The organism is Thalassobellus sediminis (genome assembly GCF_044386045.1).
GTDB lineage: Bacteria > Bacteroidota > Bacteroidia > Flavobacteriales > Flavobacteriaceae > Thalassobellus > Thalassobellus sediminis.
On record NZ_JBISCD010000037.1, the window covers coordinates 173,014 to 230,684 of the forward strand.

Sequence of the window (57,671 nt, forward strand, 5' to 3'; positions counted from 1 at the left end):
AATCTGAATTAAAATTACCATAAGTATTAAAATAACGGTAATCATAACGAGGCGCTCTTCCAGATTGTCCTATACTAGCTCTAAAACTAAAGTCATCAACAAAATCTAAATTCTCCATAAACTTTTCCCCTGAAACTCTCCAACGTGCAGATAGAGAAGGAAAAAGAGCATAACGATTATCAGGACCAAATTTTGAATTTCCATCACCACGAACACCTACATTTAAAATATATTTATCTAATAAGCTATACTGTGCACTAATTAAAGCAGAGACATTACGTGATTGGCTATTATTATTATAAAGTCTTAATTCTGAATTTTGTGTTCTTGAAGGCACAGATGGATCTGTTAATAAAGATGATGCTGTATTAGATGTAAGTGCTTGATGAGACTCATATCTATAATCACTAGTTTGCAAAGAAACAATAGTTTGGAGATTATGATCAGCACCTAAATCTGGTGTGTATATAATGTTCGTTTTTGAAGTTACTGTAGTTGCATCAACATCTGCATCTGAAGCTCTATTAACAACTGTTTCTGTAAAAGGTCTACCTGTAGCATTTTGTGGTAAAAACGTTTTAGCCTTTGTGCTGTTAAAGTCAAACTGAAGATCGAAAGTAGAAATTAATCTTTCCGGAATTAAATCTACTTTTAAATTAAAATGTGGAACAATTCTATCTCCTGTTTGCACATTTGATGCATATTCAGCTAAAGCAACAGGGTTGTATGTACGTGAATACCCTCCTTGAATATTCTGTGCAGGTGAAAAATAATTTGGTGTTAAATCACCTAAATCATCGTATTCAAAAATACTCATATTAGGCATCTTACCATATGCAACACTTCTTACTCTATCTCCACTACCAGTACCATTTACATAGTTCCGTTCTGTTTCTGTACGTGTATATGAAAAATCGGCCTTAAAACGAATTCTATCAGAAACCACATAATCTAAATTAAGACGGCCATTAATACGTTCAAAACCTGTTCCTTTTGTTACACCTTTAGAATTATAATAACCTACCGAAGTATAATAACGAGCCTTTTGCCCTCCACCTTGTAAAGATAAATTATGCTCACCTGTTATACCTGTTTGAGAAATTGCATCAACCCAATTGGTATTGTTACCATAATTCTTATACCAATACACTTCTTGTGGGTCAAATTGAAATTCTTTAACGGTTAATGTATTAAGAGGTGCTCCAGTACGATTCATAAAAGCCTCAGGAATTAATATAGAATATTGATCGCCACTAAGCATAGGTATTGTGTTTGGAAGTTGAGACATGGTACCAGTATAACTATATCCAATTTTTGGTGCACCTACAGCTCCCCTTTTTGTATTAATTACTAATACACCACTGGCTGCTCTAGCACCCCACATGGCAGTAGCCGCAGCATCTTTTAATATGGTAATACTTTCGATATCACTAGGGGCAACATTTAGTAAAGCCGCATATCCTTGCGCATCTGCAGAACCAAAATTAAAATCTTCAGGAATAGATGTTTCATAAGGCATACCATCAACTACTACTAAAGGGTCTGATGAACCAGTAATGGAAGATGTTCCTCTAATACGAATTTGCATACCTGCTCCTGGATCACCAGAAGCAGCAGTAATATCTACACCTGCTACTCTACCCTGTAGTGCTTCATCAATAGAAGCTGCTTGAGTATTTTCAACATCAGCTGCCTTAATAGTAACTGCACTTGTAGTTAAATTACGCTCAGCAACTTGAAGCAATCCACTTTCTGCAGCTTTTTCAGCAGTAATTACAATTTCATCTAATCCTTCTACTGAAACTTCCATATTAACAATTATGTTCTTCTGGTTTCCAATATTTATTGTTTTTGTCTTGTAGCCTAGTGTTGAAATAACTAATTGATTAGTAGTGCTTTTAACACGAATTGCAAAATTCCCATCAAAATCGGTTATAACACCTGTTATAGTACGTTTTTCAGCATCTTGTTCAATTACAGTTGCACCAGGTAAAGGTAATTTGTCACTTGCATCTAATACTTGACCTCTAATAACATTATTTGTTTCTTGTGCAGATAACTGCATTGATGTTATAGAAATTAGTATAAATAAAAAGCAGTATAGTAAGTTGGTTAATTTATATTTCATTTTATTCTGCGTATAATAGATAATTGTCAATTAAATGAATTAATGTACGATCTGCTAAGTTATTACTAACACTAGGTATATAATTTGCAGTTCTACTTTGAGAATCTAAGAAAGATAATTCTCCTGGTGAGCTAATTACACTTATATATGTTTTATTTCCTAATTCACTTTTAAGTAAAGTTTCTGTCTGTCCATTAATCAAGCCATCATCTGATGCGGTTCTAGTAGCTAATATGTGGTATTTTATAAAATCTTCTATTTGCTTTTTTTGTACAGGATCTGATGGATTATTATTTGATGGCAAGACACCATCTGCAACAGCCTGAGCAATGGCTTCATTACTTGGAATAGCAAAAGTATAAGATGTCCCTAATTCCACACCATCAATACTACCAGTATCCTGATCAAATAAAGAAGAGCTATATAAGTAAAAGAAGAAATTTATATATCCTTTTGGTTCAAGAGCTAAAGCAAACAAGTCAAATCCTGGTTGAACTTCAGTAAAGTCTATAACTCCATCAATATAGTAGGTACGACCATTATTTTGATCTTCATATCCTATAATATTTATTTTATTTTCTTCTTGAACCACTTCTCCTCCAACAATTTCAGTCTTTTCTCCTCCTGCAGCCCAAACTTGATTATTTTCCCACCTTATATATTCACCTGCTAAATCAAAATCGCCTGTACGAATTATACCTGAACCTGACAAATCATCTAATTCACCATTTGGAGTTGGAACAATTCCATTGTACAGTACTCTTAACAAACGTGTTCTTGCTAAAGTTCCTCTGGATGTATTACCCGTTTCAGGAGAAGTATACACCCACTCACTTCTGTTAATATCATAATCATACCCAAGATTTAATAATACTTCATCTGAAGGTAAAAACAAAGTGTATTTGCCAGATATATTACTTATAATCTCACGATACCCAGAACCATCATTATAAAGTCTTGTAGCTAAAGTAAATTTTGGATCTAAATACGCTGAAGTATATACACTATAGAATAAGTTTGACTCCTGTACTTTATTAGTTCCATAAAAAAATCCGTTACTTAAAATGTTTGCTTCAGATATATCTGTATCAACATTAAAACGTACATCTTCATCTAAACCGTTACTATATGATGCTATCTGAGAAGGCCAGACAGCATTTTGAACCATATGAGCATTAAAAAAGTCTTCGTATATATATTTTGGTAATTGTTCTAAAGATTCATAATTCTTCAAAAGCACTTCATCAATAAAATCTTGTAACACATCATTTTCTGGAACAAACAAAGAATAAGCATCACTTTGCCCATCATTATCTGCTTCCTTTATATAATTTTCATTGTTTGGAGAAAAGAATAATGCAGGATCATATACTTTCACATATGCATCTTCAGATTTTCTAGTAAAGTTTTGATAGGTTGTTGTAGCATCTTGATCGAAAACATAATTTACTAAATTAGTTTCCAACATATCTCTAAAAATACTATAATTTGGACTCTCCTCTAGTTTTTGATCTAAATTTATTAGTGGTAATGATACTTTACTTACTTCATGTATAATACCATTTTCAGCAACAATATCAGCTTTTACTGTTTCTCCAGAAAGAACATTAAAACCTGTATACGTTGAATTAGGATAAAAGTAATTATAATCAAAAGGACTAAGTCCAAGAGATGTTACATATTCTTCCATGAAATAAGTAACGTATTTATTATTATTGTCTCCAGGAATATAATAATCTGCACCAGGAGCATTATTTCTATTAGAGCCAGCTACTATCAATGAACTACCATCAATAGTCTTTTCTTTAAATCCATCATAATAAGCTGTTCTACGTCTAAAAGAAATATCTTCTTCCCAGCCTAATCTTGATTGATAATCTGAAAGCCTTTCAGTACGAAAAGCATTATAAATTAAAGCATATCTAACAATCTTGGAAGCCATAATTGAATCTACAGCCGACACATCTGAAATGCCTTGTTGTTGAAAAAAAGATGCAAAAGCATCATCATTAGGTGCCATCATTGTCCAATAGCCAGATTTACCCAATATATCTTTATAACCAGCTTTTTCAATTAGCGTTATAAGGTTATTAAAATTACCTTGAGCTTCTAGTTGCTGGTAAATAGGTGGCTCAAGATCATCTGGTCTTGCGTAGTACTCATCAAATTCTTCTTTACTATTACAACTAGATAGAAAAGAAATAAGAGGTAAGAAAAGTAAATAGTATAATATTTTTTTCTTCATTATGTAATGACTTATATAGTGTTTGAAATTATTAGTTAGTTAGTTCGAATTGAAAAATACAGTTAATTTAACTAATATTTAACAATCAAAAATATTGCTATCAAATAGGATTCGTATCCTGTACCATCCTGTGTTTAGCGGTTTTTTTTATTTAAAATGTATAATATACGTTTAAGGAATAGGTTTTAATCTGTTACAGTCCTATATTCTTATCTATTTTTTTAAATAAATACAACCACGTAAACCAATTGTTTTATTTTTTTTAATTATTTCAGCTAAAACTTTGGCAGTAAAAGTGGCTCCTTCTATACCTGTATGTGTATGATCCTTTGGAAAAAAGACATTAACTTCTTTCTTTCCTAATCCTTGGTACTTTTTCGCAACAATATCGCTTAAATCAATATACTCTGCTTTCTCAGATTTTGCAACTTCTTTTGCCCACTTAATATAAGTATCATGTCTTTGCTCAACAATACCATTTGGCCATTCATTTCGAGGTGTTAAACTTAAAACAACTGGTAACGCACCTTTTTCATTAGTTTCTATAATCATTTTCTTCAAGTACCAACCGTAGGTATGAACGGTCTCAATAACACTATCTCTTTTAACTTCTTGAGTTTCATCTCCAATACCTTTTAAAGAACCTCTGTATTTTGCTTTATCAATATTTCCCGCATCATTATGTCCAAATTGAATAAAAACTATATCTCCCTTTTTAAATTCTTTTTTAGCTTCTTCCCACAAACCTTCATAAATAAATGTTCTAGTACTTCTACCTCCTCTTGCTTTATTTACAATATTTACTTGCATGGTGTCGCAAAACTGAGGCAAAGGAACACCCCAACCAACGGCATTTTCATTACCATTATCAGCCATCGTTGAATCTCCTATTAAAAAGATGTTTTTCTTTTTTGGAAGAACAATTCTTGAGTCAGAAATAATATAGTTTTTAAGAGAATTGTTTGTTTGTTTTAATTCGTTAGCAATTATTGAGGCAGCCATAGCTGCTCCTTTTGCTGATGTGTGCGTGTGGTCTCTCTTATAAAAATAAGTACCAGTAACATTTTCTTCACCATACTTTTCTAATTCAGATGCCATTTTATCATTTAAATCAATAAAGGTAACGTCATTTCTTTCTGCAATCTGTTTAGCCCATAAACCATAAGACATATTGTTCCTTGGAACTTTACCTTCTTTCCAAACGTTTCTTGGAATAGGAGACATTATTACTGGAATAGCGCCTTTAGCTTTTGTATTCTTTACAATTTTTTCAATATACCAACCATAGCTATGTACTATTTCATGGTCGCCAGTAATCATATTATCAATCTCTTCCGTTTCATCTCCAACACCTTTTATTGTTCCTCTAGCTCTAATGGTGTCATTTACTGGTCCATTATCATTATGGCCAAATTGAATTAACACATAATCTCCTTTTTTAAGCTTATTGTTTATAGTGTCCCATAATCCTAAATTTTGATAAGTCCTACTACTTGTTCCGCCTAATGCATGATTTTCAACGTTTACTTTAGTAGTGTCTAAAAGCTGACTAATAAAATCACCCCAACCCCAAAGACCACTGTAACCATCGCCTTTACCATTTTTCACTGTAGAATCACCTACTGTATAAACGGTTGGCTTTATTTTATCTTCTTGTGCACAATTAGAAAATGAAACCGCAAAAAAAACAATAGTAAAAAATTTTAATACTTTCATAAATGAATTATAATAATGAATTAATTTTCTCTAAAATCGAACCATAAAGTCATAGGAATACCTTCGTCTCCATTTTTGATTCTAATATTTGTTGGTTGACTTTCTGGTCCTTGATGCTCTATAGGTTTAAAAGCTCTCATAGCAGGTATCTCATACATAAACGAGATATTTCCTTTAGGAAATTTTGGTTGCGGAAACGTTTTTGATATGGCTTTCTTAGGAAGGTCTGGTGTAAATAATCGTAAAAACAATTTATCATTTTCACTAAAGAATTTAAAATCGCCTTGTTTCGTTTTAAGATTCCCTGCTATAAAATTAGCATGATACCCTTTAAATTCTGGATAAACTAAATTTTCAAAACTTTCGCCTGTTATAGTGGTATTATAATCTTTCTCCCAAAGACCAAGTGTTGTTCCTTTTATTCTATTTTTCCAAACATGATAAGGGCCATTTCCAATCCACTTTATACCTTCAACACCTTCTTCAGGAAAATCGAACGTAACACCAAATTTATCAATAGCACCTTCAAAAAAGGCTCCATCAAAACCATTCGTTCTCCCTGCATTTTTTAATAAGATTAATTCTAATTTTAATCGTCCATCATTAAACAGTGTCCATTTTGCAGAATGAATACCTCCTGAATATTTAATATTACAAATAGCAGCGTCTTTATGTTCTTCAACAGAAACAGCTTCAACTTTTGCTTTCATACCAATAGGCTTTGGTCCGTTTACAAAAGGCACATTGCCATTTTCATTTTCAATACTTATTATTTCACCAGAAACAACACTTAGCTTAACAGAAATACTTTTACTTTCTAAAAGTACTTCGCTATTTATTTTTGAAGCTTTAGCCGACTTTTTGACTTTTTCTTTTACTAAAAACTTATTTGCTAAATACGGTGCATGGTGTATAGGCCACGACCAAGTATAAATTTCTCTACCATGTTTATCATGCGCTGCTATTTCTAACCAATCTCCTTCAAAGAAATTTTCTGGAACATCAAAATAAATTTTTCGGGTTTCTCCTGGCTCTATGCTTGTTATTGAAATAGGTTTTGATGCTATTACTTCTGCTTTCTCATCAGTATATAAAACACTTTCATTGGCTTTAATAACACGATATTCTAATTTACAATCTTTAAGATTTGTATAAATATATTCGTTAGTAACTAAAAAGGATCCATCAAATTTTTGTGTTATTAATTTCGATTCAAATTGAATAGGCGACCACACTTCTTTTACTGTAAAAAAACTACCTTCCTTTTCTCTATGTGGCCCTAAAACACCATCAGCAGCTAAGTTTCCTTTAGAATCATATTTTTGTTCACCCATCCAATCTCTTCTTAAAACGGCTTCATCAAGCATTGCCCAAATAAAACCTCCTGCAAATAATGGACTCTTCTTATAGCGTTTCCAAAAATCGTCTAATCCTGCCCCTATTCCATTATCATAAGTACCATGCATAAATTCTGTTGGAAAAAACACATTTTCACCATTATTAAAACGGTGCATTCCTGTTAAATACGTTGGATAGTGATGTGTATCCCAACCATTAAAATCTGACCAAGGATGAATTACAATACGTTTTTGTGGATCGTAATCATGAAAAACGTGATCTATTTTATAATTCCAACCGCCTTCATTACCATGATCCCAAATAATTACAGATGGATGATTGACATCTCTTTGTACAGTCTCTCTTATTATTTTAGTTCCTGTTTTTGTATCGTATCCGTTTTGCCAACCTGCTACTTCATTTAAAACAAACAAGCCTAAAGAATCACAAACTTCTAAAAAATGGGTGTCAGGCGGATAATGAAACCGAACCGCATTCATATTCATATCCTTAAGTAAGTTAACATCTAATTCACTGATAATTTTATCTGTACTTCTACCTGATTCTGGCCAAATGGTATGCCTGTTAATACCTTTCATGATGATTTTTTTACCATTTACGTAAATACCATCTTTTTTAAGAAACTCTAAAGTTCTAAAACCTATTTTAGTTTTAGATGTATGAAGTGTTTGTCCGTTATTTTTAAGCGATAAGTTTAATGTGTACAAATTAGGTGATTCTGGATCCCATGTTTTTACATCGTCCCATTTAGCTTCAATAGTTTGAACATCTAGATCGTTTTTTAAAGGAATTGTAATCGTCTTAAATATCTTATTACTTCCTATTGGACTTATGTTAGCTTCAACGATGGAATTATTTGGAATATTTTTCAAATTCAAATCAGCTCTCAATGACCCATCCATTTTAGCATCAACCGCCAAATGCTCAATAAATGATTTAGGAGAAACTTCTAACCAAACAGGGCGATAAATACCTCCAAATAGCCACCAATCTGTTTTTCTTTCTGCATTGTTAACAGTATTATTACTTGAATGTTTAGACACATGCGCTTCTAAAAGGTTATCTTCTCCATAATTAACCAATGACGAAATATCATATTTGAATTCGTAAAAACCTCCTTGGTGGATATCTCCTGCAGATTTCCCATTAACTTTTACTTCGGTGTCCGTCATAGCGCCACCAAAAACAATAACTACATTTTGACCTTGGTATTCTTTTGGAACATTAAATTTATATTTATAAAAACCTTCCTCTTTACTTGGTTCTTTTTGATTTAATTCTTTATACCATCTACCATAGGTATATTCACCAAAACCTTCTAATTCCCAATTAGATGGTACATTAATAGTACTCCACGTTTTACTATTATTTCCACCGGTACACATAAACTCCCATTGTACTGGGTTTTTAAAATCTTTACCAGATAGATATATTTTCTTAGTTTCTTGAGAAAACATGTTCGAACAACAGAATAACACAAAGGCAAAACATGCCATAAAGTGTTTTATAGTTTTATTTATCATAATTATTAATTACCGTCAGGTTTAGTGTTTTCAAATCTTAAGCTCATTGGCACGGTCCAATCAGTCAAATTATCAGGGTTATTAGGATTGTAACTTGGTGTATTTTCTTTTATATATTTTGCGATTTCTAAATCTAAATCTCTAACACCTTGAATAACACATTTAGCTATTTCATTAGCTCCAAAACTATTAAAATGTGTATTGTCTTTTAATTCCTTTTTTTGACCAGGAAAAGTATTAGCTGGATATTGAACAAACGCTTTTCTAGATGTTTCAGCTCCCCAACTTTCATACATGTTAGTCGTCATTTTAGTAACATCAATTAAAGGCACTTGTAAATCTGCTGCAACTTTTCGCATAGCATCAGGAAAATCGCCATGAGTTGGTTTTAATGTACCATCTGAATTAAATACACGTCTTTGTGTTGGGGTTACTAATACAGGAATACCTCCTTTGCTTCTTGCTTTGGCAACAAACTCTTTTAATAGGTTAGTGTATAATCCCCACGCACCATTGCCTTCTCCTTTTATCTTTTCATCATTATGACCAAACTCAATAAATAAATAGTCTCCGGATTGCATAACTGATACAATTTTTTCTAATCGTTTTCTAGATTTAAAAGAACTTAAAGAAGACCCTGAAACTGCATAATTTGTTATAACAACATCCTTTGTAAAATAGTTAGTAAAGAATTGCCCCCAAGATGCCCAAGGTTCTAAATCTTGATCGGTTACTGTGGAATCGCCCGCTAAGAAAATAGTTTTAATGTTCGATACTGGACTAATCTTTAAACTTTGAATTATAGGATTACCCAAAAACTCTAACGTTAATTTATCATCCCAATTTAAATAATACTTTTCCCTGTCTTTAATATTTATCTTATTAGCATCATCAATTCTAGGCGTTCTAACATTAACAACAAAGGAATATTGAAGTGTTTCCTTTTTGTTTGATTTTTGCTCCTTTAGCATTAATCTTCTAGACTCTGCTTTTATTGTTGTGGTTGAACTTTTTTTTCCACCTAATACAACGTCTACCTTATAATTTCCTTCTGGTAATTTTACTGAAAAATAAATTGATTTTTCTCCTTCTATAGATTTCTTATTAAAAACTACATTTTCTACAGAACTATAATCAAACCCATAACCAACTTCATCATTATACAAAATTGGCTTATCTATTATAACTTCTGAAGCTTTACATTGCCTTTTACCAAAAGAAAAGTTTTTATAAATATCATTACTTTGAGCAACGACATTATAAGAAGCAACAATACAAAAAAGGTATAAAATACGTTTATTTAAAAAAGTCATAGATAAATTTTTGCCTAAAATATCTCCAAAAAAAAAAAGATCCATCCTGTACTATGATGAATCTTTAATATTTTATTTAAAAAAATTAATTTTAAACAGAATTTCGTTCTATGTATTCAAACACATTTTTAATTTTTTCTTTCTTATGATTCAACACCAAATCTGCTGCCGATTCACCCATAGCCTTAAACCTAGTACTTATTACATTTATACCCAAAAGTTCTTTTAAAGGTGTTTCGTTGTATGATATTATACCTATATCTTCTCCTAAAGTTAATTTCTTTTTACGTACCTGTCTTACTAAATTAACCAAATCGTTTTCTTCTATAATAACATAAATATCCTTACTCTCAAGATCCATGTCGTCATAAACTTCGTTCAAAATTTCAAAATCAAAATTATATTTTGAGCAAAATTTTCTAAAACCATGTACAATTCGTTTAGGATAGGGATAAACAGACTTAAAAGGATATACTAATACTAACTTATCATAGTTTTTAAATTTATCAACACCTTTACTTAGTGCTGCATATATATCTTCTTGAAAATCTTGAAAAACTGCTCCGTAATTTCCTTTAATATCTAATTTATTATTATCTAAAATCACCAATTTATCTTTAGGGATTTTTTCAATAACATCTTGCACAACATTTGTTGTACTAATATGATTAGAATCATCTGTTTTGAAATGGGGCATGATAATATAATAATCATAAGCACCAAGATTTTTTTCTAAAGTTCTTGCAAAAATAGATTCTTCGCAATGATAAACAGATAAGGTAACATGTCCATTTATTCCAATACTATTTACAAACGAATTAAAAATCATCATTTTATAAGAACTAAGCTTATTTATCATGAAGAAAATTTGAATCTTAGAAATTAAATCTGTTTTAGCTGTATAATAACCTTTACCTTTAACAGATATGATTACTTTTTGTTCTTTCAGTATTTTATAAGCCTTCTCTACAGTATCTCTAGACAAATAACAAGATTCACTTAATTCATTTATAGATGGAATTTTTTCGCCAATTTTTAATTTTCCTTTAGAAACATCATTTATTACTGAATCTACTATTTGTTTATATTTAGGTATACGAGAAGATTCATTAATTTTAATTTCAATTAATTGAGACATAAATTATAATAGTAATTAGTTGTAGTTTTAGTTATAAGCAATATAGCAAAACTAATATTAAAATTGTTATTGATTGTATTATAAATAATCTATTTTATTAAAAAAATCACATCAATTTATTAGAACTACCTATATTGTAATAATATATTTCGGAATGAAAAGTATTTCCCTATATTTTTAAGAATATAAAAGCCATGTATGTACAGGACACTCAAATATTTCTATTAATTTAACTTTATCATTATTTTCTTATAATATTTATTAATGTATAATTTAAAGAAATCATTTTATTTACTCTTTTTTATTCTTTCTTCATTAATTTCTACTTCACAACATATAGAAAGTTATCACTCAAAAACTCACTATATACCTGAAGGAGAATCTTTTATTCTTAAAAATGGGACTAGAAAATTCAACAGAGCATTATACGGTACTAACTCTGGTTTTAGAGTTGAAACTGGCGACTTGCCAGAATTTGCGATGTACATGACAAAAATGGGAGGTAATTTTAAATTAGGTATTGCTAATAAATCTAAAAGTAAATGGATTACAATATGCGACTCCATTAGTACTCGTTATAATCCTGGAACCATGTTATATGAAATTCGGGATACCTTACTACAAAATGGTGTAATTAAAATACAAGTGGTGGCTCATGCTGAAAATGATGCCATGATTATAAAAGTTGATACTGAAAACATTCCTAAAAACTTAGAACTGGTTTGGCTATATGGAGGCGCTAGCGGCAAACGATTTCATAGAGAAGGTGATATTGGAGCCGACCCAGAATCTGTATTTTATTTAAAACCTGAATATTGCAAGAACAACCAATATACTATCAAAAAGAATCGTTTTCTAGTAAACTATGGTTCTGAAAACAATAAAGAAAAAACAGGTAATAATAGAAGTATTGTTGGAAGCTTTCCTAAATCAGACATCAAACTTGTAGAAGCTCATCTTGAAAAATCACCTATTGATTTATTCAATACTGAAGCAATAAACGCACCCGCAATTTCAGGAAAGATAGCGTTAAATAATCAAGACACCTTCCTTTGGAAATTAGAAAATAATGATACACTTATTTCCTCTAGTCAAAAACAATTAGAAACAGAATTTAAAGAAGGGTTACAAAAAGTAAAAACTTTAACTTCAAGAGTTAAGCTAAAAACGCCAGATAAGTATATCAATACTTTAGGAGGCGCTTTGGCTATTGCTGGTGATGCTATTTGGGAAAGCCCTGCCTATTTACACGGATCTGTCGCATGGCGTATGCACTTAAATGCATGGCGTGGTGCTTATGTTGCCGATCCTCTTGGTTGGCATGATAGAGCAGAAACTCATTTTAAAGCCTATGGTAATTCGCAAGTTTTAGAACCAGAATCTGGTCCCGTAGTATTAGATAGTTCTAGAAATTTTGCAAGGCAAAAAGAAATATTAGGCACTGCTATGTTTAGTCGTGGCTACATTAGTAGACATCCAAATAAAAACACCGTAGCACATCATTATGATATGAACTCAGTGTTTATTAATCAATTACTAAGACATTATCAATGGACAGGCGATTTGGTTTTTATGAAAGAAATATGGCCTGTTGTTGAGCGTCATATAGCTTGGGAAAAACGAAATTTTGATGCCGATAACGACGGACTTTATGATGCCTACGCTACTATTTGGGCTAGTGATGCGCTACAATATACAGGAGGCGGTGTTACTTACGCGTCGGCATATAATTATTCTGCAAATCTATTAGCAGCAAGTATTGCTAAACTATTAAACAAAAACCCAAATCCTTATATTAAAGAAGCGAAGCTCATTAAAAGTGCTATTGAAACAAAATTATGGGTCGCAGAAAAAGGTGTATTTGCCGAATATAAAGATTTATTAGGTAATCAATTAGTACATGATAATCCTGGGCTTTGGACTATTTATCACAGCTTAGATGAAAATATAGCAAACTCCTTTCAAGCTTATCAATCTTTAAGATATGTAGATACTGAAATTCCACATATTCCTGTAAAAGCGGAAGGATTACCGTATACCGATTTAGAATTAGTATCCACATCCAACTGGCAACCTTACACATGGTCTGTTAATAATGTGGCTCTAGCAGAAAATTTACATGCTTCTCTAGCTTATTGGCAAGGTGGAAGAAACGAAGCAGCTTTTAAATTATGGAAAAGTGCTCTAATAGAAAGCATGTATTTAGGGGCGTCTCCTGGTGGTTTTCAACAATTATCGGTTTATGATGCCATTCGTGGTGAGTTGTATCGTGATTTTGCCGACCCTGTTGGAATGGCGGCGCGTTCTTTAGTTGAGGGTTTATTCGGCATTCACCCCAATGCTATTGAAAACACGTTGACTATAACACCTGGTTTCCCTAAAGATTGGAAAGAAGCGTCTTTAGAAGTTCCAGATATTTATATCGCTTTCACGGAAGAAGAACTCGTTTCAAAGTATACTATCGTTTCAAAGTTTAAGCATGAAATGACAGTGCAATTACGTATCAATGCATCCTATGAAGCGATTGATTCTATCACAATTAATAATGAAAACGTATCATGGAAATTAGATGAATCTGCTATTGGAAGTCCTAAAATAATTATTGAAAGTCCCTATCAAAAAGAATACACTATTAAAATAAAATGGAAAGGAGAAGCTTTAGAAAACCCAATATTTGAATTCGCAGGAGCCTTAGATGAAGCGTTTCAATTTAAAACATCAAAAGCCGACATTTTAAAAATTTACGATCCGCAAGCTTCCATTTCAGAAACAAACAAAACAAATCATCAATTAGATTTCAAAATAAATTCTAAAGAAGGCCATAAAACCTTTTTCATTCAACTAAAGCAAAACAATATGCTTTGGTGGCAACCTGTACATTTAAATGTTGTTCCTAAAACAGAAGAAAATTCAAGAATTCAAAATTGGGATTTAGAACTTCCAACTGATACAAAATTTGAAATGGTTTTATTAGAATCTATTTTCAACAGTAAAGTAACCGATATTTTTGAGCAAAAATACTTAACACCAAGACCAACATCTCCTACCCTACAATTACCAACACAAGGTATTGGAAACTGGTGTTATCCATACGTAAAACCTAATATTGATGATTCTGGATTACGAGAAAAAGCAAATAATGATAATACAATTATTAGTCCGCAAAACATTCCATTTCAAACACCTTCAGAAATCAGTAAAAACAATATTGCCTTTGTATCGCAATGGGATAACTTTCCTGAATCTATAGAAATTCCGCTTTCAGGAAATGCTTCACACGCCTATTTAATGATGGCAGGAACCACTAATCCTATGCAGAGTCGATTTACAAATGGTAGTGTTAAAATCATATATTCCGATGGAAGTATTGAAAACTTAGAATTAAAGAATCCTGAAAACTGGTGGCCTATAGAACAAGATTATTTTGTTAACGGATTAGCCTTTACAACCGATGCTCCAAAACCACCAAGAGTTTATTTAAAAACAGGTAAAATTACTAGAACGTTTAAAGATTTTATACACATAAAAGGTTTTAGTGATTATGGAATAGATGGCGGTGCAGCCACTCTTTTAGACTTACCATTAAACCCAAATAAAACACTAAAATCACTTAAAATCAAAGCCATTGCCAACGAAGTTGTAATTGGCCTAATGAGTGTCACACTAATTAGAAATTAATACCCAACATAATGATTAAAACAAAACTTTTTTATCTTTTAGCCTTTGCTTTTTTAAGTATCTATTCATGTACAGAAAAAAATAAGGAACCCAAAAAAATAGATCGCAAAGCGCTCGTTACACGACATACTATTAAAATAAATAAAGTAGACACGCTAGCATCTTTATCTGTAGGGAATGGCAAATTTGCCTTTACAGTTGATGCTACAGGGTTGCAATCTTTTCCTGAACATTATGCCCTAGGAGTGCCTTTAGGAACACAATCTGAATGGGGATGGCATACCTTTCCAAACACTGAAAACTATGAATTTACTGAAACTTTAAAAGGGTATGATTTTAATGGAAATTCAAATAGTTTATATGCTGTACAAGTTGAAAGAGCCAAAATACAGAATGCTGAAAACAATTTAGGCACAACAGAATCCAACGCTATTTTAAGGACTAAAAATGCTATAGACCATTTTAGAGCAAATCCACATAGGCTTCAATTGGGTTCTATTGGTTTAGAAATCACTAAAAACGATGGCACACTTGCTACGGCAAATGATTTAAAAGCTATAAATCAAGAACTAGATATGTGGACAGGGAAAATTGAAAGTCATTTTACAATTGATGGTATTCCTGTAAAAGTAATTACCTATGGCGATTCTAAAACAGATGGTATTGCAGCAAAAGTTGAGTCTCCCCTATTAAAAGAAAAACGTATTAAAATAAAATTAAGGTTTCCTTATCCAACAAATGAATTTTCAGATAGAGGTGTAAATTATTCAAATAATGATAAGCATCAAACAGATGTAAATAAAAATGAATCTAGTAAAGATTTCGTTTTTAAAAGAACATTAGATAATGACACCTATTTTGTAGAAGTCAATTTTAATACCAATGCTACTTTATCAAAAATTGAAGACCATTACTATGCAATATTACCAGATGCTGAAAACAGTTTTGAGGTGGCTATTAACTTTTCTCAAAACGAAAAACAACAAATATCAAGCTTTAACGAAACCGAACAAAACAGCATCACAGCCTGGGATACCTTTTGGCAATCTGGTGGTGCTGTCGATTTTTCAGAATGTACAGATGCTAGAGCTTTTGAGTTAGAAAGACGTGTTGTTTTATCGCAATACCTTACTAGAGTACAATGTGCAGGAAACTACCCCGTACAAGAAACAGCTTTAACCTATAACAGTTGGTATGGTAAACCACATATGGAAATGTACTGGTGGCATTCAACTCATTTTCCGCTATGGAGTAGAACGCCATTATTAGAAAACAGTATGGGGTGGTATTTTGATGCTTACGACAATGCGAAATTAATTGCAGAAAGACAAGGTTACAAAGGCGTACGTTGGCAAAAAATGACCGACCATGATGCTGGTGAAGCACCATCATCAGTAGGTTCTTTTTTAATATGGCAACAACCCCATGTTATTTATTTAGCTGAAATGATTTATCGCAATAATCCATCAAAAGAGAACTTAGAAAAATACAAAAAACTCATATTTTCTACAGCGGAATTTATGGCATCATACCCTAATTATGACGCTAAAAACGACAGATATGTTTTAGGAAAAGGCGTTATTCCTGCACAAGAATGCTTTGATAAATTAGAAACTTTTAACCCACCTTGGGAATTAGCATATTGGAAATGGGCCTTACAAACTGCTCAAAAGTGGCAAGAACGATTAGGTTTAGAGCGTCAAGACGATTGGCAAAAAATTATTGATAAATTATCACCAATGGCTCAAAAAGATGGTGTGTATTTAGTGGCTGAAAGTGTACAAAACTCGTATGATGCTACAAGTGAACATTTAATAGACCATCCTGCTGTTTTGGGAGCTATAAGTGCTACACCTCATAATAATTATGTAGATTTAGAAGTCATGAACAGAACCTTTGACTTAGTAGATAAGGTTTGGACATGGAATCATACTTGGGGATGGGATTTCCCGCTTGAAGCTATGGCAGCAACACGTTTAAACAGACCAGAAGATGCTATTAAAGCCTTATTTAGAGATGAAATAACTAACACCTATTTACCTAATGGACATAATTACCAAAATGAAAGACTTACTCTATATTTACCTGGAAATGGTGGTACCCTTTCTGCCGTTGCTCTTATGTGCGCTGGTTACGATGGAAACACTATTAAAAATCCAGGGTTTCCTAAAGATGGTACTTGGAATGTTAAATGGGAAGGTTTAAATCCCATGCCTTAAAGATAGATAACACATAATTTACATCTAAAAACTACTCTATTTTGAGTAGTTTTTTAATCAATAAAGAAATTAGCACAATTAATAAATGTAAATAATACATTTATTAGTATATTTGCATTAATAATTTAGACAAATTAGATTAAATAAAATGAACAACGTACTCATTAAAAAAGTAAAAGACAACTTTATTAATACGTTCAAAATAGAACCTATCCTAGTTTTTTCCCCTGGTAGAATAAATATTATTGGAGAACATACCGATTATAATGATGGATTTGTATTTCCTGCAGCAGTAAATAAAGGTATTGTAGCTGCGCTTCAAAAAAGTAATTCTAAAACTTCTATAGCAAAAGCTCTAGATTTAGAGGAAACTATACAATTTTCAACAAATGCTATCAATCCGTTAGAAAAAGAAAGTTGGGGAAACTATATTTTGGGAGTTATTTCAGAAATTCAGAAAAAAGGAATTAGCGTTGGTAATTTCAATATAACCTTTAGTGGAAATATTCCTGCTGGTTCAGGTATGTCTTCTTCTGCCGCATTAGAAAATGCTGTTGTTTTTGGATTAAATGAATTATTTAATTTAGGATTAACTAAAACGGAAATGATTTTAATATCACAAAAAGCAGAACATAATTATGTGGGGGTTAAATGTGGTATTATGGATCAATATGCTAGCATGTTTGGTATAAAAAACCATGCGCTACTTTTAGATTGTAGAACCATTGAAGCAAAACCTTTTGAAATTAATTTTGAAAATCATGAGTTAATGCTTATCAATACTAATGTAAAGCATAGCTTGTGTGATAGTGCTTATAACGACAGGCGATCTGTGTGTGAAAAGGTTTCAAAAATGTTAGCCATTAAAGCTTTAAGAGATGCTACTCAAAAAGATTTAGAAAAAATTAAAACGACACTTTCTGAAGAAGACTTTCAAAAAGCACTTTTCGTTATTGAAGAAAATACACGTGCTGAAAAAGCATCAAAAGCCATGACAGATGGTGACTTAAAAACACTAGGAGCATTAATATACGGTTCACATGATGGATTACAAAACCAATATAAAGTAAGTTGTGATGAATTAGATTTCCTTGTAGAACAAGCCAAACAAAACCAAGACATATTAGGAGCTAGAATGATGGGAGGCGGTTTTGGTGGTTGCACCATAAATTTAATAGCTAAAACAGCAGTAGACGAATTTAAAACAACGGTTTCTAAAGCATACAAAACTAAATTTAATAAAGACTGTTCTATTTATTCTGTAGAGCTTTCTGACGGTACACATCTTATAAAATAATTAACCACGTATTTTCAAAAAAATGAATTCAGATTTACAAGATTATTCACATAAACGTTTTAATATATTAACTGGTGAATGGGTTTTAGTATCGCCACATCGTGCTAAAAGACCATGGCAAGGACAAAATGAAACGGTTTCTAATGAAATTAGCCCCTCTCACGACCCAAGTTGTTATTTATGTGCTGGAAATACAAGAATTAATGGTGAAATAAATCCAGATTACAATGATGCTTTTGTGTTTATGAATGATTTTGGTGCCCTTCAAACCGATTCAAAATCATTTTCGGTAGAAGATGGTTTATTTAAAGCACAAAGCGAGCAAGGTATTTGCAAAGTCATTTGTTTTAGTCCAGACCACTCAAAAAGTTTAGCCGATATGGATGCAAAAGACATTGAAAAAGTGGTTTTTACATGGCAAAATGAGTATCAATCACTTAGCAAAAATGACCTTATCAATTATGTTCAAATTTTTGAAAACAAAGGAGCAGTTATGGGGTGTAGTAATCCACATCCACATGGCCAAATTTGGAGTCAATCAACCTTACCAAATGAAGTTGTTAAAAAAGACTCGCAACAGTTAGACTATTACGCTAAAAATAAAAGCAGTCTTTTAGGTGATTATCTGAAACAAGAATTAGAAAAAAACGAACGTATCATTTTTGATAACGATGCTTTTGTTGTGCTTATTCCGTTTTGGGCAGTATGGCCTTTTGAAGCTATGATTGTTCCAAAATCTCATAAAAGAAATATCTTAGAATTAGAAAATAACGAATCCTTTCTTTTTGCTGAAGCTATTTCGGTTTTAACCAAAGCATACGACAAATTATTTAACACCTCTTTCCCCTATTCTAGTGGTATTCATCAAGCTCCAACAAATGGAGAAGCTAATAAACATTGGCATTGGCACATGAGTTTTTACCCGCCTTTATTACGAAGTGCTACCGTTAAAAAATTCATGGTAGGTTATGAAATGTTTGGGTCGCCACAACGAGATATTACGGCAGAAATTGCAACAAAAATGATACGAGATTTGGTATAATTTTTAACACATAAAATATGAGACTATCTATTTCTCTTTTTACTCTTCTATTATTTGCTTCACAAATAGCAACTTGTCAAGTAAGTAAAAAATCAGCTAATAAAATTAGACCTTGGGAAGATCCAGAAGTATCAGGAATAAATAGAATGCCAGCTAAGGCTACCTCATTTTCATTTCCTAATGAAATAGCGGCTATAGAAAACACTAAAGAAACTTCAGGAAGATATCAACTATTAAATGGAGACTGGAAATTTTTATGGAGGCCAACTCCAGATGGTATACCATCTGGAGTTGAAAAACCGTCATTTAACGATTCAAACTGGAAAACAATACCAGTACCTGCAAACTGGGAACTAAATGGTTACGGTACTGCTTTATACACAAGTGCTGGCTATACATTTAGTCCTATTGAACCTCCATACACACCAGAAAACGATAACCCCACAGGTGTTTACCGAACAACGTTTGAAACACCTAGCAATTGGAAAAACATGCAAACAACACTCACTTTTGGTGGCGTTAGTTCTGCATACTATGTTTGGTTAAATGGTGAGTTATTAGGGTATAGTGAAGACAGTATGCTACCAACGCATTTTGATGTTTCACCTTTTCTTAAAGAAGGCAAAAATGATTTAGTAGTAAAAGTTTATAGATGGAGTGACGGAACCTATTTAGAAGATCAAGACCATTGGAGACTTAGCGGTATTCATCGTGATGTTTACCTAACTGCGGCTCCAAAAGTCCAGTTATACGACTTTTTTGTTCAAACAGATTTAGACAAAAATTACGAAGATGCTATTCTTAAAGTACGTCCGAAAATAAAAGCTTTTAATGGCACTTCATTAAAAGACATAACATTAGGCATGAAACTGTTTGATGAGAATAGCAATAATATTCTTAAAGACACCACACGAATTACTGCCAATAACATATATAATGAAACCTATTCGCAACGTGGTGAAAACGATTTTGCTTTAATACAAGCATCTGTGAAAAACCCTAAAAAATGGAGCGCTGAAAATCCGAATTTATACACTTTAGTTTTCGATTTAAAAAATAAAAACGGGGATATTCTTGAAACTAGAAGCACCAAAGTAGGTTTCAGAAACATTGAAATTATTGATGGTGAACTTTTTGTAAACGGGCAATCTGTTTTATTATATGGAGTTAATAGACATGACCACGATCCTATAAATGGTAAAGTTGTTAGTGAAGCCTCTATGACTAAAGACATATTAACCATGAAACAGTTCAATGTAAATGCTGTAAGAACATCACATTACCCTAATAACGAAATATGGTATGAGTTATGCGACAAATATGGTATTTATTTAATAGACGAAGCTAACTTAGAAACACATGGATTAGGAGGTAAACTAAGTAACGATGTGGCATGGTCTGGAGCTTTTTTACAACGAGCAATCCGTATGGTAGAACGGGATAAAAACCATCCTTCTATTATATTTTGGTCTTTAGGAAACGAATCTGGATCAGGCTTTAATCATGATACCATGGCGCATTGGATTAAAGATTACGATAATACACGTTTTATACATTACGAAGGAGCACAAACCACAGGAGGAAAACACAGAGTAGAAAATAAGATTTTAAAAGATCCAGACTATGTCGATATGGTTAGCCGTATGTACTCTTCTCTTGATTATATGGTTCGTATGGCGGAATATAAAGAAGAAACCAGGCCCATTATATATTGTGAATATGCTCATTCCATGGGGAATTCTACTGGAAACTTATTTGAATTTTGGGATGCTATTCGTTCACATAAAAACATGATTGGAGGTTTTATTTGGGATTGGATGGATCAAGGTTTATTACAAAAAAACAAAGACGGAATTGAATATTACGCTTACGGAGGTGATATGGGTGATGCTGAACTTCCTAATTCTTCAAATTTTTGTATTAATGGTATTGTAGATCCTGCAATTAATCCGAAACCAGCGTTATGGGAATGTAAAAAGGTTTTTCAACCTATAAAAATTACAGCATCAAACATTGATTCTAAAGAATTTGAAATACTGAACAGACATAATTTCGATAATTTATCAAAGTTTAATTTGAACTGGCAACTTCAAGAAGATGGAAAAACCATTCAAAAAGGAATTATTACATCTTTTAACTTAGCTCCAAAACAGACTTCAAAAATTTCAATTCCTTATAAAACTCCTAAACTAAAAGCTGGGGCAGAATATTTTATTAGAATTGGTTTTAGTTTGAAAGAAGATGAAAGTTGGGCTAAAAAAAATCATGAGGTTGCTTGGGAACAAATAAAACTGAATTATAGCAAAGACTTTAAAACGTCTAAAAAATCAAACACCCCTATTGAAGTAAATGACAATTCCGTAAAAGGTAAAGACTTCCTTGTTCATTTCAATTCTGAAACAGGATTATTAGATAACTATACCTTTAAAAACAATCGACTAATACAAAACGGTTTAACCCCTAGTTTCTGGAGACCAGATACCGATAACGATCATTTAGGAGGTAAAACATATAAATCCTTAGCTATTTGGAAAGAAGCATCTGAAGTTCGTGCCTTAAAAACATTCAATATAACTAAAGAAAAAAACTCTAAGGTTGAAGTAAAAAGTGTGTTTGGTTTTGAAAATACAGATACGACCATGAAAATTAAATATAGTATAGATAATAAAGGACGTATTTTAGTAGAAACTACCTTTAAAGGAAATGATAGCTTACCAATGCTTCCTAAATTAGGACTTCAATTAAAAACGCCAAAAGCTTTTGACAATTTAACTTGGCTTGGTAAAGGACCTCACGAAAATTACATAGATAGACAGTTAAGTGCCGATGTTGGACTTTATAAAGAATCTGTTTTAAACGATTACTATGCTTATATAAGACCACAAGAAAGTAGCAATAAAACAGAAGTACGATGGTTTGCTTTAACAAACTCAAAAGGCATTGGGCTAAAAATAACAGGTATTTCAAAAAACTTAAGTGTTAGTGCATGGCCTTATTCAACGAATGATATTGATGAAGCTCAACACACCTACAATTTGGTATCAAGAGATTTTATAACCGTAAATATCGATTACAAGCAAATGGGGCTTGGTGGAGATGATAGCTGGTCTTTAAACGCACTTCCTCATAAAGAGTTTAGAATACCTTCAAAAGATTACTCATATAGCTTTTTAATAGAGCCTATTCTTAATACTAAAACCATACAAAGAACTAATACTACTGGATTAAATTAATAAGCTTCATACTAATTCATAATTTTAAAAGTTATATTTTTGATAATTCATACAAATAATACAACTATTCATTAATGAAGCGCCTTATATATTTAGTTTTTACCATCAGTTTTTTAATGCTTTGGAGTTCTTGTCGTAAAGATTTTGATTTTACACCAAGTACAGGAAGTTTAGAGTTTTCAAAAGACACCGTGTATTTAGATACTGTATTTAATAAAACAAGCTCTAGTACTTATAACTTAAAAGTATATAATAGAAGTAATGAAGACATTCTTATTCCTTCTATAAAACTAAGCACAGGCGAAGCTTCTAATTACAGATTAAACGTTGATGGATTAGCAGGCAAAACCTTTCAAAACATTCCAGTTTTAGCAAAAGACAGTATTTTTATTTTTATTGAAACTACTGTAAATAATAGTAATTTTTCAAATCTAGATGGCACATTTTTAAACACAGATCAAATTGAATTTGACACTAATACAAACCTTCAAAAAGTAGAGTTAGTTAGTTTAATTCAAGATGCTGTTTTTATTTATCCTGATAGAGACAATACAACTAAAGTAATTGACAATCTTCAACTTACCATAGGAGGTGAACTTTATGAAACCGATATAAATGGTCGTGAGTTATTACCAAATGAACTTACGTTTACAAACGACAAACCTTATGTTATTTATGGTTTCGCTGCGGTTCCTAATAACGAAACATTAACCATTGAAGCTGGTGCTCGTATCCATTTTCATGAAAACTCTGGTTTAATAGTTGGAGAAGGTGCTACTCTTAATGTAAATGGTAGTTTAAGTGCCGATCCAGAATTATTAGAAAACGAAGTTATTTTTGAAGGCGACCGTTTAGAGCCTGATTATTCAGATGTTCCTGGACAATGGGGCACCATTTGGTTTTTTGATGGCAGTATAAATAATACTATAAATTACGCCACTATTAAAAATGCTATTGCGGGAATTTTATGTGATGGTAACCCAAATGAAATTAATAACAAACTAACTATTACAAACTCACAAATATATAATTCAAGTAGTTATGGTATTTTAGGAAGAAACACCTCTATTAAGGGGGATAATGTGGTGATTAACAATAGCGGACAAGTATCGTTTGCAGGAACCATTGGTGGTAAATATAATTTTACACATAGTACACTCGTTAATTATTGGGATAATGGCTTTAGACAATTTCCTTCTGTTTTATTAAATAATTTCATTTTAGATGAAGAAAACAATGCCACACTAGCCGATTTAACTGAAGCTAATTTTAACAACTGCATTATTTACGGAAACGATAACCCTGAAATATTAGTGGACGAACTTGAAGATGATAATGTGGTTTTCAACTTTAAGTTTACTAATTGTCTTATCCGTTTTAAAGATGAAAACAATAATTTCACAGGTCCTAATTACGATTTAAATGATGCATCAAAATTTGAAGGAAACATTTTTAATGAAGATCCTAATTTCCTTGATACATCGCTAAACAAATTAATGATTGGTGACGAATCGGCTGCTATAAACAAAGGAAACGCTTCTTTTGCTACTCAAGTACCCGTTGATATTTTAAACGTAAATAGAACGGCTTCACCAGATTTAGGGGCTTACCAACATATTACATTTCCAGAGGAAGATTAAATGTTTTATGGTATGACAGAACTTCTCAAAAAACATATAGCTAAACATATAAATCATAACGAGAAGGATATTGAAGCATTCTGTAACTTGTTTCAACACAAAACTGTAAAAAAGAAAGACTTTTTATTAAAAGAAGGCGACGTATGTAAATTTGAGGCATTTGTAACAAAAGGCCTTTTTAAAGTGGCACATATTGATAAAAATGGCAATGAACAAATTCTTTATTTTGCTTCTGAAAACTGGTGGATAACAGATATTGATAGCTTTACAAATACAGTACCTTCTAAATTTACAATACAAGCTCTAGAAGATAGTGAGGTCTTTTTTATTTCTAAAAAAGATAAAGAGTATGCTTATAACCACTTACCTTTTATAGAAAAGTTATTCAGGATTATGACTCAAAAAACCTACGTTGCATTACAACGAAAGTTGATTAATAATTTGAGTAAAACCTCCGATCAAAGATATATTGATTTCATTGAAAAATATCCAAAACTAGCCCAAAGACTTACCAATATACAAATAGCGGCCTATCTTGGCATCAGTCACGAATTTGTTAGCAAGATCCGTAAAAAAATAGCACTCGGAAAATAACGAAATTACATTTATTGAACTTCTTCAATGTTTTTAATATACAATTAGCACACCTTTGTACCATAAAACACGAATAAAAAAGAAGTAAAATGAAACATTACTTATTGATATTACTTTGTTGGTTTTCCGTAAGTAATATTGAAAGTCAAAACTTAAAGACTATGAAACTAATTTATGTGATGGATCCCTTATGCGGATGGTGTTATGGAAATTCTATTAATACCCAAAAGCTCTATTCTGAATTTGAGAGCAAAATTGAATTTGAAATACTTCCTGCTGGCATGTGGACAGGAAATCAAGCTAAGAGACAAAATAAAAATATGGTGTCTTTTTTCGAGAAAGGCGACAAACAAATTGAACAATACACAGGAACACCCTTTGGAGAAGCTTATTTTGAATTTCTGAAAAACGAAACGATTATTCTAGACAGTGAAATCCCATCAAGAGCTATAGTTAGTGTAAAAAACATAGCGCCACAAAAAGCCATTCCTTTTGCTCTAGAAGTTCAAAAAGCAAGATATATGTTCGGTAAAGATTTAAATAACGTGCAAACATATGTTTCTATTTGTGAAACTTTAAGTATCGATGCAACAGTATTTTTAAAAACCTTTTCTTCCGAAGAAATAAAAAAGCAAACGCAAGAATCTTTTACAAAAGCTACAAAATACGCAAGCTCTTACCCTACATTATTACTAGAAAAAGATGGCGAATTATTTGTAGTTGAACAAGGTTATGCGCCATTTTCAAAAATTGTAGAAACCATTAATCAAATAATAAAATAAGCCTTATACCTATTTAAATTCTATTTATTGAACAAGTTCAATGTTTTAAAACAAAGCTATTCGCAACTTTGTATCATTAAATAGAAACAAATAAACATGAAACGAATTAATTTAACGATATTAGTAACAATCTTAACATTATTAAATATGGAAACACAAGCTCAAAGCTTCAAAACTATAGAAGCAAATAACTTAAAAATTCAAGTTTACAATGCCTCTGAAAACAGTTTTGGTGTAGCATCAGTTATAGTATCAGGAAAAACAGATGCCGTATTAATTGACGCGCAATTTACTTTAGCAGATGCCGAAGCTGTGGCTCAAGAAATTAAACAATCTGGTAAAAAATTAAGCACTATTTATGTATCTCATGGCGATCCAGACTTTTACTTTGGTTTAGAAGTTTTCAAAAAATACTTTCCAGAAGTTATAGTATATGCGGCACCAACAACTATTGAACATATAAAAGCTACTGCTCAGAAAAAATTGGATGTTTGGGGCGAAAGATTAGGCAACAACATTACATCTAATGTTATTTTACCACAAGTTTTAAAAGGTAATAGTATTGATTTAGAAGGTGAAAAATTAGAAATTATAGGTTTAGATGAATTTCCATCAAGAACATTTGTTTCGATTCCTTCAATTAAAGCTGTTATAGGTGGTATTAATGTATTTGGAACTAGCTTTAACTTATGGATGGCAGATGCACAAACAACAGATGTACGTAATCAATGGATTTCTGTTCTAAACAAAATAGAATCGTTACAACCAGAAATTGTTATTCCTGCACATGCAAACTCTAAATCAGCTTTAGATATAGCAACAGTAAAACATACAAAAAACTACATTCAGTTTTATGAAGAAGCCTTAAAAACGAACAAAACTTCGGAAGCTTTGATTGAAACTATTAAAACAGCATACCCAGAACTTACTTTTGAAATTGCCTTACAATTAGGGGCAAAAGTAAATACTGGTGAAATGAAATGGTAAAACACATCATCTGCAACTTGACAATATTAATAATGTTGTCAAGTTGTTCTTCTAATAATACAACAATGACAAACCTAGATATTATAAAAAGTACTTACGAAGGGAAAACTTCGGAAGAAAACGGCAAAAGCTTAGCTAAACATGTGGCTAAAGATATTGTATGGACAGAAGCTAAAGGTTTTCCCTATGCAGGAACTTATATAGGTTTAGAAAGTATTACTAAAAATGTATTTAGCCGTTTAGGTAGTGAATGGATTGATTACAAATTTACACCAGAAGATTATATTGCTAATGAAGATAAAGTAGTTGCCTATGGCACATATTCTGGCACTTACAAAGCAACCAACAACTATTTTGAAGCCAGAGTAGCCCATGTTTGGAAATTGAAAGATGGAAAAATTATAAGTTTCGAACAATTTGTTGATAGCCAACCTGTAAATAACGCTATACTATAAAAACAATAACTTCGCTTACCGAATCATATAAATTGTTCAGATTGAATTTATTTCAGTATTAAAACGATTTCATATCAACGTAGTTATGGTCAATGCGAAGAAACCTACGAACAGTCATTACAAACCCCAGTCAGAACACAATTTGCATTTTGAACTTCATAGCCATTAGGAACTGCGTACTCAACAGGAACTTCCAGACATTCAATCGTATCACACGACAAACACCTAAAATGAAAATGATGTTGAATAACTTCTTGTGGATTCTCACATTTTTTACAAATGGCAAAATACTGTTTCCCGTCTTCTGCAACTATTTTGTGGACTATCTCATCCTCACAAAACCTGTTCAATACTCTATAAATTGTAGCTCTATTGATTTCAATATCCAACTTCCTTTCAATAGCATCTTGACTTAACGCCTTTCTTGAATTTAATAGTAAATTCAGGATTGCCTCCTTTGTTGGTGTATTTCTTCTATTCATACTTTATTGCGAATAAGTTGCAATAATACAAAAAGATTGTATATTTGTCAAAAACACTATTGCGACAATTTCGCATTTAATACGTAAATCAATAACAAGAAGAGAAATAATAAAACTATTTGGAACGTCAGGTTTAGCACTTACACTACCTAGACCATTAACTCTCTTTGCTCAATACAATAACAAAATGTATAAAAAAGAATTTGAAGTAATCATAATAGGCGGAAGTTATGCAGGACTTTCAACAGCAATGACATTAGGTCGTTCACTTCGCGAGACCTTGGTAATTGACGCAGGAAAACCGTGCAATCAGCAAACACCACATTCACATAATTTTCTAACTCAAGACGGAAGTAAGCCAAAAGAAATTTATGAAATTGGCAAAAGTCAAGTATCAAAGTACGACAGTATTAAATTCTATGACGGACTTGGAGTTAGTGGAAAAAGAAACAATAAAGGATTTGAAATAACTACTTCAAAAGGAGATGTTTTTACAGCAAAGAAATTGGTTTTAGCAACAGGAATTAAAGACTTAATGCCAGATATAAAAGGCTTTACAGAATGTTGGGGAATTTCAGTTGTGCATTGTCCATACTGTCACGGTTACGAAATAAGAAACAAAAAAACTGCCATAATTGCCAATGGAGAAAGAGCCTCACACCTTACTTCTTTGGTAAATAATCTAACGAAAGATATTACAATTCTAACTTCGGGAACTAAAGACTTTGATGAAAACGATATAAACATTTTCAAAGAAAAAAATATCCAAATCATAGAAAAAGAAATTTTATCCATTGAACATCAAAATGGACAAATAGAAAAAGTTGTATTCAAAGACGGTAATTCAAAAAGTTTTGATTGTGCTTATGGATCAGTCCCATTTAAACAAAATTCAACGATCGCAAATGACTTAGGCTGTGAAATAGATGAAAATGGCTATATAATTGTAGATTGGATGCAAAAAACTACTACTGACGGAGTTTTTGCCTGTGGAGATAATAGCACGTTTATGCGCTCAATAGCCAATGCAGTAAATTCTGGAAATACAGCGGGAGCTATGATTAATGGAGAGCTTAGTAAAGCTAAATTCTATGGCTAAAAAAAGTAAAAACACTACCTACAATTCAGGATATAGGAAACGTCCAAAAACAAAAAACCCCACTTAATAAAGCGGGATTTTCAATTTAATATATTGTGTATTTTAAAGTTTATACAAACAATGGTTTTCCAGCCATCATTGCATTTACTTTTGTTTTAACAGCTTCTAAAACAGCTTCATCTTCGAAGTTATTAATAACCTCATCAATTAAATCGACTATTCCTGACATATCAGATTCTTTTAAACCTCTTGTTGTAATAGCTGCAGCTCCTATTCTAATTCCTGAAGTTACAAATGGTGATTTATCATCAAAAGGCACCATGTTTTTGTTAACAGTAATATCGGCTTTTACTAAAGCTTGTTCTGCATCTTTACCAGATACATTTTTATTACGTAAATCGATTAACATACAATGGTTATCGGTTCCACCAGAAATAATATTATAGTCTTTAGCTACTAATGCTTTAGCTAAGGCAGATGCGTTTTCTTTTACTTGTAATTGGTAATGTAAAAAATCATCGGTTAATGCTTCACCAAAAGCAATCGCTTTAGCTGCAATAATATGCTCTAATGGCCCTCCTTGATTCCCTGGAAAAACCGCAGAATCTAATAAAGACGACATTTTACGTAAGTTTCCGTTTTTAAGTGTAATTCCGAAAGGGTTTTCAAAATCTTTCCCCATCATAATCATACCACCTCTAGGACCTCTTAAAGTCTTGTGAGTTGTTGTTGTAACAATATGACAATGTGGAAGCGGATCGTTTAAAATACCTTTTGCAATTAATCCTGCTGGATGCGATATATCGGCCATTAAAATAGCACCAACGCTATCTGCAATAATTCTGAAACGTTCAAAATCGATATCGCGAGAATAAGCAGAAGCACCAGCAATTATTAATTTTGGTTGCTCTTTAGTTGCTATCTCTTGTATTTTATCATAATTTAAAACACCTGTTTCCTGCTCTACGCCGTAAAATACAGGATTGTAAAGTTTACCAGAAAAGTTTACTGGAGAACCGTGTGTTAAATGCCCACCGTGAGACAAATCGAATCCTAATATTTTATCACCAGGCTTTAAACAAGCGTGATACACAGCTGTGTTTGCTTGACTTCCAGAGTGTGGTTGTACATTTACATATGCAGCTCCAAACAATGCTTTTGCTCTATCTATAGCAATTTGCTCTACTTCATCAACCACTTCACAGCCTCCATAATAACGTTTACCTGGGTAACCTTCGGCGTATTTGTTTGTAAGTACCGATCCGGCAGCTTCCATAACTTGTTCGCTTACAAAATTCTCTGAAGCAATCAATTCAATTCCATGTAATTGGCGCTCTTTTTCAGCTTGTATAAGTTCAAAAATTTGTTCGTCGCGTTGCATATAAAATATTGTTCTAGTTAAATATTTGGCAAAAATAGCAAATAGATTACTTAAATTCATCAAAAAACATTTATTTACCTCTAAGTTTTCAACCATTTTATCAACGGTTGAAAGAATTATATTTTTTAGGCTTTTTCATTGTTAAAATGAAAGGTGGCAAACTACATAAGTTCATTATTGATAACCGTACTATTACTAGTTAACATTACAATAAAGATGCTACTCGCATATATTTTAGTAAAACTTATAAAAAACGACTTTCTTTTACAGATAAAAGTAAGATTTAACTTTCTCAAACATATAAAAACCAATCATTTAATCGGATTTATTAGCGTTTTGTCTATATATTTTATATTTTGGCACCACTTTTGAAAGAGTAGACCAATAACCAAATATTTAACCTAATGAAATGAGCCTCTATAATTTTAGATACCCATCAAAATACTTAAAGGCGAATGACATCTGACAGTTAAAAAATGATAAAACCCAAACAGATGAAAAAATTATTACTTTCTACATTAGTCGCAGTTTCAATAATTGCTTGTAGCACGAGCAAACAAATTGAAAAATCACTTAGCTATGGTAATTACGATAAAGCTATAGCCGATGCTATTAGTAAATTACGTACCAATAAAAACAAAAAAGGAAAAGCCGACTTTGTTATCATGCTAAAAGATGCTTTTAATAAAGCAAGTGAACGTGATTTAAATGATGTAGCTTTTCTTAAAAAGGATCAGAATCCAGAAAATTATATTCGTATCTATGATAAGTTTGTTAACTTAAATAACAGACAAGAACGTATTAAGCCATTACTACCTTTATATGTAGATGGAGAAAATATTGATTTCAATTTAAAAAATTATGATAGCCAAATTATAACTTACAAGAACAATGCTTCTGAGCAAATTTATAAAAACGCTACTACCCTATTAAATTCTAAAAACAAATTGGATTACCGATTGGCTTATGATGAATTAAAGGAGATTGAAAACATAAACCCGAACTATAAAGATGTGCGTCAACTTATGGAAACGGCACATATTAAAGGTACAGATTTTGTTTTGGTAGATATGATTAATGACACTAGAAAAGTGATTCCGCTAAGACTTGAAGAGGATTTATTAAATTTTAGCAGCTACGGACTTAACAATTTTTGGTCGGTTTATCATGGTACTCCAGAAGATAAAGTAACATACGATTATAATATGCGTGTTAATTTAAGAGATATTAATATTTCTCCAGAACAAGTTAAAGAGCGTGAAATTATTAAAGAGAAACAAATTGTTGATGGATGGCAATATTTAGTTGGTGAAGACGGTCATGAAGTTAAAGATAGCCTTGGTAATAGTATTAAAGTAGATAAAATGAAGACCGTAAGATGTACATATTACGAATTTAAACAATTTAAATCTACACAAATTACTGGTAATGTAGAATACATGAATACAAAAACCAACCAGTTAGTAGATGCTTTTCCTATTACTAGTGAGTTTGTTTTTGAACATGTTTATGCAAACTCAAGAGGCGATCGTCGTGCTTTAGAAAACGCTCTTTTACACTTTTTAGAAAGACGTGCTGTTCCTTTTCCTTCAGAAGAACAAATGATTTACGACACAGGTGAAGATTTAAAACTACAGCTTAAGAATATTATTAATTCTTATGCTCTTTAATAAAAACAAAAACTCCCAATTTAATTTGGGAGTTTTTGTTTATTTCCAATAACCCATCAGTTAACCAATAGTATATAACTCAATAGCTTCTTGTTTGCCTCTTAATTCATTTTCTCCTAGTGATTTTATATTGAATTCTGTATCCAAATTCAAAACTTTAATTAAATCACCGGATATAAGAATATCAACATTGTAATAATTACAAAGAGACTGAATTCTTGCTGTTGCATTTAAAACATCTCCTGTAAAAATAATTTCCTTTTTTATGCTTCCTATTTCTCCTGTTGTAACTTTTCCTAAATGAAAACCTGCTTTAAAACTAGGAGCTAATCCAAAGTTTTTATAATACCATTCTTTGTGTTTTTCTAGTTGTGCTTTCATAGCATAAAAACAATGTATACAATTATTGTTTTTAACACCATCTTTATACGGCCACGATACAACAATTTCATCTCCTACATATTGATATATTTCACCTGAAAAATCAATTATAGGATTAGATATGTTATAATAATATTCTTTAAGTAGTTGAAAATATTTAATATGTCCAAGTTTTTCAGCTATACTAGTTGAAGACTTCATATCTAAAAACATAAATATGCGAGTTTCTTCTTTTGGCGTATGGTATTTACCTGTAAAAAAACTTATTAGAATACCATGTCCAATGTTATCGCTTATTTCAGCATAAAAAACAGAAACCCCTAAAGATACAGCCATTTGTAGTGCTGTACTCCAAAGTGTTAAACTCTTGAAAAAACTCGATAATTTCTCCCAAACTTTGGTATCAAAAACAGAAGTATCTAACTCAATACTAGCTGCAATTGGATAGGTAAAAAGTATAACTATAAATAATAAAGTCCCATAAATAAACAACTTACCAAATATCTTCTTTATAAAACTACTTTTAGTAAATAATCTATTTAAAAAAAACAATTCTACAGAACCTATAAGTAACCCTAACATTGTTACTGCTATACTTGCAAAAACGAATACGTTAAAATCCATTTTTATGGCACCAGAAGCGACATTTTTAGGAGATGCTGCATGCTCAACAATCATAAATACCATCCCAAATACAAACCAAATAAGTCCGAAAGGTAAAATTCTTTGAATATTTCGTTTTGCTTTAGGTGTAAGCATGGTATAAATTTATTACTAAAATTATGTTTTAAAATTATGAAATTAGTTTAAAACATCTTAATAGAAAAATAAGTTGATAGTCATGTTGAAATGAGGTACGATTGAGACATCGCATAAAACTAATCACCACTTTGCTGCATAAAGTCTGGAAAACCACTTTCTGTCCACTCTAAAACACGCGCCCTTGTTGCACGGTTAGGGTCTGATAATTCATCCCCTATAATAGCTTTATAATCGCGAGTGTGATAAATCAAAATATCCTTTTCTCCATCTTCTGAAGTTGTAAATGAATTATGCCCAGGACCAAATCGTTTTAATTCTTCATTAGTAGAAAAAACAGGTGCTGGAGATTTATACCAATTAGAAGCTTCTAATAAATTAGCATCTTCATTTATAGATAATAACCCAATACAATAATTATGATTTGTAGCACTAGCAGAATAGGCTACAAATATTTTTCCGTTTCTTTTTAATACTGCAGGTCCTTCGTTTACATTATACTTTACCTTTTCCCAACTAAAATCGGGTTCAGTTAAAATAACTTCAGGTCCTTTTAAAGTCGTTGGATTTTCCATTTCTGAAATTATTAATCCTGTACCATGCTTTTCTTTTGATACATTTTGAGCCCAAATTAAATAACGTTTTCCATTATGAACAAAAGTTGTGGCATCTAATGAAAACGAATCGCGTTGCGTTTTTATCTGCCCTTCTTCCTTCCATTCACCTTCCATTGGGTTTTCAGAATCATTAGACAATACCCACATTCTAATATTCCATTTATTTTCAGCTTCACCAGCTGCAAAATATATATACCACTTTCCATCTATCTGGTGCAATTCAGGAGCCCAAATATGATGCCCCATAACGCCTGTTTCATGCTTAAACCAAACGCTTTTCTCTTCTGCAGTTTTTAATCCATTGATGCTAGTCGCTTTTCTAATAACTATTTTATCGTATTCAGGAACTGTAGCTATTAAATAATAGATTCCATAATCTGTTTTATACACCCAAGGATCTGCACGTTTTTCTGCAATAGGGTTATCAAATTCAATGGTTTGCGAAAAAACAGTATTGGAAATAGTTAATAAGATAACTAAAACTAAAAAGCGTAATACATTCATTTTTAAATTTCTTTATAATAACGGTAAATATAACAATCAAAATTAATGCCGTCTTAATATCTACCCTAAAAAATTACTTCAAAAAATCGCCAGAAATAATTTGTTCTAAATGTGCTATTTTATGATTATAAATATAAACCCAAGATTGTAAAACTGTTCCGTCTTCAACATAAGCTTTTACAATTTGCCTTTTGTATAAATTAGGTTTAGAATGATTTTCGCCAACACCTTCATAATCATCTAAAACACTAAAAACTGTCTCAGGATTTTTAAGTTTAAAAATAGAACCATATACTTTATTTGAACCATTAATACTTGTTATTGCACCTGGAAACCATGATACTCTATAAAGCTTACCATGAAAATAGCCTCTAGATATAAATATGGCGTGTATAGACAGAAACTTAGACATATCATTATCTAAATTGTTTTGTAATGTTCCGTAAACAAATAAGTAATCTGAATTCAAATTTTAATTCTAAGAAATAAACGAATTTAAATTAATATCATTAATACTTCCATGAGAGTCATGTTTAACTGTAACCCCATTTTTAATTATTAATAATTGCGGAGATTGATGCATGACTTGAAATTTAGCAGCAATTTTGTTTGAAACATCTCTATATTCTAATAAATCTAGATAATATAAATCTAAATCGTTTTCGCTTAAACTACAAGCTTCAACAAACTGATTAAGAACCATTCTACTAATACCGCAACGGGTAGAATGTTTGAAAATAACCTGAGTTTTAGTACTCGATTTTTCTTCTATTGTTTCTAATTGACTAAGTGTATTTAAAGCTATCCAAGGTAATACCTTTTCTTCTTTCTTTTCGGAAATTCCTCCAAATATTTTATTAATTAATCCCATGTTGTAAAAGTCGGATAATGTTCAGAATCTTACAAACTTATTTTTTTACGAATTTATGAGTAGATAATGTACCGTCTTCAAACTTAAGATTTAAGAAATAAATACCTTGTTTTAAAAATGAAGTATCAAGTCCAAAGTTTCTATTGTTTATGGCGTAATCCTGTTTAAAAACCAAACGGCCACTAACATCAATTACTTGTAATTCCATATCAGCTTTAGAATAATTCCCCAGGTTTATATTCAATCTATCGCTTACAGGATTAGGATATAATTTTATTTTAGAAGCAGAAACATTATTGGTTACAGACAAAGCCCCTTGCTGATAAACTCTAATATAATCAATTTCCATAGTGTCATTAATAAACCCACTATCAATATTCCCTCCTAAACTTCCCCCCATGGCCACATTAAGAAGTATAAAAAACTCCTGATTAAAAGGTTCAATAGTTGGCATTTCATTTATTAAATTGTCATCCATATAAATTTTCATAGACGTAGCATTCCATTCTAATACGTAATCATGAAAATTTTGAGATGTATCAACATTATTAGTTATAACACTTTTACTATTGTATATGTATCCGCCTCCATTATTCCAATGCCATGTTCCTAAAATTTCAGTTTTTGCAACATTAGGTTCCATAATATCTATTTCACCACACCATGGCCAACCAGTTGTTCCAAACCCTTGATTATCCCAATAAGCACCATCTTCGTTTATATTTTTTCCTAATAACCAAATAGCTGGCCAAGTACCAGAAACTGATGGTAGTTTTGCTCTAACTTCCACTCTACCGTATTTAAAAGTAAATTTAGAGTTTAGTCTTGCAGATGTATATTGTTTCGTTACATTTTGATCTCTAAAAGATTCTCTTATAGCTTTTATTTTTAGAGTACCATTATCTATATAGGAGTTCAGTTCTCTATCAGTATAATGCTGCTCTTCTCCATTTGCCCAACTATTTCCTGCTATGAATTTAGTTTGATGAAACCATTTTGTATCATCAACAGTACCTGTATCATTAAACTCATCAGACCAAACTAATTTATTATAAGTAGAACTCTCATTTATAGAATTATCATCATAAAAATCATCTATATAAGCTAAAACATTATCTGTATTATCTTCTCCATTAATTTGAATAACAACTCTATTAAAATCATTACGTTCAATTGGAGATAATGAGTTAGGGTCTAAATTAATGTATGAATCATTTTTAAAGTCAAACGTTAATTCTTGCCATTCATTTATGCTTATAGATTTAATAATTTCAGTTTGTGTAGTCCAAGGTTCTGCTAAGTCACCATTCTGAAGTTTCAATGATACTTGGTTTGTTTGATTTCCTGTTAAACCAAATGAAGGAACATAGATTTTAAAAACAAAAACATTTCTATTAGCCATATCAAGATTAGTAGAAACATTAAAACCTAAATTAGCATATCTACCTCCTCTATCTTCATACTTCAATACTTTATTAGACGCATTAATTCCCTGCTTATGGGGATTATTAAAATTAGTATTAATTATACAATCATCACCATACCATGATGATATTGTTCCACTACCCTCAAAATCATCCTGAATAACTTGAGCATCAATTGTAATGACAAATAAAAACATTAATAAAAGCAGAGAAAAAATACGCATAAGTTACTTGAATTAGTCAAAACAAAATTAAATTCATTAAAAACAAAAAACTAAAATTTCGCCCATACATAAACCATACACACAAATAAAAACCTATACATCAAAAAACACAAAAACGACACAACGTCATAAAAAACAAGGCTTTAACCGACATTTTGTCTTCTACTTTGTATTGGTAAGATTATTGACTTAAATATGTTGAACAAGATTAATTAACAATAACAAAAAGATTTCCGTCTTGATGGGAATCATAAAAAATATACATATGAACTTAAATAATTATACCATAAAATCGCAAGAAGCCATACAGCAAGCACAACAAATTGCTCAAGGTTTTGGACATCAACAAATAGAAAACGAACATATTTTTAAAGGTATTTTCGAAGTTGACGAAAACGTACTCCCATTCATTCTTAAAAAACTGAATGTAAACATTAATATTCTAAAACAGGCTTTAGACAAACAATTAGAAAGTTTTCCTAAAGTTACTGGTAGCGAACTTATGCTTTCTCGCGAAGCAGGAAAAACACTTACCGAAGCGGCTATCATTGCTAAAAAAATGAAAGACGACTATGTGTCAATTGAGCATTTAATACTTGCTGTTTTTAAATCGAATAGCAAAATAGCGCAGATGTTAAAAGATCAAAGCATCACAGAAAAAACACTTAAAGCTGCTATTGACGAATTACGTAAAGGCGAAAATGTAACCTCACAAAGTCAAGAAGAAACTTATAACTCGCTTAACAAATATGCTAAAAACTTAAATCAGTTAGCAAAAGACGGAAAACTAGACCCTGTTATTGGTCGCGATGAAGAAATTCGTAGAATACTACAAATATTATCTCGTAGAACCAAAAACAATCCCATTCTAGTTGGAGAACCAGGTACTGGGAAAACAGCTATTGCCGAAGGTTTAGCACACAGAATTGTTGATGGTGATATACCTGAAAACTTAATAGACAAGCAAATTTTTGCTCTAGATATGGGAGCGCTTATTGCTGGCGCTAAATTTAAAGGCGAATTTGAAGAACGCTTAAAAGCGGTTATTAAAGAAGTTACCGATAGCGAAGGCGATATTGTACTCTTTATTGACGAAATACACACATTGGTTGGTGCTGGTGGCGGACAAGGCGCTATGGATGCAGCTAATATTTTAAAACCAGCCTTAGCCCGTGGCGAACTACGCGCTATTGGAGCAACCACACTAGATGAATATCAAAAATATTTTGAAAAAGACAAAGCTTTAGAGCGTCGTTTTCAAAAGGTAATGGTTGATGAACCAGATACCGAAAGTGCTATTTCCATACTTCGTGGTATTAAAGAAAAGTATGAAACTCACCATAAAGTACGTATTAAAGACGAAGCTATTATTGGCGCGGTAGAATTATCTACTCGATACATAACAAATCGTTTTTTACCAGATAAGGCCATTGACTTAATGGATGAAGCCGCTTCTAAACTACGCATGGAAATAAATTCTAAACCCGAAGAATTAGATGTACTGGATAGAAAAATCATGCAGTTAGAAATTGAAATTGAAGCCATTAAACGTGAAAAAGATGAAACGAAATTAAAATCGCTTCGTTCAGATTTAGCGAATATAAAAGAAACCAGAAATGCGCTTAATGCAAAATGGAAATCTGAAAAAGAAGTCGTTGAAAACATTCAAAACACCAAACAGGATATTGAAAATTTCAAACTAGAAGCTGAAAAAGCAGAACGTGAAGGTGATTACGGAAAAGTAGCAGAATTACGTTATGGAAAAATAAAAGAAGCACAAGAAGCACTTGAAGCCTATCAAACAACACTTTCTAATCAACAAGCTAATAGCGATAGCTTAATAAAAGAAGAAGTGACTTATGATGATATAGCTGAAGTTGTTGCAAAATGGACAGGTATTCCTGTAACAAAAATGATTCAAAGTGAACGCGAAAAACTTTTAAAATTGGAAGATCAATTACACAAACGTGTTGTAGGTCAAGAAGAAGCTATTGAAGCAGTTAGTGATGCCGTAAGAAGAAGTCGAGCAGGTTTACAAAATCCGCAAAAACCTATAGGAACCTTTCTGTTTTTAGGAACGACTGGAGTTGGAAAAACTGAGCTTGCTAAAGCTTTAGCAGAGTATTTATTTGACGATGAAAGTGCTATGACACGTATTGATATGAGCGAATATCAAGAACGTCATGCCGTAAGTCGATTAGTAGGAGCACCTCCAGGATATGTAGGTTATGATGAAGGTGGACAACTAACAGAAGCGGTAAGACGCAAACCTTATTCTGTAGTTCTTTTAGATGAAATTGAAAAAGCACACCCTGATACGTTTAACATTCTATTACAAGTATTAGATGAAGGGCATTTAACGGATAATAAAGGACGTATTGCATATTTTAAAAATACCATCATCATCATGACTTCTAATATAGGAAGTAGCATTATTCAAGAACGTATTGAAGCAACTAAAGATATAGATTCTGCTATTGAATCAGCAAAAGTAGATGTATTAGGTTTATTAAAACAAAGCGTGAGACCAGAGTTTTTAAACCGAATAGATGATACTATTATGTTTACACCTTTAAGCAAAGAAAACATAACAGCTATTGTTGGTTTACAACTAAAAGGCATCACAAAAATGATTGGAGAACAAGGTATTACATTTGATGCCACACCTGATGCTATTGCGTATTTAGCTGACAAAGGTTATAATCCAGAATATGGTGCACGCCCAGTAAAACGTGTCATTCAAAAAGAAGTATTAAACGCTTTAAGTAAAGAAATATTAGCAGGCAAAGTAACAACAGATAGTATTATTTTATTAGATGCCTTTGATGATAAACTCGTTTTTAGAAATCAAAGTGACTTAGTTACAGAAGCTTTATAAAATTTAGTAGACTTTATTTGTAACATATTGTGTTATTAATAGTCTATTAGGTGGTTGGTTAGTTGAAAAGCAACATGAATCTTGTAATTAGATGATTGTTGCTTTTCTTATTTATTAAAACAAAAAATATACCGATTGGTATATTTTTTGTATATTTGTAGTATTATGACATCAAAAGCAGCGTTAACATCACAACACATTATAGCAGTTTCGGCACCTATTTTTAACAAAAATGGCTATGCAGCAACAAGTATTAGTGATATTACTAAAGCAACAGGGTTAACTAAAGGTGCTATTTATGGCAACTTTAAAAATAAAGAAGAGTTGGCTTATGCTTCTTTTAAATACATGGTTAAATCATTAATGAAGCCATTATCGGAACATTTAGAATTGAGTAGTTCCCCAATTCAAAAGTTATTTCTAATTACAGATTTTTATAGAAAATATTATCCGTTTAGTAAAGAATTGGGAGGTTGCCCTGTTTTAAACATTGGTGTTGATGCTAATAATAGTAATTCAGAATTACTTAAAAAAGTTAGAGATGTGGTACAGCGTATTCAAGATCAGCTATGCACTATTATAGAAGATGGTATTGAAGCAGGTGAAATTTCCACTGAAATTAACGCTATGCAATATGCAAAACGCTTAGATACCATGATACAAGGTGCCATTTTTATGACGTACACCATGGATGACGAATTATATATGAAAGACACTATGAATCAAATAGAGCAATTAATTATTAATGAATTAAAAATATAATATTTCTCTATATAAAAAATTAAACAATTCATGAATCAATTACCCAAAATACTAGAAAGTAAAACAAAAATTAGATTTCAAGATTGCGACCCTTTTAATCATCTTAATAATGGCAATTATACAGATTATTTTATGAACCATAGAGAAGATGCGCTCTTAGATAATTATAATTTAGATATTTATAAAATAGCGAAGAAAGAAGGCAAAAGCTGGGTTTCTAGCAGCAACCAAATTGCTTATTTAAAACCAGCACTTTTAATGGAAACTGTAATTATAGAATCTCAATTAATAAATTTTAATGATAGTGAAATACTTGCAGAAATGCGCATGTATAATGAAAATAAAAGTCAATTAAAGTCTGTAATTTGGTGTGGTTTTGTGCATTATAACCTACTTGCACAAAAAAGAGAAACACATACTGAAGAATTAATGGCACTTTTTAAAAACATCAACAATCCTCTTGAAGTAAAAACTTTTGAAGAACGAATTAACATACTAAAATCTAATTTATTAATAAAAATATAATTAAATATTACAACATTTTAAAAATAAACCAGTTAGTAAAAAATACATGTGCATTTCGTCTAATATTTCAATTTTTATTAAAAAATATAAAAAAGTATTTATATTTTAGCTTAAATGTAAGGCCCCAAACCTACATCTAAAAAATTTACAAACAACTTATTAATAGCATAATAAGACCCTAAAACCTACTTATAATGGATATATCACAGTATATAGACTACTCCCTATTAAAACCAACTGCCACTGAACGAGAAATTATTAATTTTTGCAATGAAGCGATTAAAAACAATTTTTATTCGGTTTGTATCAATAGTTATTATGTTTCACTTGCCAAACAACTTTTAGAAAAAACAGATGTAAAAGTATGCACTATTGTTGGCTTTCCTTTGGGAGCCATGTCTACTACCTCTAAAGTTTTTGAAGCAAAAAAAGCCATTGAAAATGGTGCAGATGAAATAGAAGTGGTTATGAATCTTGGATTACTTAAAAGCAAAAACTATGTTTCTGTACTAAAAGACATCAGCGATGTGAAATTAGCTATAGGAAAAAAACCCTTAAAAGTTATTATAGAAATTTCAGAATTAAATAAAAATGAAATTATTAAAGCTTGCGAAATTTCTTTAGACGCAAAAGCAGACTTTATAAAAACATCAACTGGATTTTCTAAAAGTGGCGCTACTTTAACTGCTGTAAAAATTATAAAAAAAACCATAAAGGATAATGCTAATATAAAAGCTTACGGAGGAATTAATGATTTAGATACTGCTTTAAAATTTATTGAAGCTGGAGCAGATAGAATTGGAACATCGACACTTATAAAAGACTTAACAAAGAATAAAATAATGAAGAGTAGTCAATTATATAAACAGTTTTTAGAAGCACAAAAAAAGAGCGAGTTAGAGCTAAAAGCGAAGTTAAGCAACTAATAAAGTAATTCAATAAAAAAAGGCTGAGTAAATCTATATAGATTTACTCAGCCTTTTTTTTTAAAATCTAACAAAAGTCATATCACAAACATAAAATAATCTTAACTTTATAAATAATTAGCAATTAAAATGAAACTTATAAATAAATACATAGACCACACGTTACTAAAGGCTATTGCTACAAAAAAGGATATAGAACAACTTTGTAACGAAGCCAAAGAATATCAATTTTATTCAGTGTGTGTTAATAGCTGTTATGTCCCTTTTGCCAAACAATTATTAGAAGATACGGATATTAAAATATGCAGCGTTATTGGTTTTCCGTTAGGAGCCATGAGTACACAAGCCAAAGTTACTGAAGCAAAACAAGCCATATTAGATGGTGCTGATGAAATAGACATGGTTATAAACGTTGGCCTATTAAAAAGCAAAGATTTTGATGCCGTTTGGGAAGATATTGAAGCTGTTAAAAATAGTATGAGGCATCATACTTTAAAAGTTATTTTAGAAACTTGTTATCTTGAAGAACTTGAAATTATAAAAGCTAGTGAATTAGCAATACAAAGTGGAGCCGATTTTATAAAAACCTCTACAGGTTTTGGCACTGGAGGCGCAACCATTCACGATGTAAAACTTATGAAGCACATTGCTAAAGATGAAGTAAAAATAAAAGCTTCAGGTGGTGTAAAAGATTTAAAAACTGCACTAGAGTATATTAACTTAGGTGTTGATCGTATTGGCACGTCTTCTGGAATTGCTATTGTTACAGGCAACACAACCTTAGAAAAAGAATATTAATTATGAGCGTACATATAGAAGCGAAAAAAGGAGATGTAGCAGAAACCATCTTATTACCTGGAGATCCGTTAAGAGCAAAATGGATTGCTGAAACTTTTTTTGAAAACCCTGTTTGTTTCAATAAAGTAAGAGGTATGTATGGCTTTACTGGCACTTATAAAGGCAAACCTATTTCTGTAATGGGAACCGGTATGGGTGTACCAAGCATTTCTATTTATGCGCATGAACTTATAACTGAATACGGTGTAAAAAATTTAATTCGAGTTGGTAGCGCAGGCTCTTACCAAAAACACGTTGAAATAAGAGACATTGTTTTAGCTATGGCAGCATCTTCTAATTCTGGCGTTAATGAACTTCGTTTTGGAGGTGCCGATTATGCGCCTACTGCAAATTTTGAACTCTTTCAAAAAGCCGTTGATGCGGCAAAAACAAAAAACATTCCAATAAAAGCTGGTAATATTTTTACTTCGGATGAATTTTATGCCGACGATTTCGAATCCTATAAAAAATGGTCGAAGTTCGGTGTGCTTTGTGTTGAAATGGAAACCGCTGGTTTATATACAGTTGCTGCTAAACATCATGTTAATGCTCTAAGTATTTTAACTATTTCTGATTCTTTAGTAACAGGAGAAAGAACCACGAGTAAAGAAAGAGAAACCACCTTTAAAGACATGATTGAGATTGCATTAGAATTGGCATAGTATTTTAGATTGTTGTGTCATTTCGAACGCATGTGAGAAATCGCATAATATTTGTGGCGCTAAGACGCTAAGTCACAAAGTCTTTAAGACATAAGATATACTTTAACACAGAGATACTCTGAGATTTTACAGAGACTCTCAGAGGTTTAGTTGGCTAGTAAAATATAGTTTAAGTAATATACAAGGTTTTCTAAATATTGTGATGCCTCAATCGTACGTCATTCTACATAATTAACTAATACTCTATTTAAAATTCTTAAGTCATTTCGAACGTATGTGAGAAATCGCATAATGCTTGTCGCGCAAAGACGCTAAGTCACAAAGTCTTTAAGACATAAGATATACTTTAACACTGAGATACTCGGAGATTTCGCAGAGACTCTCAGAGGTTTAGTTGGCTAGTTTAAAATATAGTTCAAGTAATTTACAAGGTTTTCTAAATAATGTGATGCCTCAATCACACCTCATTCTACATGATTAACTAATACTCTATTTCAAATTCCTGAGTCATTTCGAACGCATGTGAGAAATCGCATAAAGTATTTCTAAATCAAACCAACTCAAACAAAACAGATTGTCCCGTATATTTTTGAGACAGCACATTAATTGCCGATTCTTTTAATTGAAGTACTCTAGGATAACCACCTGTAGTTTGGCAATCTCGCATTAAAACAATCAATTTTCCCGAAGGTGTTAATTGTACGGTTCCTGGTAATACGGGCGATGTAATTATTGGTTTTAAATCGTTTTCAAGAACAGCTTCTAATTGATATGCCATTCTATTATTATCTTTTGAAATACTATACGCTTTAGAAAACAATTCTTTTTGCTGATCTTGAGAAAGCAAATCAAATTCGGGACCTTTAAAAACTTCAATAATATTAGAATCAAAATGTGAATCGTTTACTTTTATTGCGGCATTTGCAGCATTAGCTAACACTATTTTTTCTTCAAAATCTAATTCGTCATCTTTAGACAGCATAAACCGATCTGTAATGCCTTTATACATACTTTGACTCTGCATTACTTTTTCGGTCTTAAAACCTCCCGAAATAGCCAAATAAGACCTAAATCCGCTATTTAACTTACCAAACGACAATACATCGCCACTTTTAACTGATATTGCCTTATTAAGCTTTAAAGATAATTTATTTAGTTGCGGAGATATATCGGCTCCCGAAATACAAATAGTAGTTGCTTTAAAAAACTGAAGTGTTGGCCCCGTCATAGTAATTTCAATAACAGCTGAATTAACATCATTGTCAAGTAAACTATTAGCCATAGATGCCGAAAGCACATCCATAACTCCAGAATACGGCACACCATATTCTTGATACCCAAAACGACCCAAATCTTGAATACTAGAATAAAACCCTGCTTTTAAAACCTTAACCATTGATGCGTACATTTTCTAATTGATAAACACCTGCTTCAACTAATATTTTAATATCGTTATATGTTTTTAACGAAACCGATTTAAAAATAATCTTATCACCAGCTTTAGCAAAACAAGGTGATTCTAATTTCGGATTAAAAAATTCAACAGGGGTGTTTCCAATAATATTCCAACCACCAGGACTCGCATTTGGATACACACCTGTTTGCTGTCCGCCAATAGCAATTGCACCTTTTTCAATTTGTAATCTTGGTGTCGATTTTCGAGGCATATGAAGCGATTCATCTAAACCTCCTAAATATAAAAACCCAGGTAAAAACCCAATAAAAAATACGGTATAAACAGCTTCAGAATGACGCTTAATTATAGCATCTTTTGAGAGCTTCTTTTCAACAGCAATAGCATCTAAATCTATCCCAAAAACAGGATCATAACACACAGGTATTACCCACGATTTTGACACTATGTCATGTTCTAAATCACGAGATTTATATATGTTTTTCAGCAAATCTACCTTATTTTCAAAATTCCTACAAACACTACTATAAACAATTAATAACGAGCTGTATGCAGTTTTTACCTCAACAATAGATTCAATACAAAAACTATTAATACAATCTTTAAACCGAATAATATCTTGTAGAATAGTTTCATCAATAAGTGCTGGCCATTCTATTAAAATTGAGCGTTCTCCAAACGGTTTATATGTAAGATTAAAAGCCACTGATTTATCTAATTTCAACACCTTGCTTTTCTAAATTAATTCGCAACTTTTTAAGCAATGCTACAGCATTAAAATTATCACCATGAATACAAAATGTTTCGGCTTTTATTGAAACATTTCCACCCGTTACAGCAGTAACATTTTCATTTAAAATCATACCATAAACATGATTAAACATCACATCGGTATCATGTATTAAAGCTTCTTTTTTTGTTCTTGAAACCAAAGATAAATCGGCATTATAATTTCTATCTGCAAAAGCTTCATAAACAATGGGAATGTTATTTTCAATCGCTAATTTGGCAATTACCGATTGAAAAGGCACATATAATTTTATAGGTTCTACAAAACTTTTCATTACCTCAATAATAACTAAAGCAGCCTTTTTATCTTCAGCCGCCAAATTATAAAGTGCCCCATGCGGTTTTACATGATGCAAGGTTATATGCTCATTCCTAAGAATACTTTGTAAATCTTCTATTTGCCCCTTTAACGAAGCAAACAATGCAGCGCAAGACATATCTATCTTTACCCTACCAAAGTTTTCTCTATCTGGAAACGAAGGATGTGCGCCTATTTTAACACGGTGCTGTTTTGCTAATTTAACCACAGAATGCATGGTTTCTAAATCTCCTGCATGACCACCACAGGCAATATTACAAGACGACACCAAAGGCAATAACTGAGGTTCGTTACCCATGCCCTCGCCTACATCAACATTTATGTCTATCGAAAAATTATTCACTAAAACAAATTTAAGCTAAACACTTTATTTAATGTTGCTACAGAGAGTAATATACTAATTCCTAGTATTAAAACACCAACAATGTTTTGTTTCATATTGTTTTTATAGCTTCCTAAAACAGATTCTTTATTCATAATCCAAATTAAAAACCCTGCAATTATAGGCAACAAAATACCATTGGTTATTTGAGCAAACTTTATAATCTCGATAGATTTTATTCCAGATGAAGACGAAACAACCCCAATAAGCAAAATAAGCATCCAAACCATTCTAAACTTTTTAGAACGCATATTTGTACTCCAACCTAAACAACCACTCGCCACAAAGGCCGCAGCCAAAGGCGCTGTAATGGCACTAGTAATTCCTGCGGCAAACAAGCCTATAGCTAAGAAATACTTTGCAAAACTACCGAATAAAGGTTCTAAACCTTTCGCTAAATCAGATGCATTGCTAATATCTTGCGCTTGAATAGATGCTGCCGAAATAATGATACACATAGATACCAAACCACCTAAAACAATAGCTATTACGGTATCTTTTCTAGCGTATTTTAAATCACGCTTATCGTGCCACTTCTCTTTTACCAAAGAGGCATGCAAAAACAAATTATAAGGCACCACTGTTGTACCTATTAAACCTATAACGGTTAAAATACTATCTTTTGGAAATTTGGGAATAAACGCACCTTTTAGAATACTAGAAAGACTTGGTTGCGTAATTATAGCCGTTACCAAAAAGGCAACACTCATTAAAATAACGAGGCTTACCAATACTTTTTCTAACACTTTATAATTACCAATATAGAGCAAAACAAACGCAACAACACCAATAACAATACTTAAAAGATTAATAGAAACACCAGCAATAGTCATATTAGGATTCCCAACAATAGTCTCTAACCCCAAAACACCACCACTAATATTTCCTGCCTCGTAAGCCGCATTCCCAACAACAATGGCCGATAATATTAATACATTAGCTAAGGTTTTTAAAACAGGATTTTTAACCTCACTTCTTATAATTTCCGATAAACCTTTTTGCGAAATAATACCCAAACGCACCGCCATTTCTTGTAAAACCACAGTTGATACTATAGACAACACCATAGCCCACAACAAAGCAAAACCAAAAGAAACACCCGAAAGCGTGCAAACCGTTACCGTTCCCGGGCCAATAAAAGCTGCAGCCACCAAAGGTCCTGGGCCTATATTTTTAAACCAATTCTTAATCATTTATGAGTGTATTTGTAAAAAAACCAATTTCGTGATCTAAATATACACAATGAGCATTTAAAATGATTCTTTTATCAATTAAGACAGGATTTTAAGCTATTACCCTTAAAGCATATTCAAAAATAAAGGTTTAAAGAATTATTAATTACAAAAAAACAGGAATGAAAACAACTTACATTTTTTGGGCGTTACCTTCATCCTGAATTAATTTCAGGCTAAAGGTCGGGCTTGCACTACTCGCTCCCGCTCCCGATAACTATCGGGAGCGGGGAGCTCAAACAGACCGTTTAATCCCTAACGCAGGTATCTGCTAAATACAGTTTTAAATTAGTGGGTTTAGTTGGTTTGTTTATTAATATGCTTTGTAAAAACGGATTACTCTGTCTTGTCGCCACTAGTTGCAAACTAGCGGTAGCTGGGGAATTATCAGACTAGCTCAATATCCAGATTTATCTGTTTTGTTAAAAAAACAGTAAACAATGTTCAAAAGTCACTTTCCTATTATAAAAATTTATATCTAGGTTTGTATATTATTATGTAAGAAATTTAAAACTCATGAATATAGTTTATATAATTGGAAATGGATTTGATATTAATCTTGAGATACCGACTAAATATAGTGAGTTTTATAAATATTATATTGATGTTAAATCTTCAAATTCATTAATTAGCAATTTAAAGAAAGACATTGAAATAGATGTAAACAGTTGGTCTGACTTAGAATTAAGATTTGGTAAATATTGCCAACATCTAAAATCTTATGATGAATTTAAAATAATATATAATGATATTCAAGATAAACTAGGAGACTATTTAGAAAAGGCTGAAAAAGATTTTGATTTTAAACAAATAAATAAAGATAAAATATACAATTACTTAGCTTTTCCAGAAGAAAATTTAACAAGGGCTGATTATATTAAAATTAAAGCCTATCGAAAAATTTGGAATACATCACAATGGAATATTAATATAATTACTCTCAACTACACCCATTCTATTGAAAACATTTTAAATTACACTAACCAACCTATTCAAATTCAAAAAAAAATAGGTAGAAATTTTCCTGTTGTAATAAATAGAATTGAACATTTACACGGTTTCTTTGACGAAAGAATGATATTAGGTGTTAATGATATTTCACAAATCAAAAATGAAAAATTTAAGGCTAATCAAAAAATCAGACAAACTTTAATAAAAAGCGAATGTAACCAAGCACAAAGGCATACTATAGATGATTGGTGTTTAAATCGAATTTCTGACGCTAATTTAATTTGTGTATTTGGCTCATCAATTGGGGAAAGCGATACTTACATTTGGGAAAAGATTGGAAATAAATTACTTAACGGCTGTTTTTTAATCATTTTTTATTATGAAAAAGATTATGTAATATCAAAAAGAAGACCCCAAGAAGTTAATATTATTGAAGATGAGAAAAAAATGGATTTTATCCATAAATCAAATTTAACTCAAACAGAAATTGATAAATTTAAAGAACAAATATTTTTTAGTATTAACAACACTCAAATGTTTAATTTTAAATAATTTAACATTGACCTTAAAATATTATTAATATTTCACACCTTAATTATCCCCGCTACCGCTAAGATCAGCTTAGTGGCAAAATAAAACATAAATTATTTTTCAATTTTAATTGGAAAACTATAATTTACTTTAACAAACTGATTATCTATCATTGCTGGCTTTATATCTGGCATTGCTTTCAAAACTTTAATGATAATCTTTTTAACTTTTTTAGTGTAATCATTACTTTCTAATATGACTATATCTTCAATATCTCCTAATTCATTAATTGTAAATTTTGTTACTACAATTATAGGTCTATTCTCTATAAGTCCATCTGGAATTTTCATTCTTCTTCTTAAAATTTCAAAGAAATAATCCCCAAAACACTTCTCCTTATCTACATTGTTATCTAACCCTTTACATTTTTTAACAAAAGTTGGAACAATATCTACTTCAGAAAACGAATAATTATAAATTGCTTTTTTGGGTTTAATAAAATCTCCAAAATTCCTTCCTCGAAGTGTATCTCTTTCATAATCATCATAAAGACCAGGTCTTACTTGTGCATAAGAAATATTTATCACGTTCAAAAAAATAAATAAAAAAAGAATAAGCTTTGATTTTAATTTCATACAATTATTTATTGAATTTATTATCCCGCTACCGCTAAGCTCCGCTTAGTGGCAACATAAATGACAAACAAAAGATTCCTGCCTTCTCAGGAATTTATTAGCCCAACCAACCTTCACGATCTAAACTTCTATATTGAATAGCTTCACTTATATGTGAGCCGTTAACAACCTCTTCACCATCTAAATCAGCAATGGTTCTTGATACTTTTAGAATTCTATCATAGGCACGCGCCGATAAATTTAAGCGTTCCATAGCGGTTTTTAAAAGCTGTTTAGACTCATCATCTAAAGCGCAATGCTTTCTAATTTGCTTCACATTCATTTGCGCATTGTAATGCACGTTATCAGAATCTTCAAAACGTTTCGTTTGTATTTCTCTAGCTTTGGTAACACGCTTTCTTATTTCTACTGAAGTTTCGCTTTTTCGTTCTTCTGATAGTTTTTCAAAAGGTACAGGCGTTACTTCAATATGAATATCGATTCTGTCTAATAACGGACCAGAAATTTTACTTAAATAGCGTTGCATTTCGGCAGGACTAGAAGTTACAGGTGCGTTTGGGTCGTTAAAATAACCACCAGGACTCGGATTCATACTCGCCACCAACATAAACGACGATGGATAGGTTACTGTAAACTTTGCTCTGGAAATGGTGACTTCCCTATCTTCTAATGGTTGACGCATCACTTCTAAAACTTCACGCTTAAATTCGGGCAATTCATCTAAAAACAAAACGCCATTATGCGATAAAGATATTTCTCCTGGTTGCGGATAACTTCCGCCACCAACAAGTGCAACGTTGCTTATAGTATGATGTGGACTCCTAAACGGACGTTGCGCCATCAATCCTGTGTCTTTTACACGACCAACCACCGAATGAATCTTAGTAGTTTCTAGAGCTTCATGTAGCGTCATAGGCGGTAAAATACTAGGTAAACGTTTTGCCAACATGGTTTTTCCTGCTCCCGGAGGACCTATTAAAATAATGTTATGTCCGCCTGCTGCTGCAATTTCCATACAGCGTTTTATACCTTCTTGTCCTTTTACATCTGAAAAATCGAATTCTGGAAACTCTAAATTTTTCTCAAATTCTTCCCTTGTATTTATGATGGTTTGCTCTAGAGGTTCACCTTTATCAAAAAAATTAATGACTTGCTTTATATTCTCTACACCATACACTTCTAAATCGTTAACAATAGCCGCTTCTTTGGCATTTTCTGCTGGTAGAATAAAACCTTTAAAACCTTCTTCTCTCGCTTTAACCGCGATTGGTAAAGCGCCTTTTATGGGTTGTAAGCCACCGTCTAATGAGAGTTCTCCCATTATTAAATACTTGTCTAAATCTTCAGCTTTAATTTGATTTGTTGAAGCTAGAATTCCTATTGCTAATGTTAAATCATACGCAGAGCCTTCTTTTCGCAAATCGGCAGGCGACATATTAATGATAATCTTTTTCCCTGGAATTCTGTAACCGTTATTCTGAAGTGCAGCCGCAATTCTAAAATTACTCTCTTTAATAGCGTTATCCGGCAAACCAACTAAGTGATACCCTACACCTTTATCTACATTAACTTCAACAACAACGGTTGATGCCTCTACACCAAACACGGCACTAGCAAAAACTTTTTTAAGCATATTCTTTCTTTATTGCTTAAATGTAAGAAATGTATTTTAAACTTACTAAAACTGTTTTTCACATATTAAACAATCATCTAAAATTTAGTACTCATTATTGTAATGCAAAAAATTATTTTTGAATTAAAAGCTTTATTACTACATTGCAAATACAATGAGAAAAAAAATAACCATAAAAGATGTAGCTAACAAGCTAAATGTAAGCACTTCTACTATTTCAAGAGCTTTAAACAACCATTACAGTATTAGTGACAAAACAAAAGTTCTGGTTAGAAAAGCCGCTGAAGAACTAAACTATACCCCAAATAAAGTAGCTGCTAATTTAAGACGAGGCAAAGGAAACTCTATTGGAGTTATAGTCCCTAAAATAAGTACCAACTTCATGTCTAACTGTATTTCTGGTATTGAAAGCATTGCTTATCCTGCAGGATACAATCTTGTGATTTGTCAGTCTAATGAGACTTACAAAAAAGAAATTCACAACGTACAGACTTTAATTGATAGCCAAGTAGCTGGAATCATAATTTCTCAATCAATTGAAACAAAAAACTCAGATCACTTACAAAAAATTATAGATAAAAACATTCCTTTAGTCATGTTTGATAGAATATCAGACTCTTTAGATGTTGATTTTGTTGTAAATGATGATTACACCGCTACCACCAAAGCTATTCAGCATTTTGCTGATCAAGGCTACAAAAAAATTGCTTATATAGGTGCTGCCAGCCATATTTATGTTTATAAAAACAGATTTAACGCATATATTGATAGTTTAGAAAAATTAAACTTAGAAAGTAATAAAGCATGGGTTTTTACAGATGTTAATTCTAAGGATGAAGCATTTAAAGTTACAAAGCGCATGTTTGATTCGAAAGACAAGGATCAATATCCTGATGCCATATTTTGTACCAGTGGTATTAATGCCGTTGGAACTATACTCGCTTTAGAAGAATTAGGGATAAAGACTCCAGAAGAAGTTGGTGTTATTGGCTATGCAAATGATGAGTTTTCAGAGATTATTAAACCCTCACTATCTTCAATTGAACAATACCCTAAAGAATTAGGTGAAAATTCAGCCAAAATACTACTAGATTTATTTAAACATAGCGCATCATATACAAAATCTCACAAAAAGGTTGTAATAACACCTAGCCTTATTATAAGAGAGTCTTCCATTAGGAAACAGTGATTTTCATCTCTTTATCTAAACGTTATAATATTTTTATTAAAATTAAACTCATTATTACTACATTGCAGTTAGAATGAAAAAAAGAACCACCATAACAGATGTAGCAAATAAGCTAAAAGTTACAATTTCTACAGTTTCTAGAGCTTTAGACGATCACCCTACCATAAGTGAAAAAACAAAAATACTGGTAAAAAAAACCGTTAAAGAATTAAACTATTCACCTAATAAATTAGCAGCAAGCTTAAGAAGTGGAAAAGGAAATTCTATTGGTGTTATTGTTCCTAAAATTGACAGTAACTTTATGTCAAGCTGTATTTCTGGTATTGAAAGTGTTGCTTACCCTGCTGGTTACAACCTTATAATTTGTCAGTCTAATGAAACATATAAAAGAGAGATTCATAATATTCAAACATTAATTGATAGTCAAGTATCAGGTATTATCATGTCGCTATCAAACGAAACAAAAGACTCTAATCACATCCAAAGAATTATAGATGGGAATACCCCTTTAGTCATGTTTGATAGGATATCTGATAACTTAGATATAGATTTTGTAGTAAATGACGATTATTCTGTAACTAAAAAAGCAATTAAACACCTAGCCGAACAAGGTTACAAAAAAATTGCATATATAGGTGCTGCTAGTCATATTTATGTTTATAAAAACAGGCTAAATGGATACATTGACAGTTTAAAAGAGTTTAACTTAGAAAGTAACGATGCATGGATTGTTACAAATATTAACACTCAAGAAGAAGCATTTGAAGCAACTAAAAAAATGTTTAAATCTAAAGACAAGAATAATTATCCTGATGCCTTTTTCTGTACAAGTGATATTAATGCACTAGGAACCATGCTTGCACTAGAAGAAATGGGAATAAAAACACCTGATGATGTTGGCGTGATAGGATATGCAAACGATCAGTTTTCTCGTATAATTAAACCTTCCTTATCATCTATTGAACAGCACCCTAAAGACTTAGGAGAAAACTCAGCTAAAATCCTGCTTGAGTTACTTAAACAAAAAAACCCTTCTACAAAAGCTCATAAAAGGGTTGTAATAAATCCAAGTTTAATTATAAGACAATCTTCTAATAGAAAGCCTTAAAATTAAAGCTTTTTAGTTTTCTAATAAATATCTCATACCTAGTTCTAATCCGGAAAGTTCGGCTAATCCTTTTACACGACCAATTAATGGATACCCTGGATTTGCTTCTCTATCAAAATCATTTAAAATTTTATGTCCGTGATCGGGACGCATTGGTATGTTATAGTCTAATCTTCCGTTATCTTTTCTATTAATTTGTTCTTCAATAATGGACTTCATAAGACTAGTAATAGATCCTTCTAAGTGATTGGTTTCAAAAAAATCGCCATTACTTAATAGTTTGGTACTTCTTAAATGAAGAAAATGTACGCGACTCGAGTGATTTTTGAAAATTGCTGACAAATTATTATCTGTTCTTGCTCCAAGTGATCCTGAACAAAATGTTATACCATTATTTAAAGATGGACATGCTTTAGCTAACCATTCAAAATCTTCATTACAACTAACAATTCGTGGTAAGCCTAATAAAGGAAATGGCGGATCGTCTGGATGAACAGCTAAATATACACCTGACTCTTCAGCAACCTCGATAACTTCATTTAAAAAAAATGAAAAATTCTCTCTTAATTTATCTTTATCAATACCGTTATAAGCTGCTAATAATTCATTAAAAATATTAAGATAATTTTTCTCACCTTCCTTTACTGCACCATCAATAAAAGACTGAGTTTTAACAATAATATTATACCCTAATTTATCTTTTTCTTCTTCAGAAAGGTTATCAAAAACTAATTTAGCTTCCTGTATTTCTTTATCAGTATAATCTTTTTCTGCATTAGGTCGTTTTAATAAAAACAAATCGAATGCTGAAAATAAATTCTTATCAAAATACATGGCTTCAGCTCCATTTTCTAAAACATATTGAATATTTGTTCTAGCCCAATCTAAAACTGGCATAAAATTATAGCAAATAATTTTCACACCACAGGCACCTAAATTCTTAATGCTTTCTTTATAATTAGCAATGAGTTTTTCTCGATTAGGACTTCCCTTTTTTATATCTTCATGAACAGGTAAACTTTCAACAACATCCCAGGTTAATCCATGAGACTCAATGTTATTTTTAGTTTTTAAAATTTCGTCAACACTCCATACTTCTCCGTTAGGAATATGATGCAATGCTGTAACGATGCCCGTAGCTCCTGTTTGAGCCATTTCTTTTAATGATATCGGATCTTTCTCCCCAAACCATCTTAGTGTTTTAGTTAATTCCATTTACAATTTAAAATTTAAACACCACTAAAAGAACTAAATCCACCATCTACAGGAATAACTGTTCCTGTAATGAAACTTGCAGCATCAGAGCATAAAAACTGAACAATTCCGTTTAATTCATTTATGTCTCCAAAGCGTTTCATTGGCGTTCTTGCTAACACTTTTTTACTTCTTTCTGTATAAGAACCGTCATCATTAATTAAAACTTTTCTGTTTTGATCTCCGATAAAAAACCCTGGTGCAATAGCATTAACTCTTACTTTTTCTCCAAATTTCGTTCCCATTTCCATAGCCATCCATTTGGTAAAAATATCAATACCACTTTTAGCTACAGAATAACCAGGGACTCTAGTAATTGCCGAAAGCGTTGCCATAGATGACACATTTATAATACTACCAGCACCTTGATTTGCCATGGCTTCACCAAAAACCAAACAAGGATACACGGTACCATTTAAATTAAGGTTTGTTACTTTTTCGAAGTCTGATATTTTCATATCGAATACAGTTTGCTCTTCAGTTAAAGTAGCACCTGGTAAATTACCTCCTGCTGCATTAACCAAAATATCAATACGACCCCATGCTTTAAGGATTTTTTCGCGAGTAAGCTTCATTTCTTCAACATCTAAAACATTAGAAACAAAACCAATAGACTCACCTCCCATTGCTTTTAATTCTTCAACTTTATTATTTACATTTTCTTCTCTGATGTCTAAAACAACAACTTTTGCTCCACTAGCAATTAAACTCTTAGAGATACTACCACCAAGTACGCCGCCACCTCCAGTTACTATGGCTACTTTTCCTTCTACACTAAATGAATCTGTCATATATAATTTGTATTTTAAATAATTTTCTTAAAGTCCTAATTCTTATTAGAATGAACAGAACAAACGTTTGTTTCGACAAAAATACTATATTTAAACTAAAATTTTAATTAAATATTAATAATATTGATTCAAAATAGAGTACATAATGTTTTGAAATCATTAATTTGAAAACAACATACAACTTACTAAATTATGAATCGGATTATTCTAATACTATTTGCTGCTGTTATTTTTAACTACTCATGCAAAAACAACGAAACAAAAACAACGACATTTATCACTGATAAAGTAAAAATGCGTATTGATTCTACTTTAAAAAGTTTTGTTGAAGACGGTAAAGTCGCAGGTATATCTGCATTAGTTTTTGAGAAAGGCAAAGAAGTTCATTATACTCAGTTTGGATATGCTGATCGTGAGGATAGTATTCCTATGAAAAGAAATACTATTGTTAGAATTTATTCCATGACTAAACCTATAGTTGGAGTTGCTTTAATGACCTTATACGAAAAGGGCTTGTTTAAACTAGACGACCCGCTTTCTAAATATGCCCCTGAATTTGAGAATATGAAAGTATATGCTGGTTATGACAGCATAAATAAAAAAGCGCTTTTCGAGCCATTGAAAAGACCTATAACTATTCGAGACATTACGCGGCATTCTGCTGGTTTTGATGGATCTATGCCCGGTGTACCATCACTTAAAGGGAAGGATAACCCATTTAACAACGAAAACACATTACAAGAAATGGCTGAAAAACTAGGAAAGCGACCTTTAGCTTTTCAACCAGGAACAAGATGGGCTTATGGTGTTAGTGTAGACGTTCAGGCTTTTCTTGTTGAAAGACTTTCTGGAATGCCTTTTGAAAAATACCTAAGAGAACATATCTTGAATCCATTAGGAATGGATGAGACAAGATATTTTATACCAAAAAAAGATAGAAATAGATTTGCTGCAACTTATAAATATAATCGTAAAACTAAAGCATTGACTAGAGTAAAGGACACCATCACTCAAATATTAAATTATCACCGTTGGCCATTAACTCGTGGTGGATTTGGTTTAACTTCTACTTTAGATAATTATCAAAATTTTGCACAAATGCTTGCTAATAAAGGTACACTAAATGGAGTAACTATTTTAAAACCTGAAACGGTAAAACTGATGGCAACCAATCATCTTGACGAAAGTGTTACCGAACGCATGTGGCTACCTAAGCGAGGTCAAGTTGGTTTTGGAATTGATTTTGCTGTTAGACTAAAGCCTCCTGTTGATGAAGATGAGAACAACGGAGTAGTTGGCGAGTTTTTCTGGGATGGCGCTTTTAGCACTTTATTTTGGGTAGACCCTGTAAATGATTTAACCGCTGTGCTCTTCGTTCAACTCACACCTTATGATCAAATAAAATTACATAATAAATTTAGAGATGCCGTATATGGAAACTATGTTCCTGAGGCTAAAGCTATAAAAGAGTAAATTTATTGCTAAATGAAAATCCCGCTATAGGCGGGATTTTCAAAATTAAAAACACTTAGTTAACACACCTTAAAAAGGATGCATACTCTTTATTATTTTAAAAACTTTGGCTTTATAACTAACATAGCCCAAGCCCAATTTTGACCTCCTGCTGCTAAGTCTTCAGAAATTCCTTTTAACTCATACATACCATCACTAGCAAACATTTGAGAATAACCTAAAACTAAAGCATAACCTTTAAATTTCTTTTTATAAACTAAATCTATCTCTGTACCTAAAGATTTTTCACCACTAGCTAATTCTTGCTCTCCACTAAAATTTAATGCTTTTACTAAAAGGCTTGATGTATCGCTTAATTTAAAATTAGCACTTACATGTACATCAAATAAACCAATTGAATTCGCATGATTACCTACATAGAAATAATCCATAAACCCATTAAATTTGTGGTTCGTTCCATATAATGGGAAGAAAGCACCTGTTTCTCCTGCTCCACCATCATTACCACTAATAATTTCTAAACCAGCTCCTAAACCAACTTTAGCAGAAGCTTTATAGGATAAATCTAAGCCTAATAAATATGCTCCTTTAACATCGACTTCACCTTGTCTCTCACCAG

Annotated in this window: 44 protein-coding genes (2 of these 44 only partly in view); 22 read left to right on the top strand and 22 right to left on the bottom strand. The window is 31.8% G+C overall.

The window, feature by feature from the left end:
* The 6 genes from ACH5TW_RS02590 to ACH5TW_RS02615 all read right to left on the bottom strand — a co-directional run.
* Nucleotides 1-2,128, bottom strand: partial view of a SusC/RagA family TonB-linked outer membrane protein gene (locus ACH5TW_RS02590; RefSeq protein WP_439334920.1) — the 5' portion only. The gene continues 1,151 nt to the left of window position 1, outside the view; only the first 2,128 of its 3,279 coding nucleotides appear in the window; the start codon lies at nucleotides 2,126-2,128; the stop codon falls past the left edge of the window.
* Nucleotide 2,129: 1 nt separating this feature from the next.
* Nucleotides 2,130-4,373, bottom strand: coding sequence for a fasciclin domain-containing protein (locus ACH5TW_RS02595; protein ID WP_439334921.1), 2,244 nt, complete (start codon nucleotides 4,371-4,373; stop codon nucleotides 2,130-2,132).
* A 213-nt stretch (nucleotides 4,374-4,586) separates the two neighbouring features.
* Entirely contained in the window at nucleotides 4,587-6,089 is a 1,503-nt protein-coding gene (locus ACH5TW_RS02600) for a rhamnogalacturonan acetylesterase (protein WP_439334922.1), read from the bottom strand.
* Between the two features lie 20 nt (nucleotides 6,090-6,109).
* Nucleotides 6,110-8,905, bottom strand: a complete 2,796-nt coding sequence (locus tag ACH5TW_RS02605; protein WP_439334923.1) for a glycoside hydrolase family 2 protein — start codon at nucleotides 8,903-8,905, stop codon at nucleotides 6,110-6,112.
* A 71-nt stretch (nucleotides 8,906-8,976) separates the two neighbouring features.
* Complete coding sequence (locus tag ACH5TW_RS02610) at nucleotides 8,977-10,329, bottom strand: rhamnogalacturonan acetylesterase (protein ID WP_439334924.1); 1,353 nt, start codon at nucleotides 10,327-10,329, stop codon at nucleotides 8,977-8,979.
* Nucleotides 10,330-10,375: 46 nt separating this feature from the next.
* On the bottom strand, nucleotides 10,376-11,422 hold the full coding sequence (locus ACH5TW_RS02615; RefSeq protein WP_439334925.1) for a GntR family transcriptional regulator: 1,047 nt from the start codon (nucleotides 11,420-11,422) through the stop codon (nucleotides 10,376-10,378).
* A 264-nt stretch (nucleotides 11,423-11,686) separates the two neighbouring features.
* Here ACH5TW_RS02615 and ACH5TW_RS02620 point away from each other — a divergent pair, with 264 nt between their 5' ends.
* The 10 genes from ACH5TW_RS02620 (at nucleotide 11,687) to ACH5TW_RS02665 (ending at nucleotide 27,349) form a co-directional block, all read left to right on the top strand.
* Nucleotides 11,687-15,100 (top strand): DUF4450 domain-containing protein, encoded by a 3,414-nt coding sequence (locus ACH5TW_RS02620; RefSeq protein WP_439334926.1) that lies wholly within the window; start codon nucleotides 11,687-11,689, stop codon nucleotides 15,098-15,100.
* Nucleotides 15,101-15,111: 11 nt separating this feature from the next.
* Nucleotides 15,112-17,319 carry a hypothetical protein gene (locus ACH5TW_RS02625; protein ID WP_439334927.1) on the top strand — a complete coding sequence of 736 codons (2,208 nt, stop codon included), beginning with the start codon at nucleotides 15,112-15,114 and terminating at the stop codon, nucleotides 17,317-17,319.
* Nucleotides 17,320-17,467: 148 nt separating this feature from the next.
* Nucleotides 17,468-18,616 (top strand): galactokinase, encoded by a 1,149-nt coding sequence (galK, locus tag ACH5TW_RS02630; protein WP_439334928.1) that lies wholly within the window; start codon nucleotides 17,468-17,470, stop codon nucleotides 18,614-18,616.
* Between the two features lie 22 nt (nucleotides 18,617-18,638).
* Nucleotides 18,639-19,658: a UDP-glucose--hexose-1-phosphate uridylyltransferase gene (locus ACH5TW_RS02635; protein ID WP_439334929.1), complete on the top strand. Its 1,020-nt coding sequence runs from the start codon at nucleotides 18,639-18,641 to the stop codon at nucleotides 19,656-19,658.
* A gap of 17 nt (nucleotides 19,659-19,675) precedes the next feature.
* Nucleotides 19,676-22,891: a beta-galactosidase, LacZ type gene (gene lacZ / locus ACH5TW_RS02640; protein WP_439334930.1), complete on the top strand. Its 3,216-nt coding sequence runs from the start codon at nucleotides 19,676-19,678 to the stop codon at nucleotides 22,889-22,891.
* A 74-nt stretch (nucleotides 22,892-22,965) separates the two neighbouring features.
* Entirely contained in the window at nucleotides 22,966-24,531 is a 1,566-nt protein-coding gene (locus tag ACH5TW_RS02645) for a hypothetical protein (RefSeq protein ID WP_439334931.1), read from the top strand.
* Between the two features lie 12 nt (nucleotides 24,532-24,543).
* Nucleotides 24,544-25,125, top strand: coding sequence for a Crp/Fnr family transcriptional regulator (locus ACH5TW_RS02650; protein WP_439334932.1), 582 nt, complete (start codon nucleotides 24,544-24,546; stop codon nucleotides 25,123-25,125).
* 161 nt (nucleotides 25,126-25,286) lie between these two features.
* Nucleotides 25,287-25,907 (top strand): DsbA family protein, encoded by a 621-nt coding sequence (locus tag ACH5TW_RS02655; protein ID WP_439334933.1) that lies wholly within the window; start codon nucleotides 25,287-25,289, stop codon nucleotides 25,905-25,907.
* Between the two features lie 96 nt (nucleotides 25,908-26,003).
* On the top strand, nucleotides 26,004-26,894 hold the full coding sequence (locus tag ACH5TW_RS02660; RefSeq protein WP_439334934.1) for an MBL fold metallo-hydrolase: 891 nt from the start codon (nucleotides 26,004-26,006) through the stop codon (nucleotides 26,892-26,894).
* Nucleotides 26,895-26,959: 65 nt separating this feature from the next.
* Nucleotides 26,960-27,349 (top strand): nuclear transport factor 2 family protein, encoded by a 390-nt coding sequence (locus ACH5TW_RS02665; RefSeq protein WP_439334935.1) that lies wholly within the window; start codon nucleotides 26,960-26,962, stop codon nucleotides 27,347-27,349.
* A gap of 104 nt (nucleotides 27,350-27,453) precedes the next feature.
* On the opposite strand, the gene ACH5TW_RS02670 is transcribed toward ACH5TW_RS02665, so the two are convergent.
* Nucleotides 27,454-27,831 (bottom strand): Fur family transcriptional regulator, encoded by a 378-nt coding sequence (locus ACH5TW_RS02670; protein ID WP_439334936.1) that lies wholly within the window; start codon nucleotides 27,829-27,831, stop codon nucleotides 27,454-27,456.
* A 187-nt stretch (nucleotides 27,832-28,018) separates the two neighbouring features.
* Between ACH5TW_RS02670 and ACH5TW_RS02675 the strand changes: the two genes are divergently transcribed.
* The gene (locus ACH5TW_RS02675; protein WP_439334937.1) at nucleotides 28,019-28,930 is read left to right on the top strand and encodes an NAD(P)/FAD-dependent oxidoreductase; all 912 of its coding nucleotides are present in this window, start codon (nucleotides 28,019-28,021) and stop codon (nucleotides 28,928-28,930) included.
* A gap of 109 nt (nucleotides 28,931-29,039) precedes the next feature.
* On the opposite strand, the gene glyA is transcribed toward ACH5TW_RS02675, so the two are convergent.
* A complete protein-coding gene (gene glyA / locus ACH5TW_RS02680) occupies nucleotides 29,040-30,311 on the bottom strand; it encodes a serine hydroxymethyltransferase (protein WP_439334938.1) in 1,272 nt (423 codons plus the stop codon).
* A gap of 494 nt (nucleotides 30,312-30,805) precedes the next feature.
* On the opposite strand from glyA, the gene ACH5TW_RS02685 reads away from it, so the two are divergent.
* Entirely contained in the window at nucleotides 30,806-31,981 is a 1,176-nt protein-coding gene (locus ACH5TW_RS02685; RefSeq protein ID WP_439334939.1) for a hypothetical protein, read from the top strand.
* Nucleotides 31,982-32,041: 60 nt separating this feature from the next.
* Here ACH5TW_RS02685 and ACH5TW_RS02690 read toward each other — a convergent pair whose 3' ends face one another.
* The 5 genes from ACH5TW_RS02690 to ACH5TW_RS02710 form a co-directional block, all read right to left on the bottom strand.
* Nucleotides 32,042-33,121 carry an adenylate/guanylate cyclase domain-containing protein gene (locus ACH5TW_RS02690; protein WP_439334940.1) on the bottom strand — a complete coding sequence of 360 codons (1,080 nt, stop codon included), beginning with the start codon at nucleotides 33,119-33,121 and terminating at the stop codon, nucleotides 32,042-32,044.
* Between the two features lie 119 nt (nucleotides 33,122-33,240).
* Nucleotides 33,241-34,242 carry a glycoside hydrolase family 43 protein gene (locus ACH5TW_RS02695; protein ID WP_439334941.1) on the bottom strand — a complete coding sequence of 334 codons (1,002 nt, stop codon included), beginning with the start codon at nucleotides 34,240-34,242 and terminating at the stop codon, nucleotides 33,241-33,243.
* 73 nt (nucleotides 34,243-34,315) lie between these two features.
* On the bottom strand, nucleotides 34,316-34,711 hold the full coding sequence (locus tag ACH5TW_RS02700) for a gamma-glutamylcyclotransferase family protein (RefSeq protein WP_439334942.1): 396 nt from the start codon (nucleotides 34,709-34,711) through the stop codon (nucleotides 34,316-34,318).
* Nucleotides 34,712-34,720: 9 nt separating this feature from the next.
* On the bottom strand, nucleotides 34,721-35,113 hold the full coding sequence (ytxJ, locus tag ACH5TW_RS02705) for a bacillithiol system redox-active protein YtxJ (RefSeq protein ID WP_439334943.1): 393 nt from the start codon (nucleotides 35,111-35,113) through the stop codon (nucleotides 34,721-34,723).
* A 37-nt stretch (nucleotides 35,114-35,150) separates the two neighbouring features.
* Nucleotides 35,151-36,761: a glycoside hydrolase family 16 protein gene (locus tag ACH5TW_RS02710; RefSeq protein ID WP_439334944.1), complete on the bottom strand. Its 1,611-nt coding sequence runs from the start codon at nucleotides 36,759-36,761 to the stop codon at nucleotides 35,151-35,153.
* A gap of 265 nt (nucleotides 36,762-37,026) precedes the next feature.
* On the opposite strand from ACH5TW_RS02710, the gene clpB reads away from it, so the two are divergent.
* The 6 genes from clpB to deoD all read left to right on the top strand — a co-directional run bounded on the left by clpB (nucleotide 37,027) and on the right by deoD (nucleotide 43,351).
* On the top strand, nucleotides 37,027-39,639 hold the full coding sequence (clpB, locus tag ACH5TW_RS02715) for an ATP-dependent chaperone ClpB (RefSeq protein ID WP_439334945.1): 2,613 nt from the start codon (nucleotides 37,027-37,029) through the stop codon (nucleotides 39,637-39,639).
* A gap of 165 nt (nucleotides 39,640-39,804) precedes the next feature.
* Nucleotides 39,805-40,401 (top strand): TetR/AcrR family transcriptional regulator, encoded by a 597-nt coding sequence (locus ACH5TW_RS02720; RefSeq protein ID WP_439334946.1) that lies wholly within the window; start codon nucleotides 39,805-39,807, stop codon nucleotides 40,399-40,401.
* 30 nt (nucleotides 40,402-40,431) lie between these two features.
* Nucleotides 40,432-40,926 (top strand): acyl-CoA thioesterase, encoded by a 495-nt coding sequence (locus tag ACH5TW_RS02725; protein WP_439334947.1) that lies wholly within the window; start codon nucleotides 40,432-40,434, stop codon nucleotides 40,924-40,926.
* Between the two features lie 194 nt (nucleotides 40,927-41,120).
* The gene (gene deoC, locus ACH5TW_RS02730; RefSeq protein WP_439334948.1) at nucleotides 41,121-41,852 is read left to right on the top strand and encodes a deoxyribose-phosphate aldolase; all 732 of its coding nucleotides are present in this window, start codon (nucleotides 41,121-41,123) and stop codon (nucleotides 41,850-41,852) included.
* Between the two features lie 129 nt (nucleotides 41,853-41,981).
* On the top strand, nucleotides 41,982-42,650 hold the full coding sequence (deoC, locus tag ACH5TW_RS02735) for a deoxyribose-phosphate aldolase (RefSeq protein ID WP_439334949.1): 669 nt from the start codon (nucleotides 41,982-41,984) through the stop codon (nucleotides 42,648-42,650).
* Between the two features lie 2 nt (nucleotides 42,651-42,652).
* Nucleotides 42,653-43,351 (top strand): purine-nucleoside phosphorylase, encoded by a 699-nt coding sequence (deoD, locus tag ACH5TW_RS02740; protein ID WP_439334950.1) that lies wholly within the window; start codon nucleotides 42,653-42,655, stop codon nucleotides 43,349-43,351.
* 550 nt (nucleotides 43,352-43,901) lie between these two features.
* Here deoD and ACH5TW_RS02745 read toward each other — a convergent pair.
* Genes ACH5TW_RS02745 through ACH5TW_RS02760 form a run of 4 tightly spaced genes read right to left on the bottom strand, consistent with a single transcriptional unit; the run spans nucleotide 43,902 to nucleotide 47,448 of the window.
* Complete coding sequence (locus ACH5TW_RS02745) at nucleotides 43,902-44,759, bottom strand: 5-oxoprolinase subunit C family protein (RefSeq protein WP_439334951.1); 858 nt, start codon at nucleotides 44,757-44,759, stop codon at nucleotides 43,902-43,904.
* Complete coding sequence (gene pxpB / locus ACH5TW_RS02750; RefSeq protein WP_439334952.1) at nucleotides 44,740-45,489, bottom strand: 5-oxoprolinase subunit PxpB; 750 nt, start codon at nucleotides 45,487-45,489, stop codon at nucleotides 44,740-44,742. The genes ACH5TW_RS02745 and pxpB overlap by 20 nt, the downstream gene beginning before the upstream one ends.
* Nucleotides 45,476-46,216 carry a 5-oxoprolinase subunit PxpA gene (pxpA, locus tag ACH5TW_RS02755; protein WP_439334953.1) on the bottom strand — a complete coding sequence of 247 codons (741 nt, stop codon included), beginning with the start codon at nucleotides 46,214-46,216 and terminating at the stop codon, nucleotides 45,476-45,478. Before pxpA ends, pxpB begins: the two co-directional genes overlap by 14 nt.
* Nucleotides 46,216-47,448 carry an Nramp family divalent metal transporter gene (locus ACH5TW_RS02760; RefSeq protein WP_439334954.1) on the bottom strand — a complete coding sequence of 411 codons (1,233 nt, stop codon included), beginning with the start codon at nucleotides 47,446-47,448 and terminating at the stop codon, nucleotides 46,216-46,218. The genes pxpA and ACH5TW_RS02760 overlap by 1 nt, the downstream gene beginning before the upstream one ends.
* A 555-nt stretch (nucleotides 47,449-48,003) precedes the next feature.
* On the opposite strand from ACH5TW_RS02760, the gene ACH5TW_RS02765 reads away from it, so the two are divergent.
* Nucleotides 48,004-48,990: an AbiH family protein gene (locus ACH5TW_RS02765; protein WP_439334955.1), complete on the top strand. Its 987-nt coding sequence runs from the start codon at nucleotides 48,004-48,006 to the stop codon at nucleotides 48,988-48,990.
* Nucleotides 48,991-49,082: 92 nt separating this feature from the next.
* On the opposite strand, the gene ACH5TW_RS02770 is transcribed toward ACH5TW_RS02765, so the two are convergent.
* Nucleotides 49,083-49,556, bottom strand: coding sequence for a hypothetical protein (locus tag ACH5TW_RS02770; RefSeq protein WP_439334956.1), 474 nt, complete (start codon nucleotides 49,554-49,556; stop codon nucleotides 49,083-49,085).
* 145 nt (nucleotides 49,557-49,701) lie between these two features.
* Complete coding sequence (locus ACH5TW_RS02775) at nucleotides 49,702-51,237, bottom strand: YifB family Mg chelatase-like AAA ATPase (RefSeq protein ID WP_439334957.1); 1,536 nt, start codon at nucleotides 51,235-51,237, stop codon at nucleotides 49,702-49,704.
* Nucleotides 51,238-51,391: 154 nt separating this feature from the next.
* Between ACH5TW_RS02775 and ACH5TW_RS02780 the strand changes: the two genes are divergently transcribed.
* Entirely contained in the window at nucleotides 51,392-52,426 is a 1,035-nt protein-coding gene (locus ACH5TW_RS02780; protein ID WP_439334958.1) for a LacI family DNA-binding transcriptional regulator, read from the top strand.
* A gap of 73 nt (nucleotides 52,427-52,499) precedes the next feature.
* Nucleotides 52,500-53,534 carry a LacI family DNA-binding transcriptional regulator gene (locus tag ACH5TW_RS02785; protein WP_439334959.1) on the top strand — a complete coding sequence of 345 codons (1,035 nt, stop codon included), beginning with the start codon at nucleotides 52,500-52,502 and terminating at the stop codon, nucleotides 53,532-53,534.
* A gap of 12 nt (nucleotides 53,535-53,546) precedes the next feature.
* Here ACH5TW_RS02785 and uxuA read toward each other — a convergent pair whose 3' ends face one another.
* Nucleotides 53,547-54,749 (bottom strand): mannonate dehydratase, encoded by a 1,203-nt coding sequence (gene uxuA / locus ACH5TW_RS02790; RefSeq protein ID WP_439334960.1) that lies wholly within the window; start codon nucleotides 54,747-54,749, stop codon nucleotides 53,547-53,549.
* Nucleotides 54,750-54,763: 14 nt separating this feature from the next.
* Nucleotides 54,764-55,579: an SDR family oxidoreductase gene (locus ACH5TW_RS02795; protein ID WP_439334961.1), complete on the bottom strand. Its 816-nt coding sequence runs from the start codon at nucleotides 55,577-55,579 to the stop codon at nucleotides 54,764-54,766.
* Nucleotides 55,580-55,771: 192 nt separating this feature from the next.
* Here ACH5TW_RS02795 and ACH5TW_RS02800 point away from each other — a divergent pair, with 192 nt between their 5' ends.
* Nucleotides 55,772-57,052, top strand: a complete 1,281-nt coding sequence (locus ACH5TW_RS02800) for a serine hydrolase domain-containing protein (protein WP_439334962.1) — start codon at nucleotides 55,772-55,774, stop codon at nucleotides 57,050-57,052.
* Between the two features lie 92 nt (nucleotides 57,053-57,144).
* On the opposite strand, the gene ACH5TW_RS02805 is transcribed toward ACH5TW_RS02800, so the two are convergent.
* A protein-coding gene (locus ACH5TW_RS02805; RefSeq protein WP_439334963.1) for an alginate export family protein crosses the window boundary here: on the bottom strand, nucleotides 57,145-57,671 show its 3' portion. It continues 724 nt past the right edge of the window; only the last 527 of its 1,251 coding nucleotides appear in the window; its start codon lies off the right edge, out of view; the stop codon is at nucleotides 57,145-57,147.

Coding starts and splice junctions, on each gene's coding strand:
- ACH5TW_RS02595 (WP_439334921.1), bottom strand. CDS start 4,373: ATGAAGAAAAAAATATTATACTATTTACTTTTCTTACCTCTTATTTCT.
- ACH5TW_RS02600 (WP_439334922.1), bottom strand. CDS start 6,089: ATGAAAGTATTAAAATTTTTTACTATTGTTTTTTTTGCGGTTTCATTT.
- ACH5TW_RS02605 (WP_439334923.1), bottom strand. CDS start 8,905: ATGTTTTCTCAAGAAACTAAGAAAATATATCTATCTGGTAAAGATTTT.
- ACH5TW_RS02610 (WP_439334924.1), bottom strand. CDS start 10,329: ATGGATCTTTTTTTTTTTGGAGATATTTTAGGCAAAAATTTATCTATG.
- ACH5TW_RS02615 (WP_439334925.1), bottom strand. CDS start 11,422: ATGTCTCAATTAATTGAAATTAAAATTAATGAATCTTCTCGTATACCT.
- ACH5TW_RS02620 (WP_439334926.1), top strand. CDS start 11,687: ATGTATAATTTAAAGAAATCATTTTATTTACTCTTTTTTATTCTTTCT.
- ACH5TW_RS02625 (WP_439334927.1), top strand. CDS start 15,112: ATGATTAAAACAAAACTTTTTTATCTTTTAGCCTTTGCTTTTTTAAGT.
- galK (WP_439334928.1), top strand. CDS start 17,468: ATGAACAACGTACTCATTAAAAAAGTAAAAGACAACTTTATTAATACG.
- ACH5TW_RS02635 (WP_439334929.1), top strand. CDS start 18,639: ATGAATTCAGATTTACAAGATTATTCACATAAACGTTTTAATATATTA.
- lacZ (WP_439334930.1), top strand. CDS start 19,676: ATGAGACTATCTATTTCTCTTTTTACTCTTCTATTATTTGCTTCACAA.
- ACH5TW_RS02645 (WP_439334931.1), top strand. CDS start 22,966: ATGAAGCGCCTTATATATTTAGTTTTTACCATCAGTTTTTTAATGCTT.
- ACH5TW_RS02650 (WP_439334932.1), top strand. CDS start 24,544: ATGACAGAACTTCTCAAAAAACATATAGCTAAACATATAAATCATAAC.
- ACH5TW_RS02655 (WP_439334933.1), top strand. CDS start 25,287: ATGAAACTAATTTATGTGATGGATCCCTTATGCGGATGGTGTTATGGA.
- ACH5TW_RS02660 (WP_439334934.1), top strand. CDS start 26,004: ATGAAACGAATTAATTTAACGATATTAGTAACAATCTTAACATTATTA.
- ACH5TW_RS02665 (WP_439334935.1), top strand. CDS start 26,960: ATGACAAACCTAGATATTATAAAAAGTACTTACGAAGGGAAAACTTCG.
- ACH5TW_RS02670 (WP_439334936.1), bottom strand. CDS start 27,831: ATGAATAGAAGAAATACACCAACAAAGGAGGCAATCCTGAATTTACTA.
- ACH5TW_RS02675 (WP_439334937.1), top strand. CDS start 28,019: ATGTATAAAAAAGAATTTGAAGTAATCATAATAGGCGGAAGTTATGCA.
- glyA (WP_439334938.1), bottom strand. CDS start 30,311: ATGCAACGCGACGAACAAATTTTTGAACTTATACAAGCTGAAAAAGAG.
- ACH5TW_RS02685 (WP_439334939.1), top strand. CDS start 30,806: ATGAAAAAATTATTACTTTCTACATTAGTCGCAGTTTCAATAATTGCT.
- ACH5TW_RS02690 (WP_439334940.1), bottom strand. CDS start 33,121: ATGCTTACACCTAAAGCAAAACGAAATATTCAAAGAATTTTACCTTTC.
- ACH5TW_RS02695 (WP_439334941.1), bottom strand. CDS start 34,242: ATGAATGTATTACGCTTTTTAGTTTTAGTTATCTTATTAACTATTTCC.
- ytxJ (WP_439334943.1), bottom strand. CDS start 35,113: ATGGGATTAATTAATAAAATATTTGGAGGAATTTCCGAAAAGAAAGAA.
- ACH5TW_RS02710 (WP_439334944.1), bottom strand. CDS start 36,761: ATGCGTATTTTTTCTCTGCTTTTATTAATGTTTTTATTTGTCATTACA.
- clpB (WP_439334945.1), top strand. CDS start 37,027: ATGAACTTAAATAATTATACCATAAAATCGCAAGAAGCCATACAGCAA.
- ACH5TW_RS02720 (WP_439334946.1), top strand. CDS start 39,805: ATGACATCAAAAGCAGCGTTAACATCACAACACATTATAGCAGTTTCG.
- ACH5TW_RS02725 (WP_439334947.1), top strand. CDS start 40,432: ATGAATCAATTACCCAAAATACTAGAAAGTAAAACAAAAATTAGATTT.
- deoC (WP_439334948.1), top strand. CDS start 41,121: ATGGATATATCACAGTATATAGACTACTCCCTATTAAAACCAACTGCC.
- deoC (WP_439334949.1), top strand. CDS start 41,982: ATGAAACTTATAAATAAATACATAGACCACACGTTACTAAAGGCTATT.
- deoD (WP_439334950.1), top strand. CDS start 42,653: ATGAGCGTACATATAGAAGCGAAAAAAGGAGATGTAGCAGAAACCATC.
- ACH5TW_RS02745 (WP_439334951.1), bottom strand. CDS start 44,759: ATGTACGCATCAATGGTTAAGGTTTTAAAAGCAGGGTTTTATTCTAGT.
- ACH5TW_RS02760 (WP_439334954.1), bottom strand. CDS start 47,448: ATGATTAAGAATTGGTTTAAAAATATAGGCCCAGGACCTTTGGTGGCT.
- ACH5TW_RS02765 (WP_439334955.1), top strand. CDS start 48,004: ATGAATATAGTTTATATAATTGGAAATGGATTTGATATTAATCTTGAG.
- ACH5TW_RS02775 (WP_439334957.1), bottom strand. CDS start 51,237: ATGCTTAAAAAAGTTTTTGCTAGTGCCGTGTTTGGTGTAGAGGCATCA.
- ACH5TW_RS02780 (WP_439334958.1), top strand. CDS start 51,392: ATGAGAAAAAAAATAACCATAAAAGATGTAGCTAACAAGCTAAATGTA.
- ACH5TW_RS02785 (WP_439334959.1), top strand. CDS start 52,500: ATGAAAAAAAGAACCACCATAACAGATGTAGCAAATAAGCTAAAAGTT.
- uxuA (WP_439334960.1), bottom strand. CDS start 54,749: ATGGAATTAACTAAAACACTAAGATGGTTTGGGGAGAAAGATCCGATA.
- ACH5TW_RS02795 (WP_439334961.1), bottom strand. CDS start 55,579: ATGACAGATTCATTTAGTGTAGAAGGAAAAGTAGCCATAGTAACTGGA.
- ACH5TW_RS02800 (WP_439334962.1), top strand. CDS start 55,772: ATGAATCGGATTATTCTAATACTATTTGCTGCTGTTATTTTTAACTAC.